Raw genomic sequence first — 53,089 nt, 5'->3', positions numbered from 1 at the left:
CCCCAACATCAGCGCGCCGCTGGTGGCCCTGCGCATCGCCGAGCAGATCGAGCGCCGCTTCGCCTTCCGCCGCGCCATGAAGCAGGCCGCGCAGCGCGTGATGGAGTCCGGCGCCCGTGGCGTCAAAATCGTGCTGTCCGGCCGTCTGGGCGGGGCCGAGCAGGCCCGCACCGAGAAGGTCCTGGAAGGCCGCGTGCCGCTGCACACCCTGCGCGCCGACATCGACTACGGCACGGCGCTGGCCCGCACCACCTACGGCATCCTGGGCATCAAGGTGCTGGTGTTCAACGGCGAAGTGATCGGTGGCAAGACCGAGACCCTGGCCCGCCCCACCCGCCGCGATGACCGTCCCCGCCGTGAAGACGGTGACCGTCCCAACCGCCGCCGTCCGGCCGCTGGCCGCCGTCGCCCCGGAGGTGAATGATGCTTCTTCCCAAGCGCACCAAGTACCGCAAGCAGCACCGCGGCCGGATGACCGGCGACGCCAAGGGCGGCGACTACGTGGCCTTCGGCGACTACGGCCTGATTGCCATGGAACCCGCGTGGATCCGCAGCAACCAGATCGAGGCGTGCCGCATCGTGATGAGCCGCCACTTCCGCCGCGGCGGTAAGATCTACATCCGCATTTTCCCCGACAAGCCCGTCACCAAGAAGCCTGCCGAAACCCGAATGGGGAAAGGGAAGGGCGCGGTGGAATTCTGGGTCAGCGTCGTGAAGCCGGGCCGCGTGATGTTCGAGGTCTCCGGCGTGACCGAGGCCCAGGCCAAGGAAGCCTTCCGTCTGGCCGGTCACAAGCTGCCCATCCAGACCAAGATGGTCAAGCGCGAGGTTTACGATGAAGCCCAGTGAGATGCGCGAGCTGGGGGCCGACAAGTTCGCCTCCGAGATCGAGTCCCGCAAGAAAGAACTGATGGAGCTGCGTTTTCAGGCGGCCATGGGCAACCTGGCCCAGCCGCACCGCGTGACGCAGCTGCGCCGCGAAGTGGCCCAGCTCAATACCATCCGGCATGAGCAGGCCCGCAAGCAGGGAGAGCAGGCATGAAGAAGACCTTTACCGGCACCGTCGTCAGCGACAAGGCCGACAAGACCGTCAGCGTCAAGGTCGAGCGCCGCTTCGCCCACCCGCTGTACGGCAAGGTCGTGACGCGCAGCAGCAAGTACGCCGCGCATGACGAGGCCAACGAATACAAACTGGGGGACCGCGTGGAGATCATCGCGGTGCGTCCCATCTCCAAGACCAAGACCTGGAAGGTTACGCGACTGATCGAGCGCCCGCGCGGCACCGAGACCACCGCCGTGGAAACTGAGCTGGCCGGGAGCGAGGCATGATTCAGACCCAATCCCGTCTGGACGTGGCCGACAACAGCGGCGCCCGTGAAATCATGTGCATCCGCGTGCTGAACTCCGGCATCGGCGGCAAGGGCCTGACCTCGGGCGGCGGCGGCAACAAGAAGTTCGCGCACGTCGGTGACATCATCGTCGCCAGCGTCAAGGACTCTGCCCCGCGCGGCGCCGTCAAGTCCGGCGACGTGGTCAAGGCCGTGATCGTCCGCACCGCGCACGCCGTCAAGCGTGCCGACGGCAGCACCATCCGCTTCGACAAGAACGCCGCCGTCATCATCAACAACCAGGGCGAGCCTCGCGGCACCCGCGTCTTCGGGCCGGTGGCCCGCGAGCTGCGTGACCGCCGCTTCATGAAGATCGTGTCCCTGGCCCCGGAGGTGCTGTAATGCCCCGTCCTAGCGCCGGAAGCCACCACAACGACAAGCTGCACGTCAAGAAGGGTGACAACGTCATCGTTCTGAGCGGTAAGCACAAGGGCCAGACTGGCAAGGTGCTGCTGGCGCTGCCGCGTGACCAGAAGGTCGTCGTGGAAGGCGTCAACATGGTCACCAAGAACGTCAAGCCCAGCGCCGGCAACCCCAACGGCGGCCAGGAGCAGCGCGAGCTGGCCCTGCATGCCAGCAAGGTGTCCATCGTGGATCCCGAAACCGGCAAGGCCACCCGCGTTCGCCGGGCCATCGTGGACGGCAAGAAAGTCCGCGTGGCTGTCGCGAGCGGCAAGAACATCGACTGATTTCCAGGGTCACGCCCCCCGCGCGTGACCTGGGCGACCCGTCCGCCCGAAAGGTAGAGACATGCAACAGCTCAAGCAGAAGTACAACGAAACGGTCAAGCCTGCCATGATGCAGCAGTTTGGCTACTCGTCCGTGATGGCCGTGCCGCGTATCGAGAAGATCGTGGTCAACGAGGGCCTGGGCAGCAGCAAGGAAGACAGCAAGGCCATCGACAAGGCCGCCAAGGAACTGGGCTTGATCACGCTGCAAAAGCCCATCGTCACCAAGGCCAAGAAGAGCATCTCCAACTTTAAGCTGCGCCAGGGTATGCCGGTGGGCATCAAGGTCACGCTGCGCGGCGAGCGCATGTACGTGTTCCTGGAAAAGCTGATCAACATCGGCTTGCCCCGCATCCGCGATTTCCGTGGGATCAACCCCAACGCCTTCGATGGCCGCGGGAACTACAACCTCGGCATCAAAGAGCAGCTGATTTTCCCCGAAATCACCTATGATATGGTCGACAAGGTGCGCGGGATGGACATCACCATCGTGACCTCCGCGAAGACCGACGAAGAAGCCCGCGCCCTGCTCCAGGGACTGGGCCTGCCCTTCCGCAAGTAAGGCGGGGGCAAAGGACGTTATGGCGAATACCTCCAAAGTTGTCAAGGCGGCGCGCGGCCACAAGTTTGCCGTGCAGAACTACAGCCGCTGCTCGCGCTGTGGCCGCGCCCGTGGCTACTACCGTTTCTTCGGCATGTGCCGCATCTGCATCCGCGAGATGGCGCACAAGGGCGAACTGCCCGGCGTGCGGAAAGCGAGCTGGTAAGCAGCATTCAAGCAAAGTTTGGCAAACGGCCTCCCATCCCGGGGGGCTTTTTGTGTTGTGCGGGACCGAATCGCTGCTCACTATAAAAGGGATGCCTGCTTGGCCACGCAGCGCTGCAGTCTCCCCATCTCACCAGACAGCGAACGGTTCAGGTGAAGGCGGGCGCTCGTCGGTGGGGCACTTGCATCTGCAAGGCGGATGCGGGCGGCACTCGACGTGTGCACATTGCCAACCCCCACCTCTCTCTGTTACACTCCTTCCTTGCCGCACCTGCTTGCGGCGTTCGTGCTGTACCCCCTGGATACGAACCGCTCAGCTTTGAATGGTGATCGTCCAGTGGTGGCTTCCCACCCAACAGAAGGATCGGCGACAACTTTGCGCGCCAAACGTTCCAACGGGGAGAATCGCAGTCCGTATCGGTTGATATGGGCCGCACCTGCCGGGGCAGTGGCTACGGGCCGCGCCTCTGGAGGAGACACATGCTGAGTGATCCTATCGCTGACATGCTCACGCGCATCCGCAACGCGACGCGCACATTCAAGGAGACTGTGGACATCCCGGCCTCCAAGTTCAAGGAAGAACTGGCCAAGCTGCTGGTCAAGGAAGGCTACGTGGCCTCCTATGAGCGCCTGGTCCCAGAAGGCCAGAAGTTCGACGTGCTGCGCGTGACCCTCAAGTACGGTCAGAAGCGCGAGCAGGTCATCAAGCACATCGAGCGCATCTCGCGCCCCGGCCGCCGCGCCTACGTGAGCGCCGACAACCTGCCCCGTGTTCAGCGCGGCCTGGGTGTGGCCGTGGTGTCCACCTCCCGTGGGCTGCTGCCGGACCGTGAAGCCCGCAAGCAGGGCGTGGGCGGCGAAGTCGTCTGCGTGCTCTGGTAACGCAGGCTCTGTTTCTGAGCTGACGCAAGAACGGGTAAGGGCAGTGTCCCGAACCACATGCACCTGACCTCAGCCCTCATATGGGGTCTGACTTAAGGCAAGGAGGACCTGGATGTCCCGAATTGGTAAATCTCCCATCCCCATGCCCAGCGGCGTGACCTACAGCGCCGACGCCGGCGTGTTCAAGGTCAAAGGCCCCAAGGGTGAACTGACCGTTCCCTTCAACAAGGAACTGAGCATCAAGCAGGACGGCGATCAACTGCTGGTCGAGCGTCCCAGCGATGCCCAGCGTCACCGCGCGCTGCACGGCCTGACCCGCAGTCTGGTCTTCAACGCCGTCAAGGGCGTCAGCGACGGCTTCACGATTAACCTGGAGCTGCGCGGCGTCGGTTACCGCGCCAAGCTGAACGGCCGGGCGCTGGAGCTGACCATCGGTTACAGCCACCCCGTGGTGATCCAGCCGCCCGAGGGCGTGACCTTCACCGTGCCAGAACCCACCAAGATCGACGTGAGCGGCATCGACAAGCAGCTCGTCGGCCAGGTGGCCGCCAACGTCCGCAAGGTCCGCAAGCCCGACGCCTACCACGGCAAGGGTGTGCGCTTCCTTGGCGAGAAGATTGCCCTGAAGGCCGGGAAAGCCGGTGCCACGGGCGGGAAAGGGAAGAAATAATGGCCGCTCAGAATACTGTCCGCCGCAAGCTGCGCGCCCGCCGCAAGGTTCGTACCGCCGCCGGGGAGCGCCCGCGCCTGAGCGTGTTCCGCTCCAGCAAGCACATCTACGCCCAGATCATCGACGACGCCAGTGGCACCACGCTGGCCGCCGCCAGCAGCGCCAAGCTCAAGAGCGGCACCAAGTCCGATACTGCTGCCGCCGTGGGCAAGGCCTTGGCCGAAGCTGCCGCCGAGAAGGGCGTCAAGCAGGTGGTCTTTGACCGTGGGCAGTACCGTTACCACGGACGCGTGAAGGCGCTCGCAGACGCGGCGCGGGAGGGTGGCCTTGACTTTTAATCGTAGAAATGACCGCAACGCGGACCGCGAGAGCAGCGAATTTGAAGAAAAGATGCTCTTCGTCAACCGCACCTCCAAGACCTACCAGGGTGGACGCCGCTTCCGCTTTGCCGCGCTGGTGATCCTGGGTGACCGCAACGGTCGCGTCGGGATGGGCATCGGCAAGGCCAAGGAAGTGCCGGTCGCCATCGAGAAGGCCAAGAGCATCGCGCGCAAGAACATGATCATGGTGCCCGTGGAAAACGGCACCATTCCGCACGACATCGTGGGCGTCAACAGCACGTCACAGGTGCTGCTCAAGCCCGCCGGCCCCGGTACGGGCGTGATCGCGGGCACCGTGCCCCGCAGCATCGCCGAACTCGCGGGCATCACCAACCTGCTGTCCAAGGAACTGGGCAGCCGCAACAAGATCAACGTGGCGTACGCCGTGTTCGACGGTCTGAAGAACCTGCGGACCGCCAAGCAGGTGCGGGCGCTGCGCGGTACCGACGTTCTGCGCACGGCCCAGCCTGTCCAGACCGCTGCCGCCCAGTCGGCCACCACCCAGGGTGGACCGGCCATTGCCGGAGGTGCCCAGGAATGACCAGCAAACCCATTAAAATCACCCTCAGGCGCAGCGTGATCGGCCGTCCCCAGAACCAGGTGGACACCGTCAAGGCGCTGGGCCTCAGGCGCATCGGCGACAGCCGTGAGGTCAGCGACACGCCCGCCCTGCGCGGCATGGTGCGGACCGTTCAGCATCTGCTGGAGGTGGAAGCATGAAACTCCACGATCTGAAGCCCGCCGAGGGCAGCCGCAAGGACCGCAAGCGCGTGGGCCGTGGCCCCGGCGGCACCGACAAGACCGCCGGTCGCGGTCACAAGGGCCAGAAGTCGCGCAGCGGCGCGGGCAAAGGCCCCTTCTTCGAGGGTGGCCGCAGCACGCTGATCAGCCGCCTGCCCAAGCGCGGTTTTAACAACGTCGGCACCACTTACGAAATCGTCAAGCTCTCGCAGCTCGGCGAGATCGAGGGCACCGACACCTTTGACCGCGACGTGCTGGAACTCGTCGGTCTGGTGCGCCGCAAGAACCGTCCGGTCAAGCTGCTCGCCAGCGGTGAGCTGACGCGCGCCGTGACGGTGCACGTGGACGCCGCCAGCGAAGCGGCCATCAAGGCCGTGGAAGCGGCGGGCGGCAGCGTCGTGCTGCCTGCGCCGAAGCCTGCGGCCCCCACCAAGGAAGACCGCGCCGCCGCCCGCGCTGCCAAGCAGGCCGGCTAACATGCTGCGCGCCTTCCGCGACGCGTTCCGGATTCCGGACCTTCAGCGGAAGATTGTCTTCACCCTGCTGCTGCTGGCGGTGTACCGCCTGGGGAGCGCCATTCCCACCCCAGGCGTCAACACCGCCGCGCTGAGCAACGCCACCTCGGGTGGCTTGTTTGGTTTAATCAGCATGATCTCGGGAGGCAATCTCTCGCAGTTCTCGATCTTCGCGCTGGGAGTGCTGCCGTACATCACGGCCAGCATCGTGATCCAGCTGATGACCACCACCATCCCGGCCCTGGAAAAGCTGTCCAAGGAAGGGGAGGAGGGGCGCAAGAAGATCAACCAGTTCACCCGCTATTCGGCGGTGGGCCTGGGCGCGGTGCAGGCGCTGTTCTTCTCGCTGTTCGTGACCAGCAACCCGGCCTACGTCGCCGTGGGTTGGACGCCGGGCCTCTTCACGGTGCTGGTGATGGTCCTGACCCAGGTGGCGGGCATCGCCTTTACCATGTGGATCGGCGAGCGCATCACCGAGGTCGGCGTGGGCAACGGCATCTCGCTGATCATCACGGTGGGCATCATCTCGGCCTACCCGCGTGAAATTGCGGCCACCGCGCAACTGTTCCGCACCGATCAGGTGCAGCTGCTCTCACTCCTGGCGTTTATCGCCATCATCTTGGTGACGATTGCCGGCATCGTGTACGTGTATCAGGGTGAGCGGCGGGTGCCGGTCACCTATGCCCGTGCGCGCGGCGGCGCCCCGACGGCGGCGGCCGGTTCGGCGTCTGCCGCCAAGTCGCAGGGTGCGGGTCAGGCCACCTGGCTGCCCATCAAGGTCAACCAGGCCGGCGTGATCCCGGTGATCTTCGCCAGCGCCATGCTGATCATCCCCAACCTGATCGCCAGCGCGACGGCCACCCGCGCGCCGGAAGTCAATGCCTGGATCAGCTCGAATCTGGTGTTCGGGCAGCCGCTGTACATCCTGCTGGAAGCGGCGCTGATCTTCGGCTTCACGTACCTGTACAACAGCGTGCAGTTCGATCCCAAGCGCATTGCCGAGCAGCTGCGCGAGGCCGGGGGCTTCATTCCGGGTGTCCGGCCCGGCACGCCCACCACCGAGTACCTGGGCAGCATCAGCAGCCGCCTGAGCCTGTGGGGTGCGATCTTCCTGGTGGTGCTGACCATTATTCCGCAGATCGTTCAGCGCATCACGGGCATCACCACCTTCCAGTTCTCCGGCACGGGCCTGCTGATCATCGTGGGCGTGGCGCTGGAAACCTTGAAGCAGCTGGAAGCCCAGCTGACCGTGCGCCGCTACGACGGCTTCATCAGCAAGGGCCGCATTCGCGGACGCCTGAACAATTGAAGCTTGCTGCGCCGCGCGAGACCGCCTGCCTGTTCGGGGGCGGTTCTTCGTTTTGTCCTGCTGACCCCACGCGGGCGTGGGCGGACTGGGCAGGCCAGACCCACAGAGAGGAACTGCCGCTAGACTGACATTTCACTTACGGAGGAACGCATGACCCAACCGAAAAACAAAGTCGTTATCTTTCTGGGGCCGCCTGGTGCCGGCAAAGGCACACAGGCCGAGCGGCTGGCCGCCGAGCAGGGCCTGGTCAAGATCAGCACCGGCGACATCCTGCGCGATCACGTGCAGCGCGGCACCGAACTGGGCCAGCAGATCAAGCCGATTCTGGATGCGGGCCAGCTGGTGCCCGACGAGATCCTGATGGCGCTGATCCGCGACCGTCTGGCCGAGATGGAAGGCGTGCGCGTGATCTTCGACGGGTTTCCGCGCACCCGCGCACAGGCCGAGGCGCTGGACGTGCTGCTCGAGGAGATGGGCGCGCCGGTCAACCACGTCCCGCTGCTGGAAGTGCCCGGCGAACTGCTGATCGAGCGCATCGTCGAGCGTGGGCGGCAGGCGGCGGCCCGCGGCGAGGCCGTCCGCAGCGACGACACCGAGGAAGTGGCCCGCAGGCGCCAGGACGTGTTCCGCGAGCAGACCCAGCCGCTGATCGACTACTACGGCGCACGCGGCCACCTGAAGCGGGTGGACGGCGTGGGCAGCATGGACGAGGTCTACGCGCGGATTCAGGACGGAATGAAGTAGGACGGGCAGGGCACAGGAGAGGCCGGGGCGCACATGCCTGCGGCCTCTTTTGCGCTTTGCGCTAGGCTTGCGGCAATAACGTGCACCTGTTACTATTACGTCAATAGCAGAATAAGGAGCTTATGATTTGTCGCAGACGTTGAATACCGAAAGCATCCTGGCCCTGGCCCCCGACGCAGGCAGCGCGGCGAATGCCCGCAAACTCGCCACGCCGGGAAAGTGGCCCAGTCTGAACGCGCTGGAGGGGGTGCTGTGGGGGGAGTGTCAGGGCAGCGGCAAGACGCCGTACCTGACCGCCGTTGACCTGAGCGGCCCGGTGGCGAAGTGCTCCTGCCCCAGCCGCAAGTTTCCCTGCAAGCACGGGCTGGCCCTGCTGTTGCTGCACGCCTCGCACCCGTCCGACTTTGGCGCACAATCCATCCCGGAAAGCATTCAGGCGTGGCTGGCCGGACGACAGAACCGGGAGGCGCAGAAGGCCGAAGGCGGACAGCCGAAAGCCGAGAAAGAGACTGATCCTGCCGCTCAGGCCAAACGCCGCGCCGCCCGCGAGAAGAAGGTCACGGCGGGGCTGGAAGGGCTGCACCTGTTCCTCAAAGACCTGATCCGGGATGGTCTGGCGGCAGCGTCCTCGCGGCCCTACGGCGACTGGGACACGCAGGCGGCGCGGTTGATGGACGCGCAGGCGCCGGGGGCGGCCCGGCGGGTGGCGCGCATTCCCGAACTGCTGGGTGATCCCGCCGCGCTGCTGGCCCACCTAGGCGAACTGGCCCTGCTGACCGAGGGCTGGGGCCACCGCGAGACCCTGGGCGAGGACGAGCGGTCCGACTTGCGCGCGGCCCTGGGCTTCCCGCTGAACGTGACCGGTCTGCTGGAAACCGGCGGCGTTCGGGCGCGCTGGAACGTGCTGGGTCACCTCACGGTGCCGGAGGACGCCTTGACGGTGCGCCGGACGTGGTTGCAGCACCGCCACCAGACGGCCCTGCTGCTGGACTTCGCGCCGGGGGGCCGTCCGTTGCCGCCGGGCCTGCCCGTGGGCCGCAGCGTGAATGCCGAGGTGGTGTTTGCGCCCTCCGCAGTGCCGCAGCGGGCCGTGCTGAAGGACGAGGCGGGCGAGGCCGGGCCGCTGGCCCCGCTGCCCACACCTCTGGATCTGGACGCCATGCTTTCCGCCCACGCCGACGCTCTGGCCCGCAACCCCTGGCTGGAGCGTCAGGCATACCTGCTGGGGCCGGTGCGGGTGGTGCCTGGCGAGCCGTGGCGCGTGGCCGACGGGGGCGGCAGCCTGCCCCTCACCGGAGATGAGCGCCCGCTGCTGCACCTGCTGGCGGGGAGTGGCGGTGCGGCGGTGAACCTGTTCGGCGAGTGGGACGGTCTGGCCTTCCTGCCGCTGAACTTCTGGCCCGCCTTGCCCGGAGACCCGTCATGAATGATCTGAACGTGCTGCTGGCCGCAGCGATGGTGGGGACGGCGCGGGCCACGCTCCCCGCCCCGGCCGGAACCCCGCTGGCCGCCGCCCTGAACAGCGTCACGCGGGACGACGCGGAGGCCACCCTGCTGGCCCGCGCCGCGCTGGCCGGGCTGGCGACGCGCGCCGGTCGCCGCCCCGAACCCGCGCCGCCCCTGCCCGCGCCGGCCCCCGCCGAAACCCGGCCCGAAGCCCCATCCCGCGTGACCCGGCACCTGCCGCATCTGCTGGACTCGCCCGTGCTGCCCGAATGGCTGACGCTGTGCGCGTCGGCGGGCTGGCGGGTGCCGCCGGCTTTCCTGCCCGCCCTGCTGGACTGGGGCAGCCGCGCGGACGAGGAGGCCCGCGCTCCCTTGCGGCAGGTGCTGGGCGAACGCGGGCGCTGGCTGGCCGGATTCTCATCCGACTGGCGCTGGCTGCACGCTCCCGGACAGACGGAAGCGGGCCGGATGGACGAGGCGACGTGGGGCGACGCCACCGAGGCAGGCCGCGAGGCCCTGTTCCGCACCCTGCGGGCCGACGCGCCGGATGCCTCTCGTGCCTTCCTGCTGACCCAATTGAAGGCGGAGCGGGTGGGCGTCCGCAGGCGCCTGCTGGCTGTGCTGGACGAGACCTGGACGGTGGCGGACGGTGCGCTGGAGCCGTTGCTGGAAGACACCCTGACTGACCGCAGCGAGGACGTGCAGGGTCAGGCCCGCCGCCTGCTGCAGCGCCTGCCGGGCAGCGCGTACAACGCCCGCATGGCCGCCCGCCTGAAGGCCATGCGGGGCGAGGAGAAGGTGGGCTGGCTGGGCCGCTTGACCGGACAGCGCAACTTCACCCTGACCCTGCCTGAAGTGCCCGAGGCGGAGTTGAAGCGCGACGGCCTGGAGCCGGTGAAGCGCCCGGCCACGCGGCTGCGTCAGCTGATGAACGTGACGCATCCGGGGGTGCTGCTGTCCACGCTGGAGCTGACCCCTGCCGAGCTGGTGGGGCTGGCAGTGCACTTCGAGGCCGAGCGGGAATTGTCGGGGGCCGTTCATGCGGCGCTCTCCTCGGGTGCCCAGGATGACGGCTGCGCCGGGGTGGCCGACGCCCTGGTGCCCCATCTACGCGGGCGTGGTTCCTCGCACCGGCCCCATCTGGCCCAGATGCTGGGGGTGGTGTCGCCCGCCTGCCGGGTGGCCGAACTCCAAACCGCGCTCAGGGGCCACCAGTCGTCGTCGGTGCTGGCCCTGTTGCAAGGGCTGCCGCCGCCCTGGCCCGCCCACCTCAGCGGCGAGGTGCTGCGGGAACTGGTGCGGGCCATCCGCAAGGCCGAGTCGCCCTACGCTGCCTACGAAAAGCATTCGGACTGGGATCATGCGTGGATGGGGGTGCTAACGCTGGCCCAGACCCACGCCGCGCCGGACGCGCCCCGCCCCGCGCCCCTGCCTGCCGACGCCCCCGAGTATGCCCGGCAGACCCTGAATACGCTGTACGCTGACCTGGAGCTGCGCGCCCAGCTGCACGCGGACTTTGCCGCCCAGGAACGGCGATGAGCGTTGGGCAATCCATAGACTGGGCCTCGCCCGACGGACAGCTGCTCGTCGCCAGCGTCTACCGACAGATGCAGCGCCGCCTGCTGCGCGGCCCGCTGATCGCCCTGGCCCTGCTGAGCGTGGTGGGGGCGATCTGGGCGGTGTCCTTCCACAACGTCTTCTTTCTGCTGGCCGCCGCCGTGCTGGGCCTGCTGGTGTGGTGGAACGCCCGCCGCAGTCTGGCCCAGGTTCTGCGGACGGCCCGCAACAGCGGCGTGACCGAATTCCGGCTGGATCAGGAAGAGGGCGCCCTGCACATCATCAACGCCCAGGGCCGCTTTCGCCTGCCGCTGAGCCAGCTGGGCGGGGTCACCCGCTACCACGGCGCGCTGAGCGTGCGTTACGGCGGGGGCGCCACCATGATGATTCCCGACGGCCCAGTTCGCACGGCGCTGGAACGCTGAATTTTCCCCCTATTCCCAAGGAGACGTTATGACCGCCACCCCCGAAGTCCTGCGCCAGCACGCCGAGCAAGCCTACGCCCACGAACTCACGGCCCTGGCCGCCCAGGATGACCGGCCCCGGCCCCCGCAGTGGAACCTCAGCCCGCACGCCGTGCTGACCTACCTGATGGGCGGCACGCTAAGGGACGGCACCGAAATCACGGCCAAGTACGTGGGAGACCGCCGCCTGATGGAAATCGCCGTCGCCACCCTGGCCACAGACCGCGCCCTGCTGCTGATCGGCGTGCCGGGCACCGCCAAGAGCTGGGTCAGCGAACACCTGGCCGCCGCCATCTCGGGCGACAGCACGCTGCTGGTGCAGGGCACGGCGGGCACGGGCGAGGAGGCCATCCGCTACGGCTGGAACTACGCCCGCCTGATCGCCGAAGGCCCCAGCGAGGCGGCCCTGGTGGAAAGCCCGATCATGCGCGCCATGCGAACCGGCAGGCTGGCCCGCCTGGAAGAGCTGACCCGCGTGCAGAGCGACGTGCAGGATACCCTGATCACCGTGCTGTCCGAGAAGACGCTGCCGGTGCCGGAGCTGAACACGGAAGTTCAGGCGGCGCGCGGCTTCAACCTGATCGCCACCGCCAACAACCGCGATCGGGGCGTTAATGACCTGTCCAGTGCGCTGAAGCGCCGTTTCAACACGGTGGTGCTGCCCGTCCCCGACAGCCTGGAAGACGAGGTGAGGATCGTCGTGCAGCGGGTGGGGCAACTGGCGAGCAGCCTCCAGATTCCCGCCGCGCCCCCGGCGCTGGAGGAAGTGCGGCGCATCGTGACCATCTTCCGCGAGTTGCGGAGTGGGGTCACCAAGGACGGCAAGACCAAACTGAAGGCCCCCAGCGGCACGCTCTCCACCGCCGAGGCCATCAGCGTGGTCAACCACGGCTTATCGTTGGCGGCGCATTTCGGTAACGGCGAACTGAGCGCCGCCGATGTGGCCGCCAGTCTGGTGGGCGCGGTCGTGAAAGACCCGGTGCAGGACGGCGTGGTGTGGCGCGAATACCTGGAAACCGTGGCGAAGAAACGGGAAGACTGGCGGGAGTTGTACAAGGCGTGCAGGGCGGTGAGTTGAGCGCAGTGGGACACAACGCCAACATTTTCTATGTTGAGGATGGAAAAGTCTTTGGCGGGGGCCACAAGGGCATGACATTGAACTTCCCTGCTCTTATTGCTAAGGGAGAAGAAGAAACAATTTCTTGGCTCAAGTCTCAAGCTCTGGGTACGGATTTCAAATCGACTATCTGGGATGAAATCTGGACAGAGGCGGCTATCGTCGCCAATCTGGATGATAAAGAATTGATATTTGGTTTCTGGGAATGGGTTCCGGATTGGAGCGGTGGTGAAGAATCTCCGTATCTGGGAGATGTTCTTGGTAAGATGTTTACAGAATTTCTTCACTACCCAGATATGTGGAAGGTTTTCCTGGAGATCATTCAACCGCTCTGGCCAGAATGGACTATTGAACTGGCTTTGCCCGCAGAGTTTGCTGTGCGGAAAGTAATCATCACAAGGATTCAAGACTTGAAGCTGCCGCTGATTCGGGACGCGAGATTTCCTCCAAAAAGCCAGCTCACAGAGCGACAGAAAAAATTAGGTTTTCAAATGGCTTTTGCGATTGCTCTTGGGGAAGACTCAGCCGCGTATAAGCGGCTCAAATTCTGAGTTCAGTTCGTCCAAGTAAGCTCTCTCGGCGGTACGTCGCGCTGCCTCTTTTCTAAGCTCTTTGGTTTCTGGGTCTTCGCCACCCACCGCGTCACAAATTTCATTCAGCTTGTCTGTAATTGCCTGATCTCGTTCCGTTTTGATTCGTGTCTTTGCCTCCTCACCTAAGTGGGTAATCCCATAATCATGACTCATACTTCTCCTTACCACATTTTCCCCATCCGTCACCACGGCCCTGGCTCGGCGCGTTCGCTGGCGGCGGCGCTGGAAGCCCTGCAACCCGATCTGCTGCTGGTGGAAGGCCCGGCGGATGCCGATGGCGTGCTGCTCTTTCTGGCGCAGAAGGACTTCAAGCCGCCCGTGGCGCTGCTGGGCTACGTCAACGACGATCCGGCCCGCGCGTCGTTCTGGCCGTTTGCCGCCTTTAGCCCGGAGTTCGTGGCCTTTCAGTGGGCAGCGCGTGCCGGGGTGGCCGCCCGCTTCATGGACTTGCCCGCCAGCGCCACACTGGCTTTCGAGCGCGAGGACGAACCCGAAGCTGACCTCCACTCTGACCCCATGCGCGTGCTGGCCGAGGCGGCGGGTTACAGCGACTTCGAGCGCTGGTGGGAAACGCTGGTGGAGGCGCGGGGCGATGGCGGCGACGTCTTCGCGGCGGTGCTGGAAGTGATGGCGGCGGTGCGGGCCGATGCTCCGGCCCCGGCGGGCCGCGAGGCCATGCGCGAGGCCCACATGCGCCAGACCATCCGCGCCGCGCAGAAGGCGGGTTTTACGAAGATTGCCGTCGTCTGCGGAGCGTGGCACGCGCCCGTGCTGGACGATCTGGCGAGATTTCCGGTGGGGGTGGACGCGGCGCTGCTCAGGGGTCTGCCGAAAGCGAAAGTCACCCTGACCTGGGTGCCGTGGACGCACGGGCGGCTGTCGCTGCACAGCGGCTACGGCGCGGGCGTGCGCTCGCCGGGGTACTACCACCACCTGTTCACCACCCCCGAACACGTCACCGAGCGCTGGTTTGCGCGGGCGGCGCGGCTGCTGCGCGGCGAGAAGCTGGAGGCCAGCAGCGCCAGCGTGATCGAGGCCACCCGGCTGGCGAACACCCTGGCCGGACTGCGGGGCCGCGCCCTGCCCGGCCTGGACGAGCTGAACGAGGCCGCCCTGAGCGTCTTTGGCTGGGACAGCGACTTGCCCCTGCGCCTGATTGAGCGCCAGCTGATCGTGGGCGAGGCGCTGGGCGAGGTGCCCTCTGACACCCCCACCGTGCCCCTGGCGCAGGATCTGGCCCGCCAGCAGAAGAAGCTGCGGCTGAAGGTGCAGCCCGAACAGCACGAACTCACCCTGGACTTGCGCCAGGACAACGATCTGGCCCGCAGCGCGCTGTTCCACCGCCTGAACCTGCTGGGCATTCCCTGGGCGCAGGAACGGCACGCGGGCGGGCGCGGCACCTTCAAGGAAGCCTGGGCGCTGGCGTGGCAGCCCGAATTCAGCGTCCGGCTGGTGCAGGCCAGCCGATACGGGCAGACGGTGGCGGACGCGGCGGGGGCACAGGCCATCGAAACCGCGCGAACAAGTGCTTCCCTATCCGAACTAACCACGCTGCTGGAAGTCGTGCGTTACGCCGATCTGCCGGATGCCCTGCCCGCCGCCCTGGACGCCCTGGACGCCCGCGCGGCGGTGGGGGCGGACGTGGCTGACCTGCTCTCGGCGCTGGCCCCGCTGGCCCGACTGGCCCGGTACGGCGATGTGCGTGGGCGCGGTGACGGGGCCGCCTCAGCCGGTGACGCTCCCGCCCGCGTGTTCCGCACCCTGCTGACCCGCGCGTGCGTGGGTTTGCCGACGGCGGCCATCGGTTTAGCCGAGGACGCGGCTGGAAGCCTTCAACGCGCCGTCGATGCCGGTGACGCCAGCGTTCGCCTGCTGGACGAGGCCGGGGCGCTGGCCGAGTGGCGGGCCGCCCTGTTGCGTCTGGCAGACCGCCCCGAGGCCCATCCGCTGCTCGTCGGGGACGCCGTGCGCCGCCTGCGCGACGGCGGCGAACTGGAAACCTCCGAAGCTGAACGCCGTGTCTCGCTGGCGCTGGGGGCCGAACGCCCCGGCGACGTGACCGCGTGGCTAGACGGTTTCCTGGGACACAGCGCCGCGCTGCTGCTGCACGATTCCGCGTTGCTGGCCCTGCTGGACGGCTGGCTGACGGGTCTGGACAGGGCGGCCTTTCAGGAAGTCCTGCCCCTGCTGCGCCGCGTCTTTGCCCGTTACGAGAAGCCCGAACGCCGCGCGATTGGTGAAGCCGTGCGCGGCGGTGGGCCGAACAGGGGAGAGGTCACGCTGGAACTGGACGAGGAACGGGCCATGCGGGTGGTGCCGGTGGTGCTGCGCCTGCTGGGCGTGCGCGAATGATGGGACGGGGGCGAGCAGAAATGTCAGGTGAACGCACGGGTAAAGCGGCAGTGCAGAGGAGTCAACCAAAATGAGCGAAGCAACCACATCTCCCCACAGCGCCCCCGAACGACTGCGCCGCTGGCGACTGGTGCTGGGCAGCGGCGAGGCCGATGGCGTCAGCGCGGGCGAGGGCGGCCAGGACATCGGCCTCTCGATTGAAGACAGGCGCATGGACGACGCCCTGAGCGGGTTGTACGACGCCCCTACTGGCTCCCGGCGCGGCGGCCTGGGCGCCAGCGCGCCGAAAGTGGCCCGCTGGCTGGCCGACCTGCGCGAATTTTTCCCGTCCGACGTGGTGCGCGTGATGCAGGAGGACGCCATCGAACGCCTGAACCTCACGCAACTCCTCTTTGAGCCGGAGATGCTGGACAACGTGGAGGCCGACGTGCATCTGGTGGGCACGCTGCTGACCCTGAAGGGCGTGATGCCCGCCAGGGCCAAGGACGCCGCCCGCGCCGTGGTTCGCCGGGTGGTGGATGACCTGACCCGGCGGCTGGAAGAACCCACCCGCGCCGCCGTGGCGGGCAGCCTCAACCGCGCCCAGCGCAACTTCCGCCCACGTGGCCCGGAGATCGACTGGAACGCCACCATCCGCGCCAACCTCAAATCATATCTGCCTGAAAAGCGCACCATCATTCCCGAACGGCTGATCGGCTACGGGCGCAAACGCCGCAGCCTGCGTGACATCGTGCTGTGCCTGGATCAGTCGGGCAGCATGGCCAGCAGCGTGGTCTACGCGGGTGTCTTCGGGGCGGTGCTCGCCAGCCTGCCCGCCGTCAGCACCCGCGTGGTGGTCTTCGACACCGAAGTGGCCGATCTCTCCGAGAACCTCAGTGATCCGGTGGACGTGTTGTACGGCATTCAACTGGGCGGCGGCACCGACATCAACCGGGCGCTGGCGTACTGCCAGGGCATCGTGCAGCGCCCCGAACAGACCATTCTGGTGCTGATCAGCGACCTCTACGAGGGCGGCAACGAGCGCGAGATGCTGGCCCGCGCCCGCACCCTCAAGGACAGTGGCGTCAACCTGATCGCGCTGCTGGCCCTCTCGGACGACGGCGCCCCCAGCTACGATCACGGCGTCGCGCGGGCGTTTGCGGCGATGGGCATTCCCGCTTTTGCCTGCACGCCCGATCACTTCCCCGGCCTGATGGCGGCGGCCATGCGCGGCGACGACGTGGCGGCGTGGGCTGGAACGCAGGGCATCGTGACGCGGGGCAGCGCAGCGGGGTAATTGAGTCCCACCTGTCGTCTGAAAGCCTGTTGTCCTGAATTGCGGAACACTATACTTCTCTGAGGGGTTTCCGTTCGCCACATGGTCAGCGCATCTTGTTCAGCCGCCCACGCGCGTGATACCTTTACGTTTGGCTTGCATTGGGCCTGGAGGTTGCGTGGCGAGACGAAGAATGCCGGAACAGCGGGAAAAGAAGAAGAAGGAAGAGTCCGATACCGTACGCGCCGAGGGCGTGGTGGAAGAGGCGTTGCCCAACACCACCTTCCGCGTGAAGCTCGATACGGGGCACGACATCCTGGCCTACATCAGCGGGAAAATGCGGATTCACTACATCCGGATCCTGCCTGGTGACCGTGTGGTTCTGGAAATCAGCCCGTACGACACGTCGCGCGGGCGCATCGTCTACCGCCGCTGACCGCACCGGGGCAAAGCACACCACAGATTCTTTGCCCACAGACAGTGGGCCGGGGGTCGAGCGCTGCTGATGGACAGCAGGCGGCGCGAGGAGGAAGCATGAAAGTTCGCAGCAGTGTCAAGAGAATGTGCGACGGCTGCAAGGTGATCCGCCGTCACGGACGGGTGCTGGTCATCTGCAGCAAGGAAGTCAAGCACAAGCAGAGGCAGGGCTGATGGCCCGCGTTGCAGGCGTGGACCTGCCCCGCGAAAAGCGCATTGAAATCGCGCTGACCTACATCTACGGCATCGGCCTGACCCGCAGCAAGGAAATTCTGGCGCGCACCGGGATCAACCCCGACACCCGCGTCAAGAACCTCAGCGAGGGCGATCAGTCCACCCTGCGTGACGCCGTGGAAAAGACCTACAAGGTCGAGGGCGATCTGCGCTCCGAAGTCGGTCAGAACATCAAGCGTCTGATGGACATCGGTGCGTACCGTGGCCTGCGCCACCGCCGCGGCCTGCCCGTGCGCGGTCAGCGCACCAAGACCAACGCCCGCACCCGCAAGGGGCCGCGCAAGACTGTGGCTGGTAAGAAAAAGGCCGCGAGGAAGTAAGCCATGGCGAAATCTACCAAGGGCAAGACCCCGCGCCGCGCCCGGCGCAACATCAGCGCAGGACGGGCCTACGTGCACGCCAGCTACAACAACACGATTGTCACCATCACTGATCTGGACGGCAACTCTGTCGCCTGGAGCAGCGGCGGCACCATCGGCTACAAGGGCAGCAAGAAGGGCACGCCCTACGCCGCGCAGCTCGCCGCCGCCGACGCCGTGAAGAAGGCCCAGCAGACCTTCGGCATGAACATCGTCGACGTGGTGGTGCGCGGCAGCGGCTCGGGCCGTGAACAGGCCATCCGTGCCATCCAGGCCAGCGGCATCGAAGTGAAGTCCATCATGGACGACACCCCCGTGCCGCACAACGGCTGCCGCCCCAAGAAAAAGTTCCGCGCGTAGTCTTTTTAAGAGCGTCGTGTTTTTAAGAAGTGCGTTGAATTAAGTATTTCGCGCGTACCCACCTGTCCCGCCGCCGCTGCCTCTGTGAGGGGGCGAGAGCTGCAACCACCAGCAAAGGTGGCGGGCACCAGAGGGCCGCAGACCCGGCAGGGCCACACCCCTGACCGTACCAAGGAGATCAGTTAATGGGTCGTTACCGTGGATCGATTACCAAACAGAGTCGCCGTGAGGGCATCAACCTCGCGGAAACAGAGAAAGTCCAGAAGTACCTGGACAAGCGCCCCTATGCGCCCGGTCAGCACGGTCAGCGCCGTGGCCGCGGCCGTCCCAGCGATTACAGCGTGCGTCTGCGCGAGAAGCAGAAGCTGGTGCGGCTCTACGGCATGAACGAAAAGCAGTTCCACAACATGTTCTTGGAAGCCGAGCGGATGCCCGGCGTGCTGGGCACCGTGTTCTTGCAGCTGCTCGAGCGCCGTCTGGACAACGTTGTGTTCCGGATGGGCTTTGCCAGCACCCGCCGTCAGGCCCGGCAGTTTGTCGGCCACGGTCATGTTCTCGTGAACGGCAAGAAGGTCGACGTCCCGAGCTACCGCGTCAAGGTTGGCGACGAAATCGTCGTGGCCGAAGGCAGCCGCTCGATGGGCTTTATCCAGGAAAACATGGAAGCGCAGAAGCGCCGCCGCGTCGCCCCCTGGGTCGAACTGAACCCCGAAACCTTCACCGGCACCTTCGCCCGCCTTCCGGCGCGTGAAGACCTGGCGCTGCCGATCAACGAGAACTTCATCATCGAGTACTACTCGCGTTAACGGAGGCCCCAGTGGATCAAAAGCGCCCTCAACTTAAAGCCCGCGTGGACGGCGATTACGGCGAGTTCGTCCTGGAGCCGCTCACGCGCGGTTACGGCGTCACCATCGGGAACCCCATCCGGCGCATCCTGATGTCCTCGATCCCCGGCACGGCTGTCACCAGCGTGTACATCGAAGACGTGCTGCACGAATTCTCCACCATTCCCGGAGTCAAGGAGGACGTCATTCAGATGATCCTCAACCTCAAGGAACTGGTCGTGAAGTTCCACGCCCCCGGTCCCAAGACCCTGACCCTGCGCGCGCAGGGCGAGGGTGTGGTCAAGGCCAGCGCCTTCGAGGTGCCCAGCGACGCCGAGATCGTCAACCCCGACCTGGTGATCGCCACCCTGGCCGAGGACGGCAAGCTGGTCATGGAAGTGCGCGTGGAAGAAGGCGAGGGCTACGTTCCCGCCGACAAGCACGCCACCAAGGACCGCATCAACTCGATTCCGGTGGACGCTGTGTTCTCCCCGGTGCGCCGCGTGGCCTACCACGTCGAGAACACCCGCGTGGGTCAGCAGACCGACCTGGACCGGTTGATCCTGCGCGTCTGGACCGACGGCTCAACCGGCCCGCAGGACACCCTGGACAAGGCGGTGGAGATTCTGCGCGAGGAGCTGAACGTGTTCGGCAACGTGGAAACCCTGCCGGCCCTGACCCCGGAATTCAGCCAGCAACCGGTCTACACGCCCACCACCCCGGTGATGCCCCAGCCCGGCGTGTACGACCTGCCCTCCGCTCCCGCTACGCTGAATCTGAACCCTGGCGACTACCCCGCCGAGATGGATTCGCCGCGCGTGACCCTCGAAGGCCTGGGGCTGACCACCCGCGTGCTGCATTCCCTCAAGGAAGAAGGCATCGACAGCGTGGACGCCTTGTGCGCGCTGTCGGACCGTGACCTGAAGAAGGTGCCCGGCATCGGCGAACGCAGCCTGGACGAGATCAAGCAGCAGCTGGCCCAGTTCGGGCTGGCGCTGCGCGACTAAACCATTTTCCGGCCTCTGGGTTCAGAGGCCGCGCTTTGAAGGAGACTACCCATGCGCCACGGTAAAGCCGGACGCAAGCTCAACCGCAACAGCAGTGCCCGCACCGCCCTGGCCCGTGCCCAGGCGACGGCGCTGCTGCGCGAGGGCCGCATCCAGACGACCCTCACGAAGGCCAAAGAGCTGCGCCCCTACGTCGAGAAACTGATCACCACCGCCAAGGGCGGCGACCTGCACGCCCGCCGTCTGGTGGCCCGCGACATCCACGACAACGACGTTGTTCGCAAGATGATGGATGAAGTGGCCCCCAAGTACGCCGAGCGTCCCGGCGGCTACACCCGCATCCTGCGCGTCGGCACCCGCCGCGGCGACGGCGTGACGATGGCCCTGATCGAACTGGTCTGAGTCAGACCTTTTCCAGAACCCCCTCCGTCCTGTGCGGTGGGGGTTTTCGTTTGTTGGACTCTGCCTGAGCTGCGACGGCACTAGAGGCGTTCTTGCGGCGGCTTCCTGTCTTGACCCAGAGCCATCAGCCTATCGGCGAGGCTGCCGCGGAACCTGAACAGTTCCGGGTTAGTGTCACCCTGCCGGGTGGCTCCCGCCAATAGGCGGCCGAGTTCCTCTAGGACGTCCACCAGATACGGGTGCAGGTCGAACAGCAGGTCGCGGTTGGGGCCAGCTTCCAGCGCCTGCAGCACGGTGGTCAGCCGCCGCTGTGCTGCCCCGAGTTCCGCCAGCGCTGCGGTGTGGGTCTTCTCGTCCGTCTGAGGGTCCACCAGTTGCCGTGCCCGTTCCAGGACCTGCGCCGCCTGCGGCCCCAGGCGACCCGGCAGGTACAGCATCTGGGCCAGCAGTTGCAGGTCTTCGCGCGTGACCGGGTGGGCGGCCGTGGCATTGAACTCCGGCAGCCACCCGTCCAGCGCGCGGTTCAGTGAGTCCTCCGGCGTCCAGTCCGGCCCCGCGTGGGCATAGTCCGCCAGGCTGAACAGCCCCGGCGTGTTGACCTCCAGCGGGTTGTTCGGGTTGCTCAGGATGCCCGCCACCTGCTGCCGCAGTTCCAGTGGACGCCCCGCGTAAGGCCCCAGGTGAAGGCGGTGCAGGGTGTAGTCGCTGGCGTGCAGGTTGTCCCAGATCAGGACCCGGCGGCGCAGCACCCGGTTGACCTCCACGATGCCCTCGACGCTGATCTCGCAGGACACCACCTGCGGCCCGGTCCACAAAATCTCCACGCCGGGGCGCAGGCCATCGCCCAGCACGTGCAGGTACGGTGAACCAGCCACGCTGGGCTGCGCCCGCTCCGCGCAGTATTCGGTGGGGCAAAACAGCAGCAATCCTGTCTGCCCGCCAGGCCAGAGGGCATCCATGACGTGGTGGGTGGCGGCCACCTGTGCCCCGGCCTGCGCGGCGCGGTCGGCGGCGTAGGGAATGTCGTCGAACAGCAGTGCGAAATGCTCCACCCCCAGTCCCTGCACGCTGCGGAGTTTCTGGGCCAGGGCGCGGCGGTCTCCCTCGTCCGCCCAGTCGAGGTCCAGGCCGGGGGAGAGAGCGTAGACGAAGCGGAGGCCATGTTGCCGGGCGTCGGCGGCCAGTTCCTGCAGGGCGGTGGCCTCCGCGGCCGGGTAGGGTTCACGCCAGCGTTGTCGGTGCCAGCGGTCATCCTTGGGGGCGTAAAGGTAGGTGTCCATGCCCCAGGCGGCCATGCGGGCAAACAGGCGTCCGCGCTGGGCCGGGGTCCAGGGACGGCCGTAGAACCCCTCGATCACGCCCAAGATGGGAAACGCACTCATGTCTGCTCCTTTTGAAGGGTACTGCTTGTAGGGTGTTGGGCGGCCTGTTGCGGCTTATTCATAGACGGGGTTCACCGAGTCTCCCACCTCGGTCACCGAGAGGGCGTCGCCCACCCGTAACCGGCCCGTCCGCTGATCGTACGGCGCGTCCTGCACCAGATGCTGCCCGAAAATGGCCGCTTTCCCATGGCGGCGAATCCGCGCCAGGGTGCGGAGCGTCTCGGCCCCGCGCGTGCCGTCTGGCTGCACGTTCAGGATGACGCAGCGGGCGCAGCTTTCCACCACCTCGAAGGCCACGCCGTTCGCGTCCGCGGGGCCGATGCGGATGCGCCGCCAGAAATCCTCCGCATACGCCTCGCCGCCGCTGACCACCAGATTCGGGCGAAGCTCGGTGTGCCCCACCGGGCGCGACAGGTGCCCGTTGAAGGCGGCCAGCGACGCCTCGGTGATCAGGTGGAAGGGGTTGCCGTCCACGAAGCTCAGCAGCGAGCTATAGGGGCGGTCTGCGGGCTGCCAGCGCTGTACGTCGTCTGGCAGGAAGACCAGATCGAAGTCGCCGCCCAGGTACGCGCTGATCCACCCCGAGGCCTCTGCCGAGACCCTTACCCCACTCAGCGGCGTGCCCCACATGTCCACCGCACGCCGCGCGCCCTGAGGCTGCCACGGCACGGCCAGCACCGGCCTTCCGGGGGCCGACACCCGCAGACCGCCCTCGGCCAGGGCCACCCCGATCAGGCGCATGGTGGGACACTCGCGCTGGGTCACCGGCCGGCCTGCCGCGTCGATCACCATCCAGCGGCGGTCATGGGTCAGGCCGCGTGGCCCGATGTCCGAAGACGGCAGTGAGACGCCGCCCGCCGACTTGATCGGGTAGATGTACAGGGCGCTGAGGGTCAGGGTGGGTTCGGGCATAGGCTCCTTGTCGGTCATTAAAGGGGGAACAGGGCGAGGCTCAGGTCAGAAACAGCGCCTCGTCGGGGCAGGTGTCCTCCAGCCGCCGGAACACGGCCCCGTCCACGGTAACGCCTGCCGCCTCCAGCGCCAGCAGCACCGCGCCGAAGACAGGCTCGTGGTGGCTGGCCTGCCAGCGGATGTCGCCGTGCTGCTCGCGCACCCGCGTCAGCAGGGCGTCTCGCAGGATGGGTGACTGGTGGCGCATCACCCCGCCGGAGGTGGTCAGCAGGTAGTCGCCGCTCAGACCCACCTTGCGGGCGGCGGCCAGCGCGTAATCGCCCAGCGACGCGCCATGCCCCCGCACGATGCGGAGGCTGGTGGCGTCACCCGCGTCCGCCTGATCGAGCAAAACGCGGGCCAGGCGGCCCAGATGGGGCACCGGGCGGCGGCCCCGGCGGGTGAATGAGTGCAGCAGCGCCTTCACATCCGGGACGCCGAAGAAGGCCAGCACGGGGGCGGTCAGCGTCGTGGGCGGATCGATGCCCAGCTCGGCGCGGTACACGGCGCGCAGGGCGTGTTCGGCCAGTTGGGTGGCCCCCTCCGGCTCCTGCCAGTAGCTGGTGTGCCACACTGCGCCGCCGGGCGAGCGGGCCGCGATGCCCGCGCTGGTGCCGCAGACCACCGTAACCCCCAGCCCCGCCAGCGAACCGGCCCGCAGCGCCCCCACCGCGTCGTTGACCACCGCGAGCTGCCGCGCCCAGTTCCAGCGGCGCAGCTCGGCCGCCAGAACGTCGAAGTCCTCGGGCCAGTCGGCCCCGGCGGCGCTGAGGGTCAGGGCCGCGAAGGGGCGGTCATCCACGCCTGCGCTGGCTCTGGCCTGCGCGACGGCGGTCTGCAAGGCGGCCAGGGCGCGGGCGCGCTGCACGTAGATGTTGCTGCGCCCGGCGCGGCCCCAGCCCAGCACAGCGCCGGACGTGTCAGCGATCAGCGCGATGGTCTTGGTGTTCCCCGCATCGATGCCCAGCACCAGCCCTCCCAGAGCCTGACTCACCGCGTCCCCACCCCTCACGCCCAGGCGGCCTCGTCCGCGATCACGGTCAGGGCTGTGCGCCGCAGGAAGGAGGCCGGCACCTCCGGCGTTTCCGGCCTCTCCAGCGCAGCGTGCAGAACCTCGCGCTTGTGCGCCCCACCCACCAGCAGCAGGGTCTGACGCGCCGCCAGAATCACGTCCATCCCCGCTGTGATGGCCCCTGTCGGCACCGCCAGCTCCCCCCAGTAGGCCGCGTTGCTTGCCAGGCTCGCGGGCGTCAGCGCCAGCGTGCGCGTGGGCGCGTCCGGCGGGCTGGGCGGTTCGTTGAAGCCCAGGTGACCGTTCGGCCCCAGCCCCAGAATCGCCAGATCGAGGCCGCCGAGCTCCCGGATCGCCGCCTCGAACTGACGGGGACTGTCCAGCCGAACGGTGCGGGTGAGGCCCAGCGGCGCCACGAACGAGCGCCGCATCCAGCTCCACAGGCTGCGCGGATCGTCGTCGTCGATGCCCAGATACTCGTCGAGCTGCACGGCGGTGACGCGGCTGAAATTCACCTCACCCGCCCGCACCCGCCGTGCCAGCTCCGCGTAGGTGGGCATCGGCGTATGGCCGGTCGCCACCAGAACGCTCAGATCGGGTTTTGCCTTAACCTGGGCCGAGATGAAGTCGGCGGCCGCCTGGGCCAGCTGTTCTGGATTCGGCTGGATGTCCAGCGTCACCCCACCTACCACAGCCGCTCCGGCAGATGATCGCGGTGGGCCTGGGCCAGCTCCCCGTACAGCGTCTGCGCCAGCGGCAGCGTCCGCACCAGCGGGTTGGCGGTCAGGGCCTGGATCGCCTGCTGGCGGCTGCCGTCCCAGGCGGCGTCGGCGGCCAGCTGCTGGTACTCGCCCAGCGCCGAGAGCAGCCCGCGCACCGGCTTCGGCACCCGGTACCCGGCGATGGGCCGCACGCCCTGGCGGCCCACCAGACACGGCACCTCCACCACCCGTGAGTCGGGAAAGTCGGCGATGGCCCCCGCGTTCACCACGTTCGTCGGCCAGATCTCATTCTTGTCGTTGAACATGGCGTCCATCACGTCCACCGCCACCTCCAGCTCGAAGATGCCGCCGCGCGACAGTTCCGGCACCAGCGTGGGGTTGGGGGCGTCCAGTTGCTCGCGGTAGTGCCGCCAGTACCTCGGCACGTCGGTCAGGATGTCCTGCGCGCGGGTGGTGGGTTTGGCCGTCAACTCGGCCAGCATCTCCTGCTCGAAGGAGTAGTACCGCATGTAGGAGGCGGGCAGGCTGTTCATGGTCACCGCCAGTTCGGCCCAGCGCCGCGTCCAGTCGTCGGCGATGCCCTCCTCCAGCTTCTGCGCCAGCAGCGGAACCATCGGTTGACCGTCGTATTCGGCCTCCGCGCTCCAGCAGGCGTGGTTGAGGCCCAGCATCACGGCGCGTACCTTGCCGGGGTCAAGCCCAACAAGTTCCGCGAGTTCGCCGGGAAAGACAAGTGGCCCCTCGCACAGCGACACCACGCGCACCGCCGAGTGATCGGCCACCGCCTGCGCCACGATGTTCACGGGGTTGGTGTAATTAAACAGAATGGCGTCGGGACAGACGGCCTCCATGTCCTCCACCAGCCCGCGCGCCACGTGGATGGCCCGCAGCGCCATGAAGAAGCCGCCCGCACCCTGCGTCTCCTGCCCGATGGCGCCGTGGGACAGCGGAATCCGCTCGTCCTGCACCCTGGCCTCGAAACCGCCGGGACGGTAGCTGGACAGCACGCCGTCGCAGCCGTCCAGCGCGGCCCGTCTGTCGGTGGTGGCGGTGATCCTGAGATCCGCGCCCTGGGCCTCGGCCATCTTGCGGGCCAGGCGGCAGACCACATCGAGTTTTTCTGAATCGATGTCCTGCAACACGATTTCCGAACCGGCAAAATTGGCGGCCTGGCGAATGAACGAGGCGACGGTGCCGGGCGCGCGGGTGCTGCCGCCGCCGATGTAGGCGAGTTTGACCTGGGCCATGTGACTGTCCTTGTGGGGTGGAGAGACGGCAAGACGGGGGCGGGCACCAGGGTTCACGGCCCCACGCCCACCCCCGCCTGCCGCCGCGCCTGAATCGCCGGATCGTGCAGCAGGCAGCGCGCGGTGTGTCCGCGCCCCACGTCGTACATCCTCGGCAGGCCGTCCCGGCATTCGGGCATGGCATACGGGCAGCGCGGCTCGAAGGGGCAGCCAGGCGGCAGGGTCTTCAGATCTGGCACCTCGCCGCGCGCCGCGATGGTTTCCGGCACCAGTCCCGCGTCGGGTTTGGGGGCGGCACTTTTCAGCAGCTGGGTATACGGGTGCTGCGGGCGGTCAATGACCTCCACGGCGGGGCCGAGTTCCACCAGCGTGCCGGCGTACAGCACGGCCACCCGGTCACTCATGTAGCGCGCCCCGGCCAGATCGTGTGTGATGAACAGCATGCTCAGGCCCTCCTGATCCTTCAGATCCAGCATCAGGTTCATCACGTCCAGGCGGATCGAGACGTCCAGCGCCGACGTCGGCTCGTCGGCCAGGATCAGCTCGGGGCGGGCGGCCAGGGCGCGGGCGATGCCGACGCGCTGGCGCTGGCCCCCCGACAGCTCGAAGGAGCGTTTGCCCGCGTAGATGCCCGCAGGCGACAGGCCCACGCGTTCCAGCAGCGAGTTCACCTCCGCCTGGGTGTTGCCCCGCGCCAGGCCGTGAATCTGGAGGGGCCGTTTCAGCGTGTACGCCACCGGATGCACCGGGTTGAGGCTGGCGTAGGGGTCTTGAAAGATCATCTGGACGTTCTTGCGCAGCCGTTTCAGCGCCCGCCCGCCCAGGCGGCGCGGCACCGGCTGGCCGTTCAGGCGGATCTCGCCGGAGGTGGGCGTGTGCAGCCGGGCGATCAGGCGGGCAATCGTGCTTTTGCCGCTGCCCGACTCGCCCACCAGCCCCAGCACCTCGCCGCGCGCAATGGAAAAGCTCACGTCGTTGACGGCCACCACGCCGCCCGCCCGGCCCCGCGCCCCGAAGACCTTGCGGAGGCCCACGATCTCCAGCGTGTTTGGATTTTCGTGTGAAGGCACGACGTTAGTTGAGGTTGACGCTGCGGCTTGGCTCACGGCTCACCTCCCCTTGGAGATCTGCGGCGGCTCTCTGACTATCGCGCAGGGCGTTGTCCTTGAGCGCCGCTGAAACGGTGGGATCGTACAGGAAGCAGGCCGCCGTCTGCCCCTCGGCCACCGGGAAGGTCTGCAGCGGTTTGACGTCGCACACGCCGGGCATGCGCGTGGCGCAGCGCTCGAAGAAGGGGCAGCCGACGATTTCCGCGCTCAGGGACGGCGGCTTGCCGGGAATGCCGCTGCGGCGCGTCCGGGGGCCGGTCATCGGCGGGAACGAGTTCATCAGTTGCTGGGTGTAGGGGTGCGCCGGGTGCGCGTACAGCTGGTGTGCCGGGGCCAGCTCCACCACCTCGCCCGCGTACATGATCGCCACCCGGTCACTCATTTCCACCAGCAGCGACAGATCGTGCGTGATGAAGATGATGCTGATGCCCAGGCGGCGCCGCACGTCGTTGATCTCCTGCAAGATCTGGCGCTGCACCACCACGTCCAGCGCCGTCGTCGGCTCGTCCATCACGATCAGTTTCGGTTCCAGCGCCAGCGCGATGGCGATCACCACGCGCTGCTTCATGCCGCCGGACAGCTGGTGCGGGTAGGTGTCCAGGTACGAGGCCTGAATGCCCACCAGATCGAACAGTTCGCGGGCGCGGGCGTCCAGTTTCGCCTTGTCGGTCACGCCGTGGGCCTGCATGGCGTCGTAGACCTGCTCGCGAATTTTCAGCACCGGGTTCAGAACGTTCATGGACGCCTGAAACACCATGCTGAATTCCTTCCAGCGCACCCGCCGCAGTTCCTCGGGCGAGAGGGAGAGCAGGTCATGTTCAGCCAGCCGCACCGAACCGCCCAGCACCGCGCCGGGAGGATCGAGCAGGCGCGTGACCGCGAAGGCCAGCGTGCTCTTGCCGCAGCCGGATTCCCCCGCCAGCCCCAGCAGTTCACCTTCCCTCACGTCCAGCGACACGTCCCGCACCGCGCGCACCGTGGGGCCAGGGGTCAGGTAGCCCACGTTCAGCTCGCGGATGCTCAGCAGGGCGTCGGGGTTGCCCCCGGCCCCGGCCTGGGCGGGCCGCCGGAGGGGCGGCAGCCTGAATTTGCCTCCCCCCAGCCGGGGGTTGCTGATCTCGTCGATGGCGAAGTTCAGCAGCGCAAACGACGTGCCCAGCAGCGCGATGCCCAGCCCCGGCATCGCCACCCACCACCACGCGCCCTGCAGCAGCGCGCCCTTGGCCTGCGCCCAGTACAGCATGGTGCCCCAGGTGACCAGCGACACGTCGCCCACGCCGATAAACGACAGGCTGGCTTCACTCAGAACGGCGTACAGCGCCGCGCCGAAGAAGTTCGCGGCGATCAGCCCCGCCATGTTGGGCAGCATCTCGCGGAAGATGATGCGGCCCGGCCCCTCGCCGGCCACCACCGCCGCCTGCACGAAGTCGCGCTCGCGCAGCGCCAGCGCCTGCGCCCGCAGCACCCGCGCCCCGAAGGCCCAGCCGGTGAAGCTGATCACCAGAATCACCGGCCACACGCCCCCGCCGCGCAGAAAGGCGCTGGCGACGATCACCAGCGGTAGCCCCGGCAGCACCAGAAAGACGTTGATCAGCGTGTTGATGGCCTCGTCCACCGCGCCGCCCAGGTACGCGGCGGCCAGGCCGAAGGTCACGCTCAGCAGCGTGGCGATCAGCCCGGCCACCGCGCCCACCAGCAGGGTCAGCCGCGCGCCGTAGATGAACTGCGCGAAGATGTCCTGGCCCAGCGCGGTGGTGCCCAGCCAGTGCTGCGCCGAGAGCGGCAGGAACGGGTCAAACTCCAGCGAATGGGGATCGTAGGGGGTGATCAGCGGGGCACACAGGCTGGCCAGCAGCAGCAGCAGCAGGAAGCCCGCGCCGAACACGCTGCGCGGCTGGCTCAGAAAGCGGCGCAGGCCGCTCACGCCCGGCCCTCGCGGATGCGCGGATCAAGCAGGACATTGATGAAGTCCACCAGCAGGTTGGCCAGCAGCACCGCCAGCGCGATAAAGAAGAAGATGGCCTGCATCAGCGGGTAGTCCAGGTTGGTCACCGACTGGTACAGGTAAAAGCCCAGGCCCGGATACGAAAAGACGATCTCGGTCAGGATCGAGCCGCCCACCACGAAGCCCAGCGCCATGCCGAAGGCGGTGAAGCTGGGCAGCAGGGCGTTGCGCAGCACGTAGCGGGTGATGATGCGGCCTTCGGTCAGGCCCTTGGCGCGGGCAAACGCCAGGTAGTCCTCGCCGGCCACGTTGATCACGTTGTTGCGCATGGTGATCAGCCAGCCGCCCACCGAGGTCACCAGAATGGTGAACACCGGCAGCGCCGCGTGCCGCAGCAGCGAACTCCACCACCCCGCGCTGAAGGTGTCGCCGGGAAAGGGATCGAGGGCGCCGCTCAGCGGAAACCACTTGAGCTGGAACGCGAAGACGTACAGCAGGATCAGCCCGAACCAGAAGTACGGCATGGCGTTCAGGAACAGCGCCACCGGCGTCAGGCCGTCCGCCACCGCCCGCCCGCGCCGCCACCCGCTGTACAGGCCCAGGGCGCTGCCCAGCACGAAGGAGATGACGGTGGTCACGCCGATTAGACCCAGCGTGTACGGCAGGGCGGTGCGCACCACGTCAATGACGGGCGTGGGGAACAGGCTGATCGAGCGCCCGAAATCGCCGCGCAACAAGCCTCCCAGGTAGCCGAAGTACTGCGACAGCGGGCTGCCCAGATCGTTGAGGCCGTAGGCGATCTTCAGCGCATCGACCGCCGACGGATCCAGGCGGCCCTGGTACTTGGCGAGCATCACGCTGACTGGGTCGCCCGGCACCAGGCGCGGTAGGACGAAGTTGAGGGTGGCCGCCACCCACAACGTGAACACGAAGATGCCCAGCTTTCTGAGCAGATAGCGCACAAGACCTCCTGGGGGTGAGGATGGGCGGCCGAACCTTGGCCTGAGGCTTCAAAGGCGGGGCGGGCCGCGGCCAGGGTCTTGGCCCCAGCGCACCTCTCCCGCCCCGCTGCTCACGCCTTATACGGACTCCGATTGAATCGTTTGCAAAAACGATGGAAATCCGAGCGAGAGGAATAGCGTCCTCATGGGCGTCTGTTCATGACGATAGCGAGCAGGAGAAAGGCGGGTTCCGGGCGTGGAGTTTGCGAATCGGCGCTGTCCCGATTTGTAAACGAAACAGACGGCAGTCCGTATTACTTGGGCTTGACGTTCAGGTACATCAGCCGCGCGCCGGCGGTGTCGTCAGGCGAAGCGTCGTTGTAGGGATTCTCGGCGCTGGGAAAGCCGGTGAATTTGCTGGTGTTGAACAGCGCGAAGTTCACGCGGTCGGTCAGCGGCACCCACGGCTGATCCTTCATAACGGCGGCGACGATGGTGTCGATGGCCTTTTGCTGGGCGGACTCGTCGCTGGTGCCGCTGAAGGTCTTGAGGGCCTTGGTGATGGCCGGGTTGGTGTAACGCGACAGGTTGCTGGCGGCCGTCTTGCCTACCGGGGCGGAGAAGTCCGGGTTGAAGGCGGCGTTGAAGGTGTAGTACGGCGTCGAGCCGTTGCCCCAGCCCCACGAGATGCCCATGTCGTAGCTGCCGGTCTGCAGGCCGCCCGAGTAGCTGCCCCAGGCCTGCTGATCGATGCTGGTCTTGATCCCCACCTTCTTGAGATCATTGCCGATCACCTGCGCCATGGTGATGAAGTCCGTCCAGCCCGCGCCCACCAGAATCTTGAAGCTGGGCAGCGCCTTGCCGTCCTTGCCCAGGCGGTTACCGCTGCTGTCCTTCTTGTACCCGGCGGCGGTCAGCGCCTTGTCGGCGGCGGCGGCGTCGAACTGGGGGGCGACCTTGCTGGACAGCCATTCCTTTTGCTGGCCGGGGAAAATGGCGGCGGGGCTGGCCGCCGGTACCGCGCCCGCGTAGGCTTTCTGGGCCACTTCCTTGGTGTTGATGGCGCGGGCCACCGCCCGGCGGAAGGCCGGATCGTTAAAGGGCGCTTTCGCGGTGTTGAAGTACAGGAAGTTGATGTTGTTGGTGGGCCACCAGTAGCTGGTGTTGGGGCTCTTGGCCGCAAACGCCTTGGGATCGGGAATCCCGATGTAGCCGTAGTCGGCCTCGCCGCTCAGCAGTTTGAGCTGCGCCGCGTCGTTGGTGCTGGTGGCCAGCCACACCAGCGCGTCCACGTAGGGCTGCCCCTTCATCCAGTAGTTGGGATTTTTCAGCACCCGCAGCGCCTGCTGGCTGTAGCTGTCGGCGACGAACGGCCCGGTGCCCACCGGCTTGGTGTTGGTGAAGGTGCTGGGGTCTTTCACGTCCTTCCACAGGTGTTCAGGCACCATGGGCGTGGCGGCGATGTACTGGAAGATCGGGGTGTTGGGCGTGGTGAAGGTGAACACCAGCGTGGTGGGATTGGTGGCCTTGACGCTGCTCAGGCCGCTTTTCCAGATGCCGCTGGTGTCCAGCGCCGGAAATGATTTGAGGTAATTGAAGCTGAAGGCGGCGTCGCTGGCGCTGAAGGCCTTGCCGTCGTGCCACTTGACCCCTTCACGGGTGTTGACGGTCAGGGTCTTGCTGTCCTTGCTCCAGGTGTACTTGGTGCCCAGCACCGGCGTGACCTTGCTGTTGATGGAATTCACGAAGAACAGGCTCTCGTACAGCGCCGAGTTGGTGGGCAGCAGGTGCTGATCGCCGGGAACGAAGGGGTTGTAATTTTCCGAACCCCACTGGGTGTCGCGCACCACGGTGAAGACGGTCTTGGGATTCTGGGCGTGCGCGGCGCTGCCCAGGGCGGCGGTCAGGATCAGGGACAGGGAAAGAATCGTCTTGACAGTGCTGTTCATGGATGGTTCCTCCGGGAAATGAGACGGCGCACGAACGGTGGCGGGCAGGGCAAACACGGTGGGCTTCGGGGCAGGGGCTTCGCGAGAGGGGCTTCACGGCGGCCCGGTGGACTCGCGCCGCACCAGTTCGGGGGCGAAGGTCACCGATTCGGCCGGGAGACCGGCGATCAGGCGCAGAGACAGTTCCGCCGCCGCCGCGCCCATCGCGTGGGCCGGCTGCCGGATGCTGGTCAGGCGTGGGTACAGCAATGAGGCGATCACGGCGTCGTCGAAGCCCACCACGGCCACGTCGGCGGGCACCCGCAGGCCGCGGCGGTGCAGGGCACGCAGAGCGCCCGCCGCCATCAGGTCGCCGGCCACGAACAGGCCATCGGGGGCGGGCTCTGCCGCCAGCAGCGCGTCGGCGGCCCACGTCCCGGACAGCTCGGAGTAGTCGCCCTCCGCGCGGCGATACGTCAGGCCCGCCTTGCTCAGCGCTCCCGCGAAGCCCCGCTCGCGCTCCCGGCTCTCGCGGCCCGGCGCGCCCAGGTAGGTCAGTCGCCGGCGGCCCACCCGCAGCAGTTCCAGGGCCGCCAGCCATCCGCCCGCCTCATTGTCCAGTTCCACCCGGCACGGCAGCCCAGCATGTTCGGCCGAGATCTGCACCCAGTGCAGTCCGCGCGGCGCAGGCGGGGTGGTGCTCAGGCGCGAGTTGATGATGACGCCTCCGTCCACCGCGTGCCGCAGCACCTTCCGCGCCGCCGTGAGTTCGCCGACCGGGTCGTCGTCGCTGGAGGCCAGCAGAATGCTCATGCCGCGCCCGCCCAGCACGGCCTCGATACCGCCAAGCATCTCACCGTACAGCGGAAAGGAGACGTTCGGCACGATCAGCCCCAGCAGTTCACTACGGCCCCGCACCAGATTGCGGCCCAGCGAACTCGGCTCATACCGCAGCGCCGTGGCCCACTCCAGCACCCGCGCCCGCGTGTCCGGGCTGACCGAGGCGGCGTCGTTGAAGACCCGCGACACGGTGGCCGTCGACACGCCTGCCAGCCGCGCCACCTCACGGATGCCCGAGCCGCGTGCGACAGGGGGCAGGGGAGAAACGGTGGTTTCGCGCATCACGCCTCCTGGGGATTCGGTGACGGGGCCAGCAGACGGCAGGGACCAGCACGGAAACTCATGGGGACGACAAACGCCACGGCCCAGTGCCGGGTCTGAAAACGTTACATTGTGGACAATCTCAAAGTAAGCGGGCGGGCAGGGGAAGTCAAGTGCAAATGAACAAATGGTCACTGGTTCGCGCTGGCCGCAGGGACCGGGCCACCCCCGCCCGGCATGGAAAATAGGCCCATGCTGCGCCCTGCCCCTGCCCTGAGCCCCGAAATTGCCGCCCTACTGAGCCGCGCCATGTTCCCCGATCCGGCGCGAATCGCCCGTGTGCTGGCGGCGTACCGCACGGGGCCAGACCGCGCCGTCTTTGTCTGGGAGGTGGGTGGTGTGGCGGTCAGTGCGGCGGGGATGCGGGTGGCCGGGGCAGAGGCAGAGGTGCTGCACATCGGCACCCGCCCGGACGGCACGGGGCAGGGTCACGGGCGCGCGCTGCTGTGGGCCATCGCGGCGCACCTGAAGCTTTCCCGGCTGGTGGCGGAGACCGACGAGGACGCGGTGGGGTTTTACCGCCGCAGCGGCTTCGAGATCGGTGGCGCCCCGGACAGGGGAGGGCGGCGCAGGTTTCTTTGCACCCTTACGCTGGAGCGCTGATGCCGAAAGCGGCCCAGGCGGCCCGCAGATCGGGATGGGGAATCAGCAGCCGGGCCTGTGGCGACGCCATCCAGCCCAGGAACCAGCGCGTGCCCGCCTCCAGGCCGTCTTCCAGCGCGTTCAGCAGATCGGCGTGGTAGGGGGGGACGCCGCCCTGATCCCATTCCAGCTTGTCGGCCAGGAATACCACCCTATCCAGCGGCGTAGGCCGGGCATGCAGGGTGGTGTGAAAGCGGACGGCCTGCAACACGCCCGTGTCGGTGACGCCGTACAGCTCGCGGGCCAGCACCACGCTCAGTTTGGCGTGCAGCAGCATAGGCACCTGACGTTCCTCGGGCACGATGGGCACCCCCAGGCCCCCGCACAGGGCGGGCATCCGGGCGCCGGAGACGATGCCGCCCACGTCGTGCAGGAGGGCCGCCGTCTGGGCGGCCAGCGGATCGACCCCGAAGCGCTGCGCCAGCCCCAGCGCCTCGTGGGCCACCCGCGGCACGTGCTCGCGCGTCACCTCCCGGCCATGTGCGGCGAACAGGGCGTCCACGTCGGCGGCCAGAGTGCCAGAGGGAGGAAAGTCGCGTTGCAGGGCGGCCAGCCACGCCGCGCCGTCCATTCCCATCACCTTGCCCGCCTCATCTGGCCCGCAGTTTCTTGCGCTCCTGCACGGCCAGTTCGTCCACCCGCTCGTTCTCCCCGTGCCCGGCGTGACCCTTGACCCACACGAAGGTCAGGGCGTGGGTTCGGGCCTGCTCAATCAGCGCCTCCCACAAGTCCTGATTTTTCACCGGTTCCCGGCTGGCGGTTTTCCAGCCGTTGCGCTGCCAGTTCAGAATCCAGCCGTCGGTAAACGCCTTGCGCAGGTACTGGCTGTCGGTGATCACGCGCACCTGACACGGGCGCTTGAGGCTCTGCAGGCCTTCCAGCAGGCCGCGCAACTCCATGCGGTTGTTGGTGGTGTCCGCCTCGTGGCCCGACAACACCAGCTCATGTTCGCCGGCGCGCAGGATGCAGGCCCAGCCGCCGTGCCCGGCCGTCGTGTCGCAGGCACCGTCGCTGAACAGTTCCACCACGTTGCCCGCCACCGGCGTCTGAGGCTGAATGCCAGCTTGTAGCGGCAGCAGATCGCGCGCCTTGTCCTGCGCCTTGCGGGCGGCAGTTTTGGGAAAAGAGGAGCGGGGGCGCGTCACGTCCGGAACTGTAGGCAGCCGGGCCGCGTACTGTCAAGCATGAGCCGCACAGCCCTCGCCATTCCCGAAGCCGACCGCACCCCGGCGGTGCTCACGCACCTGTCGCCGCTGGCGGGCTTTCTGCTGCCCACGCTGGGCAACGTGCTGGGGCCGCTGGTGGCGTGGCTGGCCCTGCGCGACCGCAGCCCCGCGCTGGATCAGCAGGGCAAGGAGGCGCTGAACTTCCAGCTGAGCATGTGGGTCTACGGCGTCGTGATCGGCGTGCTGGCCTTCATCCTGTTCAGCCTGGGGCTGATCGGCGGGGCGCTGGGCGCGGCGGCCGGCGCGCAGGATCTGGGGGCCTTCGCCTTCCTGGGCACCTTCGCGGCCTTTTTCGTGTTCTTCGTGCCGCTGCTGCTGCTGCTGAGCCTCATCCCGTTCATTTTCATGATCGTGGCGGTGGTGCGGGTCAGCTCCGGGCAGCCGTACCACTACCCGCTGAGCATCCGCTTCGTGCGCTGAGCCGGACTCCGGATGGGCGGCCCAGCCCGCGCGATGGGTCTATCCTGTGGCCCATGCGAATCATGGCTGTGTTTGCCCACCCCGACGACGAGATCGGTTGCGCCGGAACGCTGGCGAAGCACGCGGCGCGCGGCGACGAGATCATGCTGGTCTGGACGACGCTGGGTGAACTCGCCAGCCAGTTCGGCGACACCTCGCACGAGGAGGTCACCCGCATCCGGCGCGAGCACGGCGCGTGGGTGGCCGACAAGATTGGCGCCCAGTACCACTTCTTCGACATGGGCGACAGCCGCATGACCGGAGGCCGTGACGAGGCCCTGCAACTCGCCAAACTGTACGCCACGTTCCGCCCCAACGCCGTGATCACCTGGAGCGACGATCACCCGCACCCCGATCACCGCATGACCGCCAAGATCGCCTTCGACGCCATCACGCTGGCGCGCATTCCCAAGATCGTGGGCGAGCGGGGCGGCGGTCAGGCCATGCCCCCGGCCCCTGATCTGAGCGGCGACGACGCGGTGGGCAGTGTTGATGTGAAGAGTGGCGAGGACGTGCGTCGCCTCTCGGCGTGGCGCGATCCGATCCGCTTCTACCAGTACTACGCCCCGGCCAGCCCCTACCCCGAGGTCTTCGTGGACATCTCGGACACGCTGGAGACCGCCGCCGCCATCGCCTCGTATTACCGCGACTTCTACAAGTGGCAGTGGACCGACGAGCTGTTCCGCGAGGGCCGGGCAGGCGCGGGCCGTCTGGCCGGGGTCAGGTACGCCGAACGCTTCAACCTGCGCGCCAGCCACCTGCGGGCGCGCGACTATCTGGACTGATACGGATTCCGCTTGTTTCGTGTAGGAACCGGGAGAGCGCTGGTTCCTACACTCCACGTCCGGGGGGACGTTTTTCTCTTTCTCGCTCTGCTTCGCAGCTTTGCAAGTCCGCTCGGATCTTCAGATGTTTCCAACACCTTTCCATCCAACACCTTTCAATCGGTGTCCGTATGAGGTGGCTCAGCCGCCCAGCGCCGCGATCACATCATCTGGCATGCGGGCCGGGCGGTAGGCCTTGTCGGTGGCGATGTGGCGGGTCTCGCCGGTCGCCACCAGTTCCTCGCCGCGCCGAACCTCGTAGGTAAAGGTCACGGTGCGGCTGCGAAGGGCCGAGATCCGGGTGGTCACGGTCAGGTCGTCGTCGTAGCGGGCGGCGCGGCGGTACTCCACATTCAGGCCCGAGAGCATCAGGTAATAGCCGCGCGCCTCGATCTCGGTGTAGGGCAGGCCGAGGGCGCGCATCAGGTCCGTGCGGCCCACCTCGAACCACACCGGGTAGGTGGCGTGGTGGACGACGCCCATCATGTCGGTCTCGGCGTAGCGCACGCGGATGCTGGTGTGCACGGCCACGCTCACAACCGGTTGTCCTCGGCGGCGCGGAATTCCAGCGTGGGTGTGCGGCGCAGGCGCACCTGCTGCGCGACCTGCCGTTGCAGGTGGCCTCGGGCGTGGTCCAGGGCTTCGAGCAGGTCGGGCATGTCGGCCCCCAGCGCGCTGATATACACCCGCGCCAGGCTGAAATCGGGGGTCAGGGTCACGCGCTCGACGGTCACGATCAGCGGCACACGCGGGTCACGCAGGCCTGAAATGGCCTCGCTGAGGACGCGGGTGATCTGGGACTGCACCTGTTCGGGCTTCATGCCGGGAACCGGGAGAAAGGGAGACGGGAAAGGGTCATCCCGCCATGCTAAAGCAAGACGCGCAAAGCGGATGGCTGGACGCTGAAGGTTCTGGCAGCGGAGGGCACGCCGGGCTGCCCGTCAGCGGATGTAACGCCGCCCGGTGTATTCGGTGAACACGCCGATGCCGTAGCTGACCTTGCGGACGCTGTCCAGCACGGGCTTGCCGTTCCAGGCCAGGCCGGTGGAGCTGCCGCCGTCCAGCAGCAGGGCGTCCCGGACGCCCAGGCGGGCCATCACCTTGGCCATCTCGGTGGTGGTCAGGCGCGACTTGGTGCTGACCATCACCAGGTCGCGGTTGCTGACCAGTCCGATGGCGCTGCGGGCGGCGCGGCCAAAAAGCGCCGGATCGCGGAAGGCGCTGCTGTACTGGAACTGTACCCGGCCCCCCATCAGAATGCGCGGCCCGGTGGCGATCACGGTTTCCATGCCCTGCCACGCGCTGTCCAGCGGCACGCGCAGCAGCCCGGTGGTGCTGGGGCGGATGGCGGCGCGGTTGTCAGGGGTGATCGCCAGCGCCTGCGGAATACGGCCCCAGGTCAGCATGCGGCCCTGCATCACGATGTCCCCGGCCGGGGCGTAACTGTGCGGATGAAAATACGAGCCGTTGATGATCGCCTGCGCGCCGCTGGACCGGGCCAGCTGGCTGATCCGCGCGCCAGAGCCGAAGCGCAGGCCGCCGCCGGGCAGCACGGGCGCGATCAGCACGTCGCGGTAGCGCAGGTCCACGTTGACGATCTGCACCGGAATATTCAGCGGACGCAGTTGCTTGTGGCTGGCCGCGCGGCCCTGCGGTCTGGGCGGAATCGGCACCGGGATGTGCGACGGCACCAGCACCTTGCGCCCCGGCACGATGTATTTGTAGCTGCTCAGACCGTTCAGTCGGCGCAGCTTGTCCACGCTGACGCGGTACTTGCGGGCGATGCTGGCCGCCGTGTCCCCGGCATTCACATGGATGTAGGTGTACAGCGTCCGCACCTCGGTGGTGGGGCGAGGAGCGGGGGCCGCGCCGCGCGCCGGGATCTTCAGGCGCTGTCCCGGCGAGATCAGTGTACCGTTGATGTTATTGGCTGCTTGCAATGCGCCCACGCTGACGCCGTATTTTGCGGCGATCTTGCTCAGAAAGTCACCGCGCTGGACGGTGTAGGTCACGGCGGCGGGGGCCGCAGCCGTCGCGTGGGCGGGCGCGGCGGGAAGGGCCGCCACCCGGCTCAACTTCAGAACCTGCCCTGGCCGGATGGTGTCACTCTTCAGGCTGTTGGAGGCCTTGAGCTGCGCCACGCTCAGGCCCGCACGCGTGGCAATTTTGTACAGCGTGTCGCCGGAACGCACCGTGACCGTGCCGGAAGCCGCGTGGGCCGGGCCGATCAGCAGCAAAAAGATTAAGAAAAGATAACGGGACGACATAGGCGTCCCAGATGAACACATCGGCGGGATGGGCGGATGAGCAGGGCTGATCGAAACCAGAGGTCTGACGCGGGGCACAGGACGGGCGCAGGACCGAGTGGCCTTGCCCTCTGCTGGCACTCAGCCCCGCAGCCTGGCCGTTCAGGTGCCCGGCGTACTGCCCGGCAACACCGCCACCCGCCCGATCATGTACGCCACGCCGTACAGGAACAGGGTGGCGACGGGCAGAAACTTCAGGCCGGTGCGGTGCTCGATCATGCGGCCCCGCACCAGCACCTCGATCACGTACAGGCTGAGCAGCGCGAAGGCCGAGTACATCCAGTGTTCCAGGTCGCGGCTGGGATCGTAGGGCAGGCCGTACTTGCTCAGGCCGCCGCCCACATTAACCGCGCTGGGCACCTTGGCGCCGCCCAGGGCCAGGATCACGCCGGTGGCCACCGGAATCAGGGTCAGCACCCAGACCACGCGCAACCACACCACAAACGAGCGGCTGACGGTGCCCTTGATGGCCGGGGCCAGGCTCCAGACCAGCAGAATCAGCGTGGACAGGGCGTAGGGCGTGGGAAACAGCAGGGCCAGCGCGGAGCCGAACTGGTAGCCGTGGATGGCGCGGAGCAGTTCCATATGCCGCGTAGCGTAGCGTGGCGGCAGACCACACGACTGTCACTGGAGATCGGCTCTCGCCGGAGCCGGCTTGGGCGGCCTTCAGGGCTCGTCGGGCAGGTCCACCAGGGTCAGGTCCGGCAGGTAGCTGCCCGGCTGCAGCGGGGCCGTCTCGCCGCTGCGGCGCAGGCGCAGGCCCCGCGGCACCTCCACCAGCAGGACGTTGGGACCGCTGAGGGTCACCTTCAGCCCGCCCAGCGCCGGCGCGCCGAAAGCGGTGCCCAGATCGCTCTGGCCTGCGGGCAGGGTCACGGTGTGCTGGCCGTAGGGGCCGGCGGCCCGCACGTTGGCGGCGTCGTGGCGCAGGGACTCGTGGCGCAGGGTCAGGGGCAGTCCCAGCCCGGCCAGGGTGCCCAGCGGAGGGTGCGGGGCGCGGCCCGCGCGGCCTACAGCGACGCCCAGCAGGGCGCCGGGGCGCACCACGTCCCCGGCCTCCACCAGCCGCGCGCCCTGGCTCACTTCCAGATCGGCCGGCACCCGCAGGATCCTGAGGCCGTCGCGGTGCTGCTCGGCGCGCAGGCCGCTCAGGTGCGGCACGCGCGCCAGTTGCCCCAGATCGAAGGGACCGCCCAGCGGGATCGGCACAGGAGTCACCTCGCCGCCCGCCGCCACCAGCGACAGGACGCGGCCCGCACCGTACTCGATTCCCTCCACAGCCGGCGGCTCGTCACGCGGAATCGGGGCGGGTCTCAGGGCAGGTCTCGGGCGCGTGCTGGCCCCTGCCGCGGACCGGCGCAGAGGCCGCCACCCCCCGCCAGCCCCCGCAGACCGGCCCTGCCGCGCCCGCGCCCAGACGAACACGCCGCCGGCCAGGACCAGCAACACCAGCGCCCACAGCCACGCTGGAGCGTCCCTCCAGCGCCCGGCAGGCCCCTGCTGGGGCGGCGTTGGCCGCGGCGTGGGCGTGGGGCCGGATGCTTTCGGCGCGGCCTTGACAGCGGCGGCGGCGTAGGGGGTGCGGCCTCCCGCGCGGCCCTGAACGGCAGGCAACCGGATTTCCCCAGCGCCGGGCAGACGCAGCAGCGGCGTGACCGTCTGCCCTGGATTCAGCGAGCGGTTGGTCAACCGGACCGAGAAGTCCCGCGCGCCGGGCAGATGAGACACCACCGCTACGAGGCCCGCTGGCAGGGCGCCCAGCGTCAGGCCGCCTACCGCCACGCCGGGCGTGGCCCGGTAGCGCAGCACGGTGTCCTCGCCCCGGGCCAGCGCCCGGTCCGCGCCGGGGTTCAGCAGGGTCACGGGCGACTGCAGGTTCAGGCGCAGCAGCAGGCGCTGGGGCCGGGGGGCCACGCGGCCGGGCGCCGTCGTGCGCGGCGCACACAGCACCGCCGCCGCGCCGTAGGGCACCCGGCCAGTCTGCTGCAGCCGCACCTGACCGCCGGCCACCACGTCCTCGGCCAGCCGCAGCGTGCGGGCGTCCGGGGTGGCCAGCGTCACCCGCGTGCCGTCGGCCAGCGGCACGCGCAGCGCCGCCGCGTCCTCCACGCGCAACAGGCCGCTGCCCAGGCCGGGGCCGTCCAGCCGCGGCACCTGACCCAGCGGCACGGTCAGGCCGTCAGCGTAGGTGCTGGCGGCTAGCGCCTGGCGGGCCTCGGCGGGAATCCCGGTGCCCAGCGCCACGTAATGCAGCCGGTCAAAGGGGCCGCGCTCCCTGAAGGCCGCCAGCGCCTGGGCCGCCGTGAAGGAGCGCGCCGTGTCGTTGTCGATGCCGTCGGTCAGCACGAACACGGTGGTCACGTACTGCGTGCCCCCGGTCAGGGGCTCAAGAGCGGCGCGCAGGCTGCGGTACAGGTAGGTGTTGTTGCCGTCGGCCCGCAGGCCCTGAAGGGCGGTGTTCCACTGCGCCGTTCCTGCGGGACGGTCAAAGCCGCGGCGCGTCCTCAGCCCGGCGTCGAAGGTCAGCAGCTCCACCCGGTCAGGCCGCGTGACCCGCACGTAGCGATTCAGTTCGGTTCGCACCTGCCCGAAGATGTCGGCCTGACCGTCGCCGATGCCGCGCATGCTGCCGCTGGTGTCCAGCACGAAGACCGCCCGCGTGAGCGCCGGCAGTGGCCCGGCGGGCAGGGTGCAGGCGGCGGGCGGCGGGGCAGAGGGGGGCTTCGGCGGCGTCGCCTGAGCGGCCGCCGGGCCGGGGACGGTCAGGCTGAGACCCAGCGCGAGGGTGAGGAGGGTGGCGGACTGCATCTCACTCCATTGTGCCCCGAGATGGCGTCTGGGGAACGGCACCGGGCAACCGTGCGGCGGCAGCGGGGAGGACGGCGGCGGGTCGCCCCTGCGTCTCCGGGCCACCCTACTTCAGTTGCTCTTTGAGAAACTCCATCAATCCCCGGATGTACTCGCGGTCAAAGCGGAACTCCACGCCCGCTGCGCGGTACAGCTCCGGCACGCCCGCCGCGTTGCCCAGGCGCAGCGCCGCCTTGTAGCGCTCCAGCGCCCCCGCCGCGTCGTTCCTGGCCCCGCGCCAGAGGGCCACCGCCGCCAGATAGCACATGGCGTACTCGATGTAATAGAACGGCACCTGAAAAATGTGGTAGTACTGCCAGCCCTTGGCCCGCACGCCCTCGTCGAGGCCGTCCCAGTCGATAAACGGATGAAAGGTCTTGTCCAGTTCCAGCCATCGGGCGTCCAGTTCGGCGATGCCCACGTCCTCCGGCGCCTCGGCGTACAGCCAGTGTTGAAAGGCGTCCATCTGCGCGGCCCACGGCAGGAAGGTCACCACGCCCTGCAACTGGTTGCGGCGGTAGCGGGTCAGCTCCTCGTCGTCAAACACGTGGCCCAAGTGGTCCAGGGTCAGGAATTCCATCGCCATGCTGGGAATTTCCACGAACTCGATGGGACTCCAGCGGTTCCACAGCAGCGGCTGGGCGTCGCCGCTGTAAAAGCCGTGGAAGGCGTGGCCCACCTCGTGAAACAGCACCCGCAGGTCCTCGGCGCTGCCCACCACGTTCATCAGCACGAAGGGCTCGTTGTTGACCGGGAAGTACTGGCAGTAGGCGTGCGTCATCTTGCCAGGGCGCGATTCCAGGTCCAGCAGCCCGCCCTCGCGCATCTGCCCGAAGCGGGCGGCCAAGTCGGCGTCCACACCCGCGAAGGCGGTCTGCGCCACGGCCTGCAATTCCTCGCCCGTCGTGAACGGCCGCAGCGGCTCCCGGCCCGACGGGTCCAGCAGGGTGTTGCGGTTGTAATCCCAGGGGCGCACGCTGCCCAGTCCCAGCGCCTGCGCGACGCCGCGCACGATCTCGCCCGCCAGCGGCACGGCTTCCTCGCGCACCGCCTCGTGAAAGGCGCGGCAGTCGGCGGGAGTGTAGTCCACGCGGTCCAGCTGCTTCCAGCGGAAATCGCGGTAGTTGGCCTCGTCGGCGTTGCGGGCCAGCCGCTGCCGGGTATGAATCAGGTCCAGCATCACCGCGTCCAGCTCGGGGGCCACCTCCATGTTGCTGACGGTCAGCGCCCACCACGCGTCCTCGCGCGCCTTGCGGTCCGGGCTGTCGAGGTGCTGCCTGGCCTGGGGAATGGTCAGGGTCTGGCCGTTCAGGGTGACCTTCTGGTTGCCGGTGATCACCGAGTGGCGGTTCTTGTGCTGTTCGTGCGTGACTTCCAGATCCACATTGGCCTCGCGGAACAGCGCGGCAGCGTCACGGAAGCGGCGGAAATTCAGGGCGAAATCCGGCGCGGGCGCGTAGTCCGGCACCGCCAGCAGCTTCTCGGTCAGCGCCTGCCCGGTGCGGGCCGCCTGGGGCATCACCCCGGCCACGAAGGCCTGGTAGCGCCCCTGCGCCGCCTCGTCGTCGGTGTGCAGGTCCGCGTGGGTGGACAGCTTGGCCCCGGCCTCGCCCAGTTCGGCGTCCAGGGCGCTCCAGCGCCGCAGCCACGCTGGCACGGCCGCCGCCGTCAGTTCGGCGCCCAGCAGCGCCTCATAGCGCGGGCAGTACGCTTCCCAGTTCGCGGCGCCTTCGGAAATCTGCAGCTTGCTCTCAACCCGGTCCAGTGGTGCAGTCATGCCGGGGAGTCTAGCGGCTGACCATCGGTGCGCCGCTGTCCATATGGCCTAGTGGCCCTCCAGCGGGTGCGCTCAGTCCGGGGCGTCGGCGCCGCGTTTGCCTGCCGGTCCCTTGCCGTCGCTGTCGGAGGCGCGGCGCAGTTCGCCCGCCGGCACGTTCAGCAGCATGCCCTGGTCGCTGTACACGTCCACGGTCCCGGCCAGCGGGTGCAGTTTGGTGACCTTGCCGCACGCGCCCGTGCCGGTGTGGCAGACCTTGGCATTCTTGCGCGGCAGATCGCGCAGCAGGTCCTGGTACTGGGTGTGCTCGAACTGCAGGCAGCACAGCAGCCGGCCACACGGCCCCGACAGCTTTTCCGGGTTCAGCGGCAGCTGCTGGTCCCGCGCCATGCGGATGCTGACCGGGGCGAAGTCCTGCAGGTGATGGCTGGAACAGTTCTCGCGCCCGCACGCGCCCAGCGCGCCGATCATCTGCGCCTGCTCGCGCGGGCCGATGGCCGCAAAGTTCACGCGGGCGCTGGTGTGTTCGCGCACCTCGCCGATCAGGCCGGTCAGTTCGATGCGCTCGTCGGCGCTGTAACTCACCGTGACCAGACTCTCGTCCAGCGTGAATTCCACCGCCACCAGCTTGACCGCCAGCCCACGCTCACGCGCCCGCGCCCGCAGCAGCCACTTCAGGTCCTCGCCGGTGCGGTGTAACTTGTCCCAGCGTTCCAGGTCCTCCGGCGTGGCCGCCCGCAGCACCGCGCCGTAGCGCTCATTGTTCTTCGCCTGCCCCGGCTCGCCGCGCACGGTGGCCACTTCCGGCCCGCGCTTGCCCTGCACGACCACCCGCGTGCCCACGGGGAACGTGTCCTCGCTGAGCATGGGGTGGAGGCGGGGGCTGCGCTCGAAGCGGACGGGAAGGACAACCATTGGCCGCAGCATGTCACGCCGGACGGCGGGGCGTCGGGAGCTGACGCACAAACGGGCGGGAGCCTTGGCCTGCCGGCCACGACAGTTCAAACGGGAGGAGCGGCTGGTCAGGCGGCAATCCTCCCGGCCATCCGCTCCCGCTGTTCGGCTGGGCTGAATCCTCAGTGCAGCTCGGCCAGCACCTCAATCTCCACCCGCACGTCGCGGGGCAGGCGGGCCACCTGCACGGTGCTGCGGGCTGGGGCCGGGGCCGGGAAATGACGCTCGTAGACGGTGTTCATGTCGGCAAACTCGTTCATGTCGGCCAGGAATACGGTGGTCTTGACCACGCGGTCCATGTCGGTGCCTGCCGCCCGCAACACGGCGCGCAGGTTCTGCATGACCTGTTCGGTCTGTTCGGCGATGCCGCCCCCCACCAGCTGGCCGTCCGGCGTCAGCGGAATCTGGCCGCTGGTCACCACCAGATTGCCAAACACGATGGCCTGGCTGTAGGGGCCGATGGCGGCGGGGGCGTCGGCGGTCTGCACCATGTCTTTCATGCCCTGAGCATACCTGTCCCCACGCCGGGGTGCGCTCCGTGCAGAGGCTACGGACGCGGTGATGTCAGGTCCGTGACGGGTGGCCGAGTCTCTCTCAGGTGCTGCCGCGGTCCTGCCGGTTCTGCGTTTTCAGCGCCCGGCCCGCCCGATTCGCCTCATCCGTCGGGATGCCGGTGGGGGACGGCTGGAAGGTGGACGCTGGCGCCGGACGATCCCCAGGCGCCAGGGCCGCGCTGCGTGCCGAGCAGCACGTCCACGTAATCCGGCCCCCCGTGGTGGGCGGGGGGCAGGTCGTAGATGGGAAGTTTCAGGTCCTGCCGGACGTCGATCACCAGCACGGTGATGTTGTCCGGGCCACCCGCGTCGTTGGCAGCGTCGACCAGCAGGCGGGCGGTGGCGTCTGGGGCCAGGGGCCGGACCAGCAGCTTCAACAGGTCCGTGTCCTTGACCACGCTGCTCAGCCCGTCGCTGCACAGCATCACCCGGTCACCGGCCCTCAGGCGCAGGCCGAACAGTTCCAGCCGCACGCGTTCCTCGCCGCCCAGCGCGTTGCTGACCACGCTGCGCCACTGGTGTTCCCTGGCCTCTTCCTCGGTCAGGTGGCCGAGGCGGACCTGCTCGCTGACCCAGGAATGGTCCTCGGTCAGGCGGAACAGTTCGCCGCCGCGCAGCAGGTAGGCGCGCGAGTCGCCCACGTGCGCGATCAGCAGCGCGCCCCGGTCGATCAGTGCGGCGATCAGGGTGGTCCCCATGCCCACGTACTCGCCGACCGCGTGCCGCAGCACCGCGACGTTGGCGTCCTGCACGGCCTCGGCCAGCCGTATGGGCGGCGGGGTGCGGCGGGCCAGGTAGTGCTGGCTCAGGGCGTCCAGGGCCAGGGTGGCGGCCAGTTCGCCCGCCGCGTGGCCTCCCATGCCGTCGGCCACCGCGAACAGGCCGCCGTGGGGCAGATCGAGCGCCAGCGCGGCGTCCTGATTCACCCCACCCTGCCGCTGACGACCCACGTCCGTCAGCAGGCCAAATGACCAATTCGGCGCTCCCGCAGCCTGCATGTTCGCACTATATGTCACCTGCACTTATTCAACTCTATAAAACATCTCATCTTTCGCCAAGGCCCCGACACTCCCGAGCGTTCCGCTGGCATTGTCCAGAACGTCCCGCCAGCACGGGCAAAAGCGCCGCGCTGTCGCTGCTGGCGGCCACTGACCGAGGCCATAGTCGGCGGCCCGAGGGGTCAGGGGAGACGGGAGACGATAGACGCCTGACGTTCCGGCTTCCTCCACCCCGGTAACGTTGCGGCGGCCCCCAGGGTCCCCGCTACACTGACGCGGTATGTCGCTGCCGTCCTCTGCCCCCCACTCCGCTTCCGAACTCGTCCGCGCCGTGCAGGCCGGTGAAACCACGCCCGCCGCCGCGCTGGAGGCTGCCCTGGCCCGCGCCGAGGCGGCGAACACCCTGAACGCCCTGATCAGCCTGAACGGTGGGGCCGGCGAGCAGGCGGCGGCGGTGCAGGCGCGGTTGCAGGCGGGCGAGACGCTGCCGCTGGCCGGCCTGCCGGTGGTGGTCAAGGACAACCTCAACCTGACGGGCACGCGCACCACCTGCGGCAGCCGGATGCTGGAACACTACGTCAGCCCCTACACCGCCACCGCCGTGCAGCGCCTCGTGGATGCAGGCGCAGTGATCGTGGGCAAGGCGAACATGGACGAATTCGCGATGGGCAGTTCCGGCGAGAGCAGCGCTTACGGCCCGACACTGAATCCATGGGACACGGCGCGGGTCACCGGCGGCACCAGCAGCGGCAGCGCGGCGGTGGTGGCTGCGGGCCTGACTTCCGTCAGTCTGGGCAGCGATACGGGCGGCTCGGTGCGCCAGCCTGCGGCGCTGTGCGGGGTGTACGGTTTGAAGCCCACCTATGGCCGGGTCAGCCGCTACGGACTGGTGGCCCACGCCAGCAGCCTGGATCAGATCGGCCCGCTGGCCCGCCACGCCGCCGATCTGGCGCTGACCATGAACGTGATCGCCGGACACGATGGGCGCGACGCCACCAGCCTGGACGCGCCGCCCGCCTTCGTCGCCGGAACCCCTGAGGATCTGCGCGGCCTGCGCGTGGGTGTGGTCACCGAGAGTCTGGGGGGCAACACGGCGGGCGTGGGCGCGGTGCTGGACGCCACCCTGGATGCCCTGCGCGGCGCGGGGGCCAGCGTGGGCGAGGTCAGCCTGCCTGCCCTGCGGCACGCCATCGCCACCTACTACCTGATCTCCATGCCGGAAGCCAGCAGCAATCTGGCCCGCTACGACGGCATGGTCTACGGCAGCCGGGAGCCAGGGGGCGATGTGCTGGGCAGCATGACCCGCACCCGTGAGCGCGGCTTCGGGCGCGAGGTGCAGCGCCGCATCATGATCGGCACCTACGCCCTGAGCAGCGGCTATTACGACGCCTACTACAGCAAGGCCACCCGCGTGCGCCGCCTGATCGCCAATGAATTCAGCGCCGCCTTCGCCCAGTTTGACGTGCTGGTCACGCCCACCAGCCCCTTCCCGGCCTTCCGCCTGGGCGAGAAGATGAACGATCCGCTGACCATGTACGCTGCCGACGTGGACACCGTGGCCGTGAACCTCGCGGGCCTGCCCGCCCTGAGCGTGCCCGCCGGATTTGAGGAGGTGGACGGCAAGCGGCTGCCCGTGGGCATTCAGTTCATCGCACCCGCCTTGCAGGACGAATTGCTGATCCGGATCGCGGGCGGCCTTGAAGGAATCGGCGCGGTGCGGGCGGAGGTGGCTCCGGCTTAGTCAGGTCTGAAACCTCTTACGCCCAGGCCCGCACCACTTTCAACCCCTCGCCGTCGCCGTCCACCACGGCCACCAGTTCGCCGCCGAGCGTCACCACATACCGTCCCACTTCTGAACGCCGGGGCCGCTTGCCCCGGCGCAGTTCGCAGGCCATCGCCGCGTCCGCCTGAATGCGCGGAAAGTCCAGGGCATTCAGATCGCTCAGGCCAGTGGCTCCCTCTAAGTCTTCCAACGCCACCGCGTCCGCGAGGCTGTAGCGCCCCACCCGCGTCCGCACCAGACCCGAGAGGTGAGCGGGCAGGCCCAAGGCCGCGCCTACATCCCGCGCCAGCGAGCGCAGATAGGTGCCGCTGCCCACGCTGGCGCGCAGCAGCAGGGTGGGAAACTCGCCCAGCGCGTCGGGCAGCGTGAAGGTCAGGCCAGTGTCGGCTGGCGCCCAACTCTGCGCGTCAAAGGTACGCGGTGCGTCCTGCACCCGGCCATACACGCCCAGCAAGTCCAGCGAGTGAATCACCACGTCGCGTGCAGGCAGCTCAAGCTCGCCCCCGGCCCGCGCCACCGCGTAGGCCCGCTGCCCGCCCACCTGAATGGCGCTGTACTGCGGTGGAATCTGTTTCTGAGGGCCAGTGAACGCAGTAAGGACGGCGCGTATCGTCGCCCCGTCCAGCGGCGGCACATCTGCCGTCTCATCCACCGGCCCCTCGGCGTCCAGCGTCGGCGTGCCTGCGCCCAGGCTGATCCAGGCCAGGTAGTCCTTGCTGTCGGCCTCCATAAACTGCACCACCTTGGTGCTGCCCTCGACCGCCAGCACCAGCACCCCCGTCGCCAGCGGATCGAGGGTGCCGGTATGCCCCACCCGTTTGGTCTTGCGGGCGCGGCGGGCACGGTTCACCACGTCGTGCGAGGTCAGGTGCAGCGGTTTGTCGACGGCAATCACGGGCATAGGGGAAAGTGTAGAGGGTGACCGGAGGTTACTCCACCCACTCCCAGCGGGGCAGCCCCGCGCACAGGATCTCCAGCATGTGCGTGTCCGAGGCGATGAACAGATGGCGGTAACGCGGCTTAGCGAGCAGATCGGCCAGCATCTCGGCCCGACGTTGCTCGATTTCGGCCTCGTCCTCTGGGGTCAGCGAAGCGCCGGATGCCTTGAAGAAGATCGGATGAGTCCCGCTGTCGCTTAACTGTGCGTCGGGTGGGAAAAAGCGGCCTGTGGGTTTTCCCGTGCTGGGATTGCGTTCCAGAAAGCTGTCCAGCGCGGCCACTGGCTGGCCGCCCGTCGGAAACATGCCCGTATCCGGGTTGTCCTCCAGAATCTCCATGATCCAGGTGTCCGGCTCACTGATGATCTCGTGCAGGAAGCGCCGCTCGCTGTTCTTTTTCCAGGCGTAGGCGTGCGCGTAGGGCCGCGAGTAGAACTCGTCGTAACATTCCAGCGCGAAGATGGTGGAATCGAAGCCGTCCCAGATCAGGCGCACCCTGCCGGGCGCACCGTTGGGATCGGCGTGCCATTCGCCGTCCTCACCTAAATGTCGGCCCGTTGAGCCGCCCGCCGAGTAAGCCATGTCCCCAATTTCGACCAGCAACGCGGGATCAGCATTAAATTTTTGTTCCACCCGCGTGATGCCCGGCATCCGAAAGGGGATAACCTTTTCCAGCAACTCCCCGTCCGGCCACGGCGCGAAAGTGTACTCCACGAAGCGTTCCATTCTTCCCATCAGCCATGCTGGCACGTCTTTTCCGCTGCCCACATCCCACCAGCCTGAACCCCCTACACTACCGGACGTGCTGCGTGCCTCGTTCTGGTTGACCGCCCTGCTGTTCATTCCGCTGGGGCTGCTGTTGTATTTCCTGCCGCCGACGCTGGCGGCCACGCTGGGTGTTTCGCCGCTGTGGCTGCCGCGCGTGGCCGGCGGCCTGATGCTGGCCTGGGGCGCGTTTCAGGTGGCGGCGGCCTTCGCGCCAGACGGGGCCAAAGTGGGCGGCCTGGCCGGGGGCAACCTGCTGACCGTGGCTGCGCTGCTCCCCGCGGCCCTGCGCGGCGACGCCCTGCCACCCGCCGTGCGGACGCTGATGCTGGCGCTGTCGGGCGCCCTGCTGCTGCTGGCCGTGGTTGCGCTTCTCGCGGCCCCCTCACGCCGCCGCGCGTCCGCTAGGGTAGAGCCATGAGCGGCGAGAGATTGCAAAAGCGGCTGGCCCGCGCCGGGGTGGCCTCGCGCCGCGCCGCCGAGGAACTGATCAAGGCGGGCCGCGTGCAGGTGAACGGCGTGGTGGCCGCCCTGGGGCAGACGGTTACGGACGCCGACGACATCCGGCTGGACGGCCAGTTGCTGGACACCGGCGCGGTGCAAAAGGTCACCTACGCGCTGTACAAGCCGCGCGGGTACGTGACCACCGCCAGCGACGAGTACGGGCGCAAGAACGTGCTGGACGCCATGCCTCCCGTGCCCGGCCTGCACCCCATCGGACGTCTTGACCGCGACTCCGAGGGCCTGCTGCTGCTGACCACCGACGGTGACCTGACCCTGACCCTGACCCACCCGCGTTACGGCCACGAGAAGGCCTACCGCGCGTGGACGCACGGCGAGGCGCCTCCCACCCAGGCCGAGCTGGACCGGTTGCTGAAAGGCGTGATGCTGGAAGACGGGCTGGCCACCGCCATCAGCGCCACGCCCGCAACGGACGGCGCGTTCATCACGCTGGGCGAGGGCCGCAAGCGTCAGGTGCGCCGCATGCTCGAAGCCATCGGCCACCCGGTGGGTCGCCTGATGCGCTACCGCGTGGGCGGCTACTGGCTGGGCAACCTGGACGTGGGGGAGTACGCCGAGCTGAATGAGCGAGACCTGCAGGGTCTGCTGAATCCGGACACCATTCCGGCGGCCATCTGGGAGAGCAGGTGGGAACTGATGGGGCGGCGCTGGGGCTGAAGCCAACAGCGCGGCACGGCTCGCTCCCGGAGTCGCCGTGTTCCCGTCCCTGGAGGCGGGACGAGCGTGAGGCAGATGCCTAGAGGACTTTGCGGCGCGCGTTAGACTGTTCTGAACGCTTTTTTCCGCCGCCTCGCCCTTTGCCGCCCTGGAGGTGGACGCCATGACGACCCTTGAAGCCCTGATGAATGCCCCCGCTCCCGCCTCGGCCTGGGTGCTGGAACGCGACTGCCAGGAGACGGGACTGGACCCCCAGGACATTCGCGACGAGATGGCCCGCCGCATCCGCGAGATGCGCGACAGCATCGAACGCGGCCTGAACAGCAGCGCCAAGAGCATCACCGGCATGGTGGGCTGGAATGCCAAGGGCCTGTGGGACGCCCCCGATGCCCTCAACGCCCCACTGATCCGCCGCGTGCAGGCCTACGCGATGGCCGTCAACGAGGAAAATGCCCGCATGGGCCGCATCGTCGCCGCGCCCACGGCCGGCAGCGCAGGCACCATTCCCGGCGCGCTGCTGGGCGTGGCCGATCACCTGGGCATCAGTGATGACCGGCTGGTGGACCCCATGATTCTCGCTGCCGGCGTGGGCAAGGCCATCAGCAAGCGCATGTTCATCTCCGGCGCGGCGGGTGGCTGTCAGGCCGAGATCGGATCGAGCGCCGCCATGGCCGCTGCTGCCGTCGTGGAACTGCTGGGCGGCACCCCGCGCGCCGCCGTGCAGGCTGCCAGCATGGCCCTGATGAACACCATCGGTCTGGTCTGCGATCCGGTGGGCGGCTACGTGGAGGTGCCGTGCGTCAGCCGAAACGCCTTTTTTGCCGTCCACGCCGTCAGCGCGGCGCAACTGGCGCTGGCGCAGCTGGAATCCTTCATTCCCCCCGACGAGGTGCTGGGCGCGATGGCCTCGGTGGGCCGTATGATGCCTGCCGCTTTGCGCGAGACGGCGGAAGGTGGACTGGCCCAGACACCGACGGGGCTGGCGGTCACCGCGCGGATGGAAGGCCGGGGCGAGGAAGGCGGGACGGGAATGGTTGAATTGCCGATGGCGTGAGGGTTCTCCCCCCCTGCAACCATGCTCCCCGCTCACCCCCGCTTGCGCGTGCGGCGGATGCACGAAACCCCCCACGTACTCGCGCTTGTAGGGACTCGCGCGCTCGGTTCGCAGGTATTGCGCTTATGTCATTGATCCCTTTGGATGACTGGGCGGGGCCGCATCCGTCATGGGGCTATTTTACAGCGGTGCGGCGGCCCCGGTTCCGGCGGCGCAGGGTCCGTCCGGCCCAGGCGCTGAGGAAACTGATGAGAGCAGCGTCGAGAGCGAAGATGAATGTGTTGACATTCAGCTTGTAAACAGCGAAGTCCGTCGTGTGATCACTTGCAATATTCGTCCCTGGCTCTGTCCAGACGCCTTCAACCTGCACGCTCTGGCCGATCAACCACAGCAGCACGGGCAGGAGTACCAGGGTGAGGGCCACCCGGCCCGGCTGAACGCCCCACCAGCCGAGGAACAGCCCTGTTGTCAGCAGCAGGCCCAGGAAGACCAGATCAAAGCGGACAATGTTGACCATCGCCCAGACCCCAAACGGGTTGGTATCCATGTTCCAGGCGACGCGAGACACCAGCACCAGGCCCGTCATCCAGATCAGCGCCAGTACAAGGGCCGCGCCCAGAGAGGCCAGTGAGTCGGTCAGAAGTTTGCGCCGCTTGCTGAGAAGGACTACGCCTTGAGTTTCGCGTGCCCACTGAGCGTCTTGTACGCTTGCCGCTTCATTCTCTATCCCCTTTTGCCAGTCGTCCGGTGTCATAGCAGCGCCCACTTCAATGCACGAGTCTTCTTGTCCTGCGTCCGCTCCCGTGCCAACGCCAATCCTTCAGGCGTCAGCGTGTAGATGTGCCGGGCCGGTTTGCCAGCGTGTGGCGAATCCTCCCACTGCGCGTCCAGATAGCCCTGCTCGTGCAGGCGCTGGAGGATGGGGTAGAGGGTGCCACTCTTGAGTTCAGTGGCCTTGCTCAGGTCATAGCCGTAGCTAGGGCGCGGGTGGGTGGCGGCCAGCGCGGCGAGGACGGCGCGGGTGTGTGGACTGGAGTTCGGTAGGCGGACCATAAATTATTCTACATATGTAGAGTTTTAAGTCAAGGGAGCCGCGATAGAAAAACGCCGCCTCGGATCAGTTTCGAGGCGACGCAGATTTTAGAAAGCTTATGCAGCGGCGATGGTCGCCAGGGCCTTCTCGTCCTTGAGGGTGATCTTGCCGTAGCCCGCGCTGATCACACCTTCGCGGCTCAGCTCGCCCACCACCTTGGTGACGGTCTCGCGCACGCTGCCGACGGCGGCGGCCAGCTCGTCGTGGGTGGCGTAGATCATGGTGTCGCCGGTCTCGGTCTGGGTGGCCAGGGCGGTGTCCTTCAGCTCCAGCAACTCGCCAGCAATGCGGGCGCGCAGGCGCTTGCCCACCAGACGGTAGATGCTCTCGTAAGCGCGTTCCAGCGTCTTGACCAGATGGGTGGTCACGACCAGATTGTCCTCGGCGCTCATCAGGGCGGGGTTGATCACGTCGATGCTGCTGTCGGTCACCGCTTCGGCAAAGTACGCGCGGTTCACGCCGGCCAGGGCTTCCTCGCCGAAGTACTCGCCGGGCTTGACGTAGCGCAGGGTCAGGCCGTTGCCGTCGTCGTCCATGGTATGCACGCGCACCAGTCCGGTCGAAACGCGGTACAGCATGTCGCTCTTGCCGGGGTACAGGATGACTGCGCCGGGGCGGTAGGTCACGGTGTCGACGAAGGTGCGGGCAGTGTTGTTCAGCTGGGTCTGGGTCATTGTGGTCGCCTCCTGAGGCGTCTGGGGAGATAGGGAGGTCGGGGCCAT

64 protein-coding genes (1 of these 64 running past the window's edge) are annotated in these 53,089 nt (G+C 67.7%); 37 read left to right on the top strand and 27 right to left on the bottom strand.

Annotated features, from left to right (window positions below):
* The 21 genes from rpsC to FHR04_RS11060 form a co-directional block, all read left to right on the top strand.
* Window positions 1–424 carry the 3' portion of a 30S ribosomal protein S3 gene (rpsC, locus tag FHR04_RS11160; RefSeq protein WP_039682859.1) on the top strand. 326 nt of this gene lie to the left of the window's left edge, so 424 of the gene's 750 nt are visible here — the last part of the coding sequence; the start codon falls outside the window, past its left edge; its stop codon occupies window positions 422–424.
* Window positions 424–849, top strand: a complete 426-nt coding sequence (rplP, locus tag FHR04_RS11155; protein ID WP_039682861.1) for a 50S ribosomal protein L16 — start codon at window positions 424–426, stop codon at window positions 847–849. The genes rpsC and rplP overlap by 1 nt, the downstream gene beginning before the upstream one ends.
* Entirely contained in the window at window positions 836–1,042 is a 207-nt protein-coding gene (rpmC, locus tag FHR04_RS11150) for a 50S ribosomal protein L29 (RefSeq protein ID WP_039682863.1), read from the top strand. Before rplP ends, rpmC begins: the two co-directional genes overlap by 14 nt.
* Complete coding sequence (rpsQ, locus tag FHR04_RS11145; RefSeq protein WP_039682865.1) at window positions 1,039–1,329, top strand: 30S ribosomal protein S17; 291 nt, start codon at window positions 1,039–1,041, stop codon at window positions 1,327–1,329. Before rpmC ends, rpsQ begins: the two co-directional genes overlap by 4 nt.
* Window positions 1,326–1,730 (top strand): 50S ribosomal protein L14, encoded by a 405-nt coding sequence (gene rplN, locus FHR04_RS11140; RefSeq protein WP_029483701.1) that lies wholly within the window; start codon window positions 1,326–1,328, stop codon window positions 1,728–1,730. Before rpsQ ends, rplN begins: the two co-directional genes overlap by 4 nt.
* Window positions 1,730–2,077, top strand: a complete 348-nt coding sequence (rplX, locus tag FHR04_RS11135) for a 50S ribosomal protein L24 (RefSeq protein WP_039682869.1) — start codon at window positions 1,730–1,732, stop codon at window positions 2,075–2,077. The genes rplN and rplX overlap by 1 nt, the downstream gene beginning before the upstream one ends.
* Before the next feature lie 61 nt (window positions 2,078–2,138).
* Window positions 2,139–2,678 (top strand): 50S ribosomal protein L5, encoded by a 540-nt coding sequence (gene rplE / locus FHR04_RS11130; RefSeq protein WP_039682871.1) that lies wholly within the window; start codon window positions 2,139–2,141, stop codon window positions 2,676–2,678.
* Window positions 2,679–2,697: 19 nt separating this feature from the next.
* The gene (locus tag FHR04_RS11125; RefSeq protein WP_039682873.1) at window positions 2,698–2,883 is read left to right on the top strand and encodes a type Z 30S ribosomal protein S14; all 186 of its coding nucleotides are present in this window, start codon (window positions 2,698–2,700) and stop codon (window positions 2,881–2,883) included.
* Window positions 2,884–3,362: 479 nt separating this feature from the next.
* On the top strand, window positions 3,363–3,764 hold the full coding sequence (rpsH, locus tag FHR04_RS11120) for a 30S ribosomal protein S8 (protein ID WP_039682875.1): 402 nt from the start codon (window positions 3,363–3,365) through the stop codon (window positions 3,762–3,764).
* Window positions 3,765–3,876: 112 nt separating this feature from the next.
* Window positions 3,877–4,434: a 50S ribosomal protein L6 gene (gene rplF, locus FHR04_RS11115; RefSeq protein ID WP_039682877.1), complete on the top strand. Its 558-nt coding sequence runs from the start codon at window positions 3,877–3,879 to the stop codon at window positions 4,432–4,434.
* Window positions 4,434–4,772, top strand: a complete 339-nt coding sequence (gene rplR / locus FHR04_RS11110; protein WP_039682880.1) for a 50S ribosomal protein L18 — start codon at window positions 4,434–4,436, stop codon at window positions 4,770–4,772. Before rplF ends, rplR begins: the two co-directional genes overlap by 1 nt.
* Window positions 4,762–5,355, top strand: a complete 594-nt coding sequence (rpsE, locus tag FHR04_RS11105) for a 30S ribosomal protein S5 (RefSeq protein ID WP_039686720.1) — start codon at window positions 4,762–4,764, stop codon at window positions 5,353–5,355. Before rplR ends, rpsE begins: the two co-directional genes overlap by 11 nt.
* Window positions 5,356–5,366: 11 nt before the next feature.
* Complete coding sequence (gene rpmD / locus FHR04_RS11100) at window positions 5,367–5,534, top strand: 50S ribosomal protein L30 (RefSeq protein ID WP_039686723.1); 168 nt, start codon at window positions 5,367–5,369, stop codon at window positions 5,532–5,534.
* On the top strand, window positions 5,531–6,031 hold the full coding sequence (gene rplO, locus FHR04_RS11095; RefSeq protein WP_039682882.1) for a 50S ribosomal protein L15: 501 nt from the start codon (window positions 5,531–5,533) through the stop codon (window positions 6,029–6,031). Before rpmD ends, rplO begins: the two co-directional genes overlap by 4 nt.
* Window position 6,032: 1 nt before the next feature.
* On the top strand, window positions 6,033–7,379 hold the full coding sequence (gene secY, locus FHR04_RS11090; protein ID WP_039682884.1) for a preprotein translocase subunit SecY: 1,347 nt from the start codon (window positions 6,033–6,035) through the stop codon (window positions 7,377–7,379).
* Between the two features lie 150 nt (window positions 7,380–7,529).
* Window positions 7,530–8,123 (top strand): adenylate kinase, encoded by a 594-nt coding sequence (locus FHR04_RS11085; protein WP_139403318.1) that lies wholly within the window; start codon window positions 7,530–7,532, stop codon window positions 8,121–8,123.
* 127 nt (window positions 8,124–8,250) lie between these two features.
* A complete protein-coding gene (locus tag FHR04_RS11080; RefSeq protein WP_221265310.1) occupies window positions 8,251–9,549 on the top strand; it encodes an SWIM zinc finger family protein in 1,299 nt (432 codons plus the stop codon).
* The gene (locus FHR04_RS11075; RefSeq protein ID WP_139403315.1) at window positions 9,546–11,108 is read left to right on the top strand and encodes a DUF5691 domain-containing protein; all 1,563 of its coding nucleotides are present in this window, start codon (window positions 9,546–9,548) and stop codon (window positions 11,106–11,108) included. Before FHR04_RS11080 ends, FHR04_RS11075 begins: the two co-directional genes overlap by 4 nt.
* A complete protein-coding gene (locus tag FHR04_RS11070; protein ID WP_139403312.1) occupies window positions 11,105–11,551 on the top strand; it encodes a hypothetical protein in 447 nt (148 codons plus the stop codon). The genes FHR04_RS11075 and FHR04_RS11070 overlap by 4 nt, the downstream gene beginning before the upstream one ends.
* A gap of 28 nt (window positions 11,552–11,579) precedes the next feature.
* Window positions 11,580–12,668 (top strand): ATP-binding protein, encoded by a 1,089-nt coding sequence (locus FHR04_RS11065; protein ID WP_139403309.1) that lies wholly within the window; start codon window positions 11,580–11,582, stop codon window positions 12,666–12,668.
* Window positions 12,587–13,258 carry a hypothetical protein gene (locus tag FHR04_RS11060; RefSeq protein ID WP_139403305.1) on the top strand — a complete coding sequence of 224 codons (672 nt, stop codon included), beginning with the start codon at window positions 12,587–12,589 and terminating at the stop codon, window positions 13,256–13,258. The genes FHR04_RS11065 and FHR04_RS11060 overlap by 82 nt, the downstream gene beginning before the upstream one ends.
* Here the strand turns inward: FHR04_RS11060 and FHR04_RS11055 are convergent.
* A complete protein-coding gene (locus FHR04_RS11055; RefSeq protein ID WP_139403302.1) occupies window positions 13,229–13,453 on the bottom strand; it encodes a hypothetical protein in 225 nt (74 codons plus the stop codon). The two genes, FHR04_RS11060 and FHR04_RS11055, sit on opposite strands and share 30 nt — an antisense overlap.
* Here FHR04_RS11055 and FHR04_RS11050 point away from each other — a divergent pair.
* From FHR04_RS11050 to rplQ, 9 genes are all read left to right on the top strand, one after another.
* On the top strand, window positions 13,445–15,652 hold the full coding sequence (locus FHR04_RS11050) for a DUF5682 family protein (RefSeq protein WP_139403299.1): 2,208 nt from the start codon (window positions 13,445–13,447) through the stop codon (window positions 15,650–15,652). The genes FHR04_RS11055 and FHR04_RS11050 overlap by 9 nt on opposite strands.
* Window positions 15,653–15,722: 70 nt before the next feature.
* The gene (locus tag FHR04_RS11045; RefSeq protein WP_139403297.1) at window positions 15,723–16,928 is read left to right on the top strand and encodes a VWA domain-containing protein; all 1,206 of its coding nucleotides are present in this window, start codon (window positions 15,723–15,725) and stop codon (window positions 16,926–16,928) included.
* 172 nt (window positions 16,929–17,100) lie between these two features.
* Window positions 17,101–17,343 carry a translation initiation factor IF-1 gene (infA, locus tag FHR04_RS11040; protein WP_029476435.1) on the top strand — a complete coding sequence of 81 codons (243 nt, stop codon included), beginning with the start codon at window positions 17,101–17,103 and terminating at the stop codon, window positions 17,341–17,343.
* 98 nt (window positions 17,344–17,441) lie between these two features.
* A complete protein-coding gene (gene rpmJ, locus FHR04_RS11035; protein ID WP_039682902.1) occupies window positions 17,442–17,558 on the top strand; it encodes a 50S ribosomal protein L36 in 117 nt (38 codons plus the stop codon).
* Window positions 17,558–17,938 (top strand): 30S ribosomal protein S13, encoded by a 381-nt coding sequence (rpsM, locus tag FHR04_RS11030; protein WP_039682903.1) that lies wholly within the window; start codon window positions 17,558–17,560, stop codon window positions 17,936–17,938. Before rpmJ ends, rpsM begins: the two co-directional genes overlap by 1 nt.
* A 3-nt stretch (window positions 17,939–17,941) precedes the next feature.
* Window positions 17,942–18,337 (top strand): 30S ribosomal protein S11, encoded by a 396-nt coding sequence (gene rpsK, locus FHR04_RS11025; protein WP_029476431.1) that lies wholly within the window; start codon window positions 17,942–17,944, stop codon window positions 18,335–18,337.
* A gap of 185 nt (window positions 18,338–18,522) precedes the next feature.
* Window positions 18,523–19,143, top strand: a complete 621-nt coding sequence (gene rpsD / locus FHR04_RS11020) for a 30S ribosomal protein S4 (RefSeq protein WP_039682904.1) — start codon at window positions 18,523–18,525, stop codon at window positions 19,141–19,143.
* Between the two features lie 11 nt (window positions 19,144–19,154).
* Entirely contained in the window at window positions 19,155–20,168 is a 1,014-nt protein-coding gene (locus FHR04_RS11015; RefSeq protein WP_139403294.1) for a DNA-directed RNA polymerase subunit alpha, read from the top strand.
* A gap of 51 nt (window positions 20,169–20,219) precedes the next feature.
* Window positions 20,220–20,570, top strand: a complete 351-nt coding sequence (gene rplQ / locus FHR04_RS11010) for a 50S ribosomal protein L17 (protein WP_039682909.1) — start codon at window positions 20,220–20,222, stop codon at window positions 20,568–20,570.
* A gap of 80 nt (window positions 20,571–20,650) precedes the next feature.
* On the opposite strand, the gene FHR04_RS11005 is transcribed toward rplQ, so the two are convergent.
* The 10 genes from FHR04_RS11005 to FHR04_RS10960 all read right to left on the bottom strand — a co-directional run bounded on the left by FHR04_RS11005 (window position 20,651) and on the right by FHR04_RS10960 (window position 32,929).
* Window positions 20,651–21,952, bottom strand: coding sequence for a beta-N-acetylglucosaminidase domain-containing protein (locus tag FHR04_RS11005; protein WP_139403291.1), 1,302 nt, complete (start codon window positions 21,950–21,952; stop codon window positions 20,651–20,653).
* A 54-nt stretch (window positions 21,953–22,006) separates the two neighbouring features.
* Window positions 22,007–22,864, bottom strand: a complete 858-nt coding sequence (locus FHR04_RS11000; protein WP_170213928.1) for an MOSC domain-containing protein — start codon at window positions 22,862–22,864, stop codon at window positions 22,007–22,009.
* A gap of 40 nt (window positions 22,865–22,904) precedes the next feature.
* Window positions 22,905–23,897: an N-acetylglucosamine kinase gene (locus FHR04_RS10995; protein WP_249039086.1), complete on the bottom strand. Its 993-nt coding sequence runs from the start codon at window positions 23,895–23,897 to the stop codon at window positions 22,905–22,907.
* A gap of 14 nt (window positions 23,898–23,911) precedes the next feature.
* On the bottom strand, window positions 23,912–24,595 hold the full coding sequence (locus tag FHR04_RS10990; RefSeq protein ID WP_170213927.1) for a glucosamine-6-phosphate deaminase: 684 nt from the start codon (window positions 24,593–24,595) through the stop codon (window positions 23,912–23,914).
* Between the two features lie 5 nt (window positions 24,596–24,600).
* On the bottom strand, window positions 24,601–25,884 hold the full coding sequence (locus FHR04_RS10985) for a family 4 glycosyl hydrolase (protein WP_139403284.1): 1,284 nt from the start codon (window positions 25,882–25,884) through the stop codon (window positions 24,601–24,603).
* Window positions 25,885–25,937: 53 nt separating this feature from the next.
* Entirely contained in the window at window positions 25,938–26,954 is a 1,017-nt protein-coding gene (locus FHR04_RS10980) for an ABC transporter ATP-binding protein (RefSeq protein ID WP_249039085.1), read from the bottom strand.
* 4 nt (window positions 26,955–26,958) lie between these two features.
* Window positions 26,959–28,917 (bottom strand): dipeptide/oligopeptide/nickel ABC transporter permease/ATP-binding protein, encoded by a 1,959-nt coding sequence (locus FHR04_RS10975; protein WP_139403281.1) that lies wholly within the window; start codon window positions 28,915–28,917, stop codon window positions 26,959–26,961.
* Window positions 28,914–29,900 carry an ABC transporter permease gene (locus tag FHR04_RS10970; RefSeq protein ID WP_139403278.1) on the bottom strand — a complete coding sequence of 329 codons (987 nt, stop codon included), beginning with the start codon at window positions 29,898–29,900 and terminating at the stop codon, window positions 28,914–28,916. The genes FHR04_RS10975 and FHR04_RS10970 overlap by 4 nt, the downstream gene beginning before the upstream one ends.
* 293 nt (window positions 29,901–30,193) lie before the next feature.
* Complete coding sequence (locus FHR04_RS10965; protein WP_139403275.1) at window positions 30,194–31,828, bottom strand: ABC transporter substrate-binding protein; 1,635 nt, start codon at window positions 31,826–31,828, stop codon at window positions 30,194–30,196.
* A 93-nt stretch (window positions 31,829–31,921) separates the two neighbouring features.
* On the bottom strand, window positions 31,922–32,929 hold the full coding sequence (locus FHR04_RS10960; RefSeq protein ID WP_139403272.1) for a LacI family DNA-binding transcriptional regulator: 1,008 nt from the start codon (window positions 32,927–32,929) through the stop codon (window positions 31,922–31,924).
* 231 nt (window positions 32,930–33,160) lie between these two features.
* Here FHR04_RS10960 and FHR04_RS10955 point away from each other — a divergent pair, with 231 nt between their 5' ends.
* The gene (locus tag FHR04_RS10955) at window positions 33,161–33,571 is read left to right on the top strand and encodes a GNAT family N-acetyltransferase (RefSeq protein WP_170213926.1); all 411 of its coding nucleotides are present in this window, start codon (window positions 33,161–33,163) and stop codon (window positions 33,569–33,571) included.
* Here the strand turns inward: FHR04_RS10955 and yqeK are convergent.
* On the bottom strand, window positions 33,555–34,187 hold the full coding sequence (gene yqeK, locus FHR04_RS10950; protein WP_249039089.1) for a bis(5'-nucleosyl)-tetraphosphatase (symmetrical) YqeK: 633 nt from the start codon (window positions 34,185–34,187) through the stop codon (window positions 33,555–33,557). The two genes, FHR04_RS10955 and yqeK, sit on opposite strands and share 17 nt — an antisense overlap.
* 13 nt (window positions 34,188–34,200) lie before the next feature.
* On the bottom strand, window positions 34,201–34,755 hold the full coding sequence (gene rnhA, locus FHR04_RS10945) for a ribonuclease HI (protein ID WP_039682932.1): 555 nt from the start codon (window positions 34,753–34,755) through the stop codon (window positions 34,201–34,203).
* Between the two features lie 39 nt (window positions 34,756–34,794).
* Here rnhA and FHR04_RS10940 point away from each other — a divergent pair, with 39 nt between their 5' ends.
* Together FHR04_RS10940 and FHR04_RS10935 are read left to right on the top strand one after the other, a co-directional pair.
* Window positions 34,795–35,256 carry a DUF4870 domain-containing protein gene (locus FHR04_RS10940; protein WP_139403263.1) on the top strand — a complete coding sequence of 154 codons (462 nt, stop codon included), beginning with the start codon at window positions 34,795–34,797 and terminating at the stop codon, window positions 35,254–35,256.
* A gap of 53 nt (window positions 35,257–35,309) precedes the next feature.
* Window positions 35,310–36,080, top strand: a complete 771-nt coding sequence (locus tag FHR04_RS10935; RefSeq protein ID WP_139403260.1) for a PIG-L deacetylase family protein — start codon at window positions 35,310–35,312, stop codon at window positions 36,078–36,080.
* A 180-nt stretch (window positions 36,081–36,260) separates the two neighbouring features.
* Here FHR04_RS10935 and FHR04_RS10930 read toward each other — a convergent pair whose 3' ends face one another.
* The 9 genes from FHR04_RS10930 to FHR04_RS10890 all read right to left on the bottom strand — a co-directional run bounded on the left by FHR04_RS10930 (window position 36,261) and on the right by FHR04_RS10890 (window position 45,555).
* Window positions 36,261–36,650, bottom strand: coding sequence for an acyl-CoA thioesterase (locus FHR04_RS10930; protein ID WP_276341380.1), 390 nt, complete (start codon window positions 36,648–36,650; stop codon window positions 36,261–36,263).
* 2 nt (window positions 36,651–36,652) lie between these two features.
* Window positions 36,653–36,940, bottom strand: a complete 288-nt coding sequence (rbfA, locus tag FHR04_RS10925; protein ID WP_139403258.1) for a 30S ribosome-binding factor RbfA — start codon at window positions 36,938–36,940, stop codon at window positions 36,653–36,655.
* A 120-nt stretch (window positions 36,941–37,060) separates the two neighbouring features.
* Window positions 37,061–38,386, bottom strand: a complete 1,326-nt coding sequence (locus FHR04_RS10920; protein ID WP_139403255.1) for a LysM peptidoglycan-binding domain-containing protein — start codon at window positions 38,384–38,386, stop codon at window positions 37,061–37,063.
* Between the two features lie 141 nt (window positions 38,387–38,527).
* Complete coding sequence (locus FHR04_RS10915; protein WP_139403252.1) at window positions 38,528–39,010, bottom strand: hypothetical protein; 483 nt, start codon at window positions 39,008–39,010, stop codon at window positions 38,528–38,530.
* Between the two features lie 81 nt (window positions 39,011–39,091).
* Entirely contained in the window at window positions 39,092–41,233 is a 2,142-nt protein-coding gene (locus FHR04_RS10910; protein WP_139403249.1) for a vWA domain-containing protein, read from the bottom strand.
* A gap of 106 nt (window positions 41,234–41,339) precedes the next feature.
* The gene (locus FHR04_RS10905; RefSeq protein WP_139403246.1) at window positions 41,340–43,049 is read right to left on the bottom strand and encodes a M3 family oligoendopeptidase; all 1,710 of its coding nucleotides are present in this window, start codon (window positions 43,047–43,049) and stop codon (window positions 41,340–41,342) included.
* Window positions 43,050–43,121: 72 nt separating this feature from the next.
* Window positions 43,122–43,964, bottom strand: coding sequence for a PSP1 domain-containing protein (locus FHR04_RS10900; protein ID WP_039682949.1), 843 nt, complete (start codon window positions 43,962–43,964; stop codon window positions 43,122–43,124).
* 161 nt (window positions 43,965–44,125) lie between these two features.
* A complete protein-coding gene (locus tag FHR04_RS10895; protein WP_139403243.1) occupies window positions 44,126–44,503 on the bottom strand; it encodes a RidA family protein in 378 nt (125 codons plus the stop codon).
* A gap of 155 nt (window positions 44,504–44,658) precedes the next feature.
* Window positions 44,659–45,555, bottom strand: a complete 897-nt coding sequence (locus tag FHR04_RS10890; protein WP_139403240.1) for a PP2C family protein-serine/threonine phosphatase — start codon at window positions 45,553–45,555, stop codon at window positions 44,659–44,661.
* 280 nt (window positions 45,556–45,835) lie between these two features.
* Between FHR04_RS10890 and gatA the strand changes: the two genes are divergently transcribed.
* Entirely contained in the window at window positions 45,836–47,296 is a 1,461-nt protein-coding gene (gene gatA, locus FHR04_RS10885; protein ID WP_139403238.1) for an Asp-tRNA(Asn)/Glu-tRNA(Gln) amidotransferase subunit GatA, read from the top strand.
* 16 nt (window positions 47,297–47,312) lie between these two features.
* On the opposite strand, the gene truB is transcribed toward gatA, so the two are convergent.
* Window positions 47,313–48,239, bottom strand: coding sequence for a tRNA pseudouridine(55) synthase TruB (gene truB, locus FHR04_RS10880; RefSeq protein WP_139403235.1), 927 nt, complete (start codon window positions 48,237–48,239; stop codon window positions 47,313–47,315).
* A gap of 28 nt (window positions 48,240–48,267) precedes the next feature.
* A complete protein-coding gene (locus FHR04_RS20980) occupies window positions 48,268–49,011 on the bottom strand; it encodes a hypothetical protein (RefSeq protein ID WP_170213925.1) in 744 nt (247 codons plus the stop codon).
* Between the two features lie 67 nt (window positions 49,012–49,078).
* Here FHR04_RS20980 and FHR04_RS10870 point away from each other — a divergent pair, with 67 nt between their 5' ends.
* The 3 genes from FHR04_RS10870 (at window position 49,079) to sdaAA (ending at window position 51,274) form a co-directional block, all read left to right on the top strand.
* On the top strand, window positions 49,079–49,462 hold the full coding sequence (locus FHR04_RS10870; RefSeq protein WP_139403232.1) for a hypothetical protein: 384 nt from the start codon (window positions 49,079–49,081) through the stop codon (window positions 49,460–49,462).
* Window positions 49,459–50,220 carry a pseudouridine synthase gene (locus FHR04_RS10865; RefSeq protein WP_139403228.1) on the top strand — a complete coding sequence of 254 codons (762 nt, stop codon included), beginning with the start codon at window positions 49,459–49,461 and terminating at the stop codon, window positions 50,218–50,220. Before FHR04_RS10870 ends, FHR04_RS10865 begins: the two co-directional genes overlap by 4 nt.
* Before the next feature lie 163 nt (window positions 50,221–50,383).
* The gene (gene sdaAA, locus FHR04_RS10860; protein ID WP_039682961.1) at window positions 50,384–51,274 is read left to right on the top strand and encodes an L-serine ammonia-lyase, iron-sulfur-dependent, subunit alpha; all 891 of its coding nucleotides are present in this window, start codon (window positions 50,384–50,386) and stop codon (window positions 51,272–51,274) included.
* A 175-nt stretch (window positions 51,275–51,449) separates the two neighbouring features.
* Here the strand turns inward: sdaAA and FHR04_RS10855 are convergent, their stop codons facing one another.
* The 3 genes from FHR04_RS10855 to FHR04_RS10845 all read right to left on the bottom strand — a co-directional run bounded on the left by FHR04_RS10855 (window position 51,450) and on the right by FHR04_RS10845 (window position 53,041).
* Window positions 51,450–52,028, bottom strand: a complete 579-nt coding sequence (locus tag FHR04_RS10855; protein WP_139403221.1) for a hypothetical protein — start codon at window positions 52,026–52,028, stop codon at window positions 51,450–51,452.
* Window positions 52,025–52,327, bottom strand: a complete 303-nt coding sequence (locus FHR04_RS10850; protein ID WP_139403218.1) for a PadR family transcriptional regulator — start codon at window positions 52,325–52,327, stop codon at window positions 52,025–52,027. The genes FHR04_RS10855 and FHR04_RS10850 overlap by 4 nt, the downstream gene beginning before the upstream one ends.
* A 96-nt stretch (window positions 52,328–52,423) precedes the next feature.
* Window positions 52,424–53,041, bottom strand: coding sequence for a helix-turn-helix domain-containing protein (locus tag FHR04_RS10845; protein WP_170213924.1), 618 nt, complete (start codon window positions 53,039–53,041; stop codon window positions 52,424–52,426).
* Window positions 53,042–53,089 lie beyond the last annotated feature (48 nt).

The sequence above is a fragment of the Deinococcus radiopugnans ATCC 19172 genome (genome assembly GCF_006335125.1).
Lineage (GTDB): Bacteria > Deinococcota > Deinococci > Deinococcales > Deinococcaceae > Deinococcus > Deinococcus radiopugnans.
This window is presented reverse-complemented; position numbering and strand designations above follow the sequence as displayed.

Bases quoted from the DNA above. Each gene is read 5' to 3' on its own strand.
- FHR04_RS10915 (WP_139403252.1), bottom strand. From the start codon at position 39,010: ATGGAACTGCTCCGCGCCATCCACGGCTACCAGTTCGGCTCCGCGCTG.
- yqeK (WP_249039089.1), bottom strand. From the start codon at position 34,187: ATGGGAATGGACGGCGCGGCGTGGCTGGCCGCCCTGCAACGCGACTTT.
- FHR04_RS11070 (WP_139403312.1), top strand. From the start codon at position 11,105: ATGAGCGTTGGGCAATCCATAGACTGGGCCTCGCCCGACGGACAGCTG.
- FHR04_RS10910 (WP_139403249.1), bottom strand. From the start codon at position 41,233: ATGCAGTCCGCCACCCTCCTCACCCTCGCGCTGGGTCTCAGCCTGACC.
- rplR (WP_039682880.1), top strand. From the start codon at position 4,434: ATGGCCGCTCAGAATACTGTCCGCCGCAAGCTGCGCGCCCGCCGCAAG.
- FHR04_RS10855 (WP_139403221.1), bottom strand. From the start codon at position 52,028: ATGACACCGGACGACTGGCAAAAGGGGATAGAGAATGAAGCGGCAAGC.
- FHR04_RS10960 (WP_139403272.1), bottom strand. From the start codon at position 32,929: ATGCGCGAAACCACCGTTTCTCCCCTGCCCCCTGTCGCACGCGGCTCG.
- FHR04_RS10850 (WP_139403218.1), bottom strand. From the start codon at position 52,327: ATGGTCCGCCTACCGAACTCCAGTCCACACACCCGCGCCGTCCTCGCC.
- FHR04_RS11005 (WP_139403291.1), bottom strand. From the start codon at position 21,952: ATGAGTGCGTTTCCCATCTTGGGCGTGATCGAGGGGTTCTACGGCCGT.
- FHR04_RS10905 (WP_139403246.1), bottom strand. From the start codon at position 43,049: ATGACTGCACCACTGGACCGGGTTGAGAGCAAGCTGCAGATTTCCGAA.
- FHR04_RS10895 (WP_139403243.1), bottom strand. From the start codon at position 44,503: ATGAAAGACATGGTGCAGACCGCCGACGCCCCCGCCGCCATCGGCCCC.
- rpmJ (WP_039682902.1), top strand. From the start codon at position 17,442: ATGAAAGTTCGCAGCAGTGTCAAGAGAATGTGCGACGGCTGCAAGGTG.
- gatA (WP_139403238.1), top strand. From the start codon at position 45,836: ATGTCGCTGCCGTCCTCTGCCCCCCACTCCGCTTCCGAACTCGTCCGC.
- rpsD (WP_039682904.1), top strand. From the start codon at position 18,523: ATGGGTCGTTACCGTGGATCGATTACCAAACAGAGTCGCCGTGAGGGC.
- rplO (WP_039682882.1), top strand. From the start codon at position 5,531: ATGAAACTCCACGATCTGAAGCCCGCCGAGGGCAGCCGCAAGGACCGC.
- rplQ (WP_039682909.1), top strand. From the start codon at position 20,220: ATGCGCCACGGTAAAGCCGGACGCAAGCTCAACCGCAACAGCAGTGCC.
- rpsM (WP_039682903.1), top strand. From the start codon at position 17,558: ATGGCCCGCGTTGCAGGCGTGGACCTGCCCCGCGAAAAGCGCATTGAA.
- rpsK (WP_029476431.1), top strand. From the start codon at position 17,942: ATGGCGAAATCTACCAAGGGCAAGACCCCGCGCCGCGCCCGGCGCAAC.
- FHR04_RS10935 (WP_139403260.1), top strand. From the start codon at position 35,310: ATGCGAATCATGGCTGTGTTTGCCCACCCCGACGACGAGATCGGTTGC.
- FHR04_RS20980 (WP_170213925.1), bottom strand. From the start codon at position 49,011: ATGGGAAGAATGGAACGCTTCGTGGAGTACACTTTCGCGCCGTGGCCG.
- FHR04_RS11055 (WP_139403302.1), bottom strand. From the start codon at position 13,453: ATGAGTCATGATTATGGGATTACCCACTTAGGTGAGGAGGCAAAGACA.
- rpsH (WP_039682875.1), top strand. From the start codon at position 3,363: ATGCTGAGTGATCCTATCGCTGACATGCTCACGCGCATCCGCAACGCG.
- infA (WP_029476435.1), top strand. From the start codon at position 17,101: ATGCCGGAACAGCGGGAAAAGAAGAAGAAGGAAGAGTCCGATACCGTA.
- FHR04_RS10940 (WP_139403263.1), top strand. From the start codon at position 34,795: ATGAGCCGCACAGCCCTCGCCATTCCCGAAGCCGACCGCACCCCGGCG.
- FHR04_RS11125 (WP_039682873.1), top strand. From the start codon at position 2,698: ATGGCGAATACCTCCAAAGTTGTCAAGGCGGCGCGCGGCCACAAGTTT.
- FHR04_RS11050 (WP_139403299.1), top strand. From the start codon at position 13,445: ATGACTCATACTTCTCCTTACCACATTTTCCCCATCCGTCACCACGGC.
- FHR04_RS10965 (WP_139403275.1), bottom strand. From the start codon at position 31,828: ATGAACAGCACTGTCAAGACGATTCTTTCCCTGTCCCTGATCCTGACC.
- rpsQ (WP_039682865.1), top strand. From the start codon at position 1,039: ATGAAGAAGACCTTTACCGGCACCGTCGTCAGCGACAAGGCCGACAAG.
- FHR04_RS11045 (WP_139403297.1), top strand. From the start codon at position 15,723: ATGAGCGAAGCAACCACATCTCCCCACAGCGCCCCCGAACGACTGCGC.
- FHR04_RS10865 (WP_139403228.1), top strand. From the start codon at position 49,459: ATGAGCGGCGAGAGATTGCAAAAGCGGCTGGCCCGCGCCGGGGTGGCC.
- FHR04_RS10955 (WP_170213926.1), top strand. From the start codon at position 33,161: ATGCTGCGCCCTGCCCCTGCCCTGAGCCCCGAAATTGCCGCCCTACTG.
- FHR04_RS11000 (WP_170213928.1), bottom strand. From the start codon at position 22,864: ATGCCCGAACCCACCCTGACCCTCAGCGCCCTGTACATCTACCCGATC.
- rplX (WP_039682869.1), top strand. From the start codon at position 1,730: ATGCCCCGTCCTAGCGCCGGAAGCCACCACAACGACAAGCTGCACGTC.
- FHR04_RS11075 (WP_139403315.1), top strand. From the start codon at position 9,546: ATGAATGATCTGAACGTGCTGCTGGCCGCAGCGATGGTGGGGACGGCG.
- FHR04_RS10890 (WP_139403240.1), bottom strand. From the start codon at position 45,555: ATGCAGGCTGCGGGAGCGCCGAATTGGTCATTTGGCCTGCTGACGGAC.
- rpmC (WP_039682863.1), top strand. From the start codon at position 836: ATGAAGCCCAGTGAGATGCGCGAGCTGGGGGCCGACAAGTTCGCCTCC.
- truB (WP_139403235.1), bottom strand. From the start codon at position 48,239: ATGCCCGTGATTGCCGTCGACAAACCGCTGCACCTGACCTCGCACGAC.
- FHR04_RS10985 (WP_139403284.1), bottom strand. From the start codon at position 25,884: ATGGCCCAGGTCAAACTCGCCTACATCGGCGGCGGCAGCACCCGCGCG.
- FHR04_RS11085 (WP_139403318.1), top strand. From the start codon at position 7,530: ATGACCCAACCGAAAAACAAAGTCGTTATCTTTCTGGGGCCGCCTGGT.
- rbfA (WP_139403258.1), bottom strand. From the start codon at position 36,940: ATGAAGCCCGAACAGGTGCAGTCCCAGATCACCCGCGTCCTCAGCGAG.
- secY (WP_039682884.1), top strand. From the start codon at position 6,033: ATGCTGCGCGCCTTCCGCGACGCGTTCCGGATTCCGGACCTTCAGCGG.
- FHR04_RS11065 (WP_139403309.1), top strand. From the start codon at position 11,580: ATGACCGCCACCCCCGAAGTCCTGCGCCAGCACGCCGAGCAAGCCTAC.
- rplN (WP_029483701.1), top strand. From the start codon at position 1,326: ATGATTCAGACCCAATCCCGTCTGGACGTGGCCGACAACAGCGGCGCC.
- FHR04_RS10900 (WP_039682949.1), bottom strand. From the start codon at position 43,964: ATGGTTGTCCTTCCCGTCCGCTTCGAGCGCAGCCCCCGCCTCCACCCC.
- rplE (WP_039682871.1), top strand. From the start codon at position 2,139: ATGCAACAGCTCAAGCAGAAGTACAACGAAACGGTCAAGCCTGCCATG.
- FHR04_RS10845 (WP_170213924.1), bottom strand. From the start codon at position 53,041: ATGACCCAGACCCAGCTGAACAACACTGCCCGCACCTTCGTCGACACC.
- rplF (WP_039682877.1), top strand. From the start codon at position 3,877: ATGTCCCGAATTGGTAAATCTCCCATCCCCATGCCCAGCGGCGTGACC.
- rplP (WP_039682861.1), top strand. From the start codon at position 424: ATGCTTCTTCCCAAGCGCACCAAGTACCGCAAGCAGCACCGCGGCCGG.
- FHR04_RS10920 (WP_139403255.1), bottom strand. From the start codon at position 38,386: ATGTCGTCCCGTTATCTTTTCTTAATCTTTTTGCTGCTGATCGGCCCG.
- sdaAA (WP_039682961.1), top strand. From the start codon at position 50,384: ATGACGACCCTTGAAGCCCTGATGAATGCCCCCGCTCCCGCCTCGGCC.